At 39.4% G+C, this 57,671-nt stretch carries 52 protein-coding genes, 1 tRNA gene and 6 pseudogenes (1 of these 59 running past the window's edge); 34 read left to right on the top strand and 25 right to left on the bottom strand.

Going from position 1 to position 57,671, the window contains the following annotated elements:
* Window positions 1–41 precede the first annotated feature (41 nt).
* Both DD649_RS18010 and DD649_RS18015 read right to left on the bottom strand, forming a co-directional pair.
* On the bottom strand, window positions 42–581 hold the full coding sequence (locus DD649_RS18010; protein WP_294110228.1) for a DUF2058 domain-containing protein: 540 nt from the start codon (window positions 579–581) through the stop codon (window positions 42–44).
* Window positions 582–750: 169 nt separating this feature from the next.
* Entirely contained in the window at window positions 751–1,233 is a 483-nt protein-coding gene (locus tag DD649_RS18015) for a cold shock domain-containing protein (protein ID WP_294110353.1), read from the bottom strand.
* A gap of 279 nt (window positions 1,234–1,512) precedes the next feature.
* Here DD649_RS18015 and DD649_RS18020 point away from each other — a divergent pair.
* A pseudogene (locus DD649_RS18020) lies at window positions 1,513–1,623 on the top strand (MerR family DNA-binding transcriptional regulator); the annotation flags it as partial.
* A gap of 64 nt (window positions 1,624–1,687) precedes the next feature.
* On the opposite strand, the gene DD649_RS18025 reads toward DD649_RS18020, so the two are convergent.
* The 8 genes from DD649_RS18025 to DD649_RS18060 form a co-directional block, all read right to left on the bottom strand.
* The gene (locus DD649_RS18025; RefSeq protein ID WP_294110230.1) at window positions 1,688–2,629 is read right to left on the bottom strand and encodes a fimbrial protein; all 942 of its coding nucleotides are present in this window, start codon (window positions 2,627–2,629) and stop codon (window positions 1,688–1,690) included.
* A gap of 8 nt (window positions 2,630–2,637) precedes the next feature.
* Window positions 2,638–3,123: a fimbrial protein gene (locus tag DD649_RS18030; RefSeq protein WP_336431030.1), complete on the bottom strand. Its 486-nt coding sequence runs from the start codon at window positions 3,121–3,123 to the stop codon at window positions 2,638–2,640.
* 39 nt (window positions 3,124–3,162) lie between these two features.
* The gene (locus tag DD649_RS18035; protein WP_294110357.1) at window positions 3,163–3,669 is read right to left on the bottom strand and encodes a fimbrial protein; all 507 of its coding nucleotides are present in this window, start codon (window positions 3,667–3,669) and stop codon (window positions 3,163–3,165) included.
* Window positions 3,670–3,709: 40 nt separating this feature from the next.
* A complete protein-coding gene (locus tag DD649_RS18040; RefSeq protein ID WP_294110233.1) occupies window positions 3,710–6,346 on the bottom strand; it encodes a fimbrial biogenesis usher protein in 2,637 nt (878 codons plus the stop codon).
* Between the two features lie 90 nt (window positions 6,347–6,436).
* Window positions 6,437–7,135 carry a fimbria/pilus periplasmic chaperone gene (locus DD649_RS18045; protein ID WP_294110235.1) on the bottom strand — a complete coding sequence of 233 codons (699 nt, stop codon included), beginning with the start codon at window positions 7,133–7,135 and terminating at the stop codon, window positions 6,437–6,439.
* A 63-nt stretch (window positions 7,136–7,198) separates the two neighbouring features.
* Window positions 7,199–7,735 (bottom strand): fimbrial protein, encoded by a 537-nt coding sequence (locus DD649_RS18050; RefSeq protein WP_294110237.1) that lies wholly within the window; start codon window positions 7,733–7,735, stop codon window positions 7,199–7,201.
* A 78-nt stretch (window positions 7,736–7,813) separates the two neighbouring features.
* Window positions 7,814–8,362: a type 1 fimbrial major subunit FimA gene (fimA, locus tag DD649_RS18055; protein ID WP_294110239.1), complete on the bottom strand. Its 549-nt coding sequence runs from the start codon at window positions 8,360–8,362 to the stop codon at window positions 7,814–7,816.
* Between the two features lie 139 nt (window positions 8,363–8,501).
* On the bottom strand, window positions 8,502–8,780 hold the full coding sequence (locus tag DD649_RS18060) for a helix-turn-helix transcriptional regulator (protein ID WP_336431022.1): 279 nt from the start codon (window positions 8,778–8,780) through the stop codon (window positions 8,502–8,504).
* 1,214 nt (window positions 8,781–9,994) lie between these two features.
* On the opposite strand from DD649_RS18060, the gene yajD reads away from it, so the two are divergent.
* The 6 genes and pseudogenes from yajD to DD649_RS18090 form a co-directional block, all read left to right on the top strand.
* Window positions 9,995–10,342: an HNH nuclease YajD gene (gene yajD, locus DD649_RS18065; protein ID WP_294110242.1), complete on the top strand. Its 348-nt coding sequence runs from the start codon at window positions 9,995–9,997 to the stop codon at window positions 10,340–10,342.
* Window positions 10,343–10,778: 436 nt separating this feature from the next.
* On the top strand, window positions 10,779–11,756 hold the full coding sequence (locus DD649_RS18070; protein ID WP_336431023.1) for a DUF1852 domain-containing protein: 978 nt from the start codon (window positions 10,779–10,781) through the stop codon (window positions 11,754–11,756).
* Window positions 11,757–11,783: 27 nt separating this feature from the next.
* Window positions 11,784–12,815 carry a methionine synthase gene (locus DD649_RS18075; protein ID WP_294110359.1) on the top strand — a complete coding sequence of 344 codons (1,032 nt, stop codon included), beginning with the start codon at window positions 11,784–11,786 and terminating at the stop codon, window positions 12,813–12,815.
* A gap of 413 nt (window positions 12,816–13,228) precedes the next feature.
* The gene (locus tag DD649_RS18080; protein ID WP_294110245.1) at window positions 13,229–13,486 is read left to right on the top strand and encodes a YjhX family toxin; all 258 of its coding nucleotides are present in this window, start codon (window positions 13,229–13,231) and stop codon (window positions 13,484–13,486) included.
* Window positions 13,487–13,496: 10 nt separating this feature from the next.
* On the top strand, window positions 13,497–14,048 hold the full coding sequence (locus tag DD649_RS18085) for an N-acetyltransferase (RefSeq protein WP_294110247.1): 552 nt from the start codon (window positions 13,497–13,499) through the stop codon (window positions 14,046–14,048).
* Window positions 14,049–14,106: 58 nt separating this feature from the next.
* Window positions 14,107–14,874: pseudogene (locus DD649_RS18090) on the top strand (class I SAM-dependent methyltransferase); the annotation flags it as partial.
* A 260-nt stretch (window positions 14,875–15,134) separates the two neighbouring features.
* Here DD649_RS18090 and DD649_RS18095 read toward each other — a convergent pair.
* The gene (locus DD649_RS18095; protein ID WP_294110252.1) at window positions 15,135–16,055 is read right to left on the bottom strand and encodes a LysR family transcriptional regulator; all 921 of its coding nucleotides are present in this window, start codon (window positions 16,053–16,055) and stop codon (window positions 15,135–15,137) included.
* A 104-nt stretch (window positions 16,056–16,159) separates the two neighbouring features.
* Here DD649_RS18095 and DD649_RS18100 point away from each other — a divergent pair, with 104 nt between their 5' ends.
* Window positions 16,160–17,185 (top strand): NAD(P)-dependent alcohol dehydrogenase, encoded by a 1,026-nt coding sequence (locus DD649_RS18100; protein WP_294110254.1) that lies wholly within the window; start codon window positions 16,160–16,162, stop codon window positions 17,183–17,185.
* A 206-nt stretch (window positions 17,186–17,391) separates the two neighbouring features.
* Here DD649_RS18100 and DD649_RS18105 read toward each other — a convergent pair whose 3' ends face one another.
* Both DD649_RS18105 and DD649_RS18110 read right to left on the bottom strand, forming a co-directional pair.
* Window positions 17,392–17,754, bottom strand: coding sequence for a cupin domain-containing protein (locus DD649_RS18105; RefSeq protein WP_294110256.1), 363 nt, complete (start codon window positions 17,752–17,754; stop codon window positions 17,392–17,394).
* A gap of 76 nt (window positions 17,755–17,830) precedes the next feature.
* Window positions 17,831–18,649 (bottom strand): annotated as a pseudogene (locus tag DD649_RS18110) (AraC family transcriptional regulator).
* A gap of 234 nt (window positions 18,650–18,883) precedes the next feature.
* Between DD649_RS18110 and DD649_RS18115 the strand changes: the two are divergent.
* Together DD649_RS18115 and DD649_RS18120 are read left to right on the top strand one after the other, a co-directional pair.
* Window positions 18,884–19,246, top strand: a complete 363-nt coding sequence (locus DD649_RS18115) for a YibL family ribosome-associated protein (RefSeq protein ID WP_294110257.1) — start codon at window positions 18,884–18,886, stop codon at window positions 19,244–19,246.
* 1,039 nt (window positions 19,247–20,285) lie between these two features.
* On the top strand, window positions 20,286–21,104 hold the full coding sequence (locus DD649_RS18120; RefSeq protein ID WP_336431024.1) for a hypothetical protein: 819 nt from the start codon (window positions 20,286–20,288) through the stop codon (window positions 21,102–21,104).
* Between the two features lie 126 nt (window positions 21,105–21,230).
* Here the strand turns inward: DD649_RS18120 and DD649_RS18125 are convergent.
* A pseudogene (locus DD649_RS18125) lies at window positions 21,231–21,374 on the bottom strand (integrase); the annotation flags it as partial.
* Window positions 21,375–21,385: 11 nt separating this feature from the next.
* On the bottom strand, window positions 21,386–21,469 hold the full coding sequence (locus DD649_RS18130; RefSeq protein ID WP_294110360.1) for an ArsB/NhaD family transporter: 84 nt from the start codon (window positions 21,467–21,469) through the stop codon (window positions 21,386–21,388).
* Between the two features lie 1,153 nt (window positions 21,470–22,622).
* On the opposite strand from DD649_RS18130, the gene DD649_RS18135 reads away from it, so the two are divergent.
* The 9 genes from DD649_RS18135 (at window position 22,623) to DD649_RS18175 (ending at window position 30,510) form a co-directional block, all read left to right on the top strand.
* On the top strand, window positions 22,623–22,910 hold the full coding sequence (locus DD649_RS18135) for a helix-turn-helix transcriptional regulator (RefSeq protein ID WP_294110261.1): 288 nt from the start codon (window positions 22,623–22,625) through the stop codon (window positions 22,908–22,910).
* A 209-nt stretch (window positions 22,911–23,119) separates the two neighbouring features.
* Window positions 23,120–23,671, top strand: a complete 552-nt coding sequence (locus tag DD649_RS18140) for a fimbrial protein (RefSeq protein WP_294110263.1) — start codon at window positions 23,120–23,122, stop codon at window positions 23,669–23,671.
* Window positions 23,672–23,895: 224 nt separating this feature from the next.
* The gene (locus DD649_RS18145; RefSeq protein ID WP_294110265.1) at window positions 23,896–24,474 is read left to right on the top strand and encodes a fimbrial protein; all 579 of its coding nucleotides are present in this window, start codon (window positions 23,896–23,898) and stop codon (window positions 24,472–24,474) included.
* Window positions 24,475–24,533: 59 nt separating this feature from the next.
* Window positions 24,534–27,071 carry a fimbria/pilus outer membrane usher protein gene (locus tag DD649_RS18150; protein WP_294110361.1) on the top strand — a complete coding sequence of 846 codons (2,538 nt, stop codon included), beginning with the start codon at window positions 24,534–24,536 and terminating at the stop codon, window positions 27,069–27,071.
* A gap of 27 nt (window positions 27,072–27,098) precedes the next feature.
* Window positions 27,099–27,827, top strand: coding sequence for a fimbria/pilus periplasmic chaperone (locus DD649_RS18155; RefSeq protein ID WP_294110267.1), 729 nt, complete (start codon window positions 27,099–27,101; stop codon window positions 27,825–27,827).
* 35 nt (window positions 27,828–27,862) lie between these two features.
* A complete protein-coding gene (locus DD649_RS18160) occupies window positions 27,863–28,291 on the top strand; it encodes a fimbrial protein (RefSeq protein WP_294110268.1) in 429 nt (142 codons plus the stop codon).
* Window positions 28,284–28,817: a fimbrial protein gene (locus DD649_RS18165; RefSeq protein WP_294110270.1), complete on the top strand. Its 534-nt coding sequence runs from the start codon at window positions 28,284–28,286 to the stop codon at window positions 28,815–28,817. The genes DD649_RS18160 and DD649_RS18165 overlap by 8 nt, the downstream gene beginning before the upstream one ends.
* The gene (locus tag DD649_RS18170; RefSeq protein ID WP_294110272.1) at window positions 28,817–29,350 is read left to right on the top strand and encodes a fimbrial protein; all 534 of its coding nucleotides are present in this window, start codon (window positions 28,817–28,819) and stop codon (window positions 29,348–29,350) included. The genes DD649_RS18165 and DD649_RS18170 overlap by 1 nt, the downstream gene beginning before the upstream one ends.
* Window positions 29,351–29,364: 14 nt before the next feature.
* The gene (locus DD649_RS18175; RefSeq protein ID WP_294110273.1) at window positions 29,365–30,510 is read left to right on the top strand and encodes an adhesin; all 1,146 of its coding nucleotides are present in this window, start codon (window positions 29,365–29,367) and stop codon (window positions 30,508–30,510) included.
* A 96-nt stretch (window positions 30,511–30,606) separates the two neighbouring features.
* Here the strand turns inward: DD649_RS18175 and DD649_RS18180 are convergent.
* Together DD649_RS18180 and DD649_RS18185 are read right to left on the bottom strand one after the other, a co-directional pair.
* Window positions 30,607–31,234, bottom strand: a pseudogene (locus DD649_RS18180) (integrase arm-type DNA-binding domain-containing protein); the annotation flags it as partial.
* Window positions 31,235–31,386: 152 nt separating this feature from the next.
* A tRNA-Sec gene (locus tag DD649_RS18185) sits at window positions 31,387–31,481 on the bottom strand.
* Between the two features lie 290 nt (window positions 31,482–31,771).
* Here DD649_RS18185 and prlC point away from each other — a divergent pair.
* A complete protein-coding gene (gene prlC, locus DD649_RS18190; RefSeq protein WP_336431025.1) occupies window positions 31,772–33,814 on the top strand; it encodes an oligopeptidase A in 2,043 nt (680 codons plus the stop codon).
* Window positions 33,807–34,571: a 16S rRNA (guanine(1516)-N(2))-methyltransferase RsmJ gene (rsmJ, locus tag DD649_RS18195; RefSeq protein WP_294110277.1), complete on the top strand. Its 765-nt coding sequence runs from the start codon at window positions 33,807–33,809 to the stop codon at window positions 34,569–34,571. The genes prlC and rsmJ overlap by 8 nt, the downstream gene beginning before the upstream one ends.
* A gap of 94 nt (window positions 34,572–34,665) precedes the next feature.
* Here rsmJ and gdhA read toward each other — a convergent pair whose 3' ends face one another.
* On the bottom strand, window positions 34,666–36,000 hold the full coding sequence (gene gdhA, locus DD649_RS18200; RefSeq protein ID WP_294110279.1) for an NADP-specific glutamate dehydrogenase: 1,335 nt from the start codon (window positions 35,998–36,000) through the stop codon (window positions 34,666–34,668).
* Window positions 36,001–36,264: 264 nt separating this feature from the next.
* Window positions 36,265–36,699: a universal stress protein UspA gene (gene uspA / locus DD649_RS18205; protein ID WP_294110281.1), complete on the bottom strand. Its 435-nt coding sequence runs from the start codon at window positions 36,697–36,699 to the stop codon at window positions 36,265–36,267.
* Window positions 36,700–37,326: 627 nt separating this feature from the next.
* On the opposite strand from uspA, the gene uspB reads away from it, so the two are divergent.
* Entirely contained in the window at window positions 37,327–37,662 is a 336-nt protein-coding gene (gene uspB, locus DD649_RS18210) for a universal stress protein UspB (RefSeq protein ID WP_294110283.1), read from the top strand.
* Between the two features lie 195 nt (window positions 37,663–37,857).
* Here uspB and pitA read toward each other — a convergent pair whose 3' ends face one another.
* A complete protein-coding gene (pitA, locus tag DD649_RS18215) occupies window positions 37,858–39,348 on the bottom strand; it encodes an inorganic phosphate transporter PitA (protein ID WP_294110363.1) in 1,491 nt (496 codons plus the stop codon).
* A gap of 378 nt (window positions 39,349–39,726) precedes the next feature.
* Between pitA and DD649_RS18220 the strand changes: the two genes are divergently transcribed.
* The 3 genes and pseudogenes from DD649_RS18220 to DD649_RS20165 all read left to right on the top strand — a co-directional run.
* Window positions 39,727–40,926, top strand: coding sequence for an NAD(P)/FAD-dependent oxidoreductase (locus DD649_RS18220; RefSeq protein ID WP_294110285.1), 1,200 nt, complete (start codon window positions 39,727–39,729; stop codon window positions 40,924–40,926).
* 422 nt (window positions 40,927–41,348) lie between these two features.
* Window positions 41,349–42,047 carry a pirin family protein gene (locus DD649_RS18225; RefSeq protein WP_294110287.1) on the top strand — a complete coding sequence of 233 codons (699 nt, stop codon included), beginning with the start codon at window positions 41,349–41,351 and terminating at the stop codon, window positions 42,045–42,047.
* A 64-nt stretch (window positions 42,048–42,111) separates the two neighbouring features.
* A pseudogene (locus tag DD649_RS20165) lies at window positions 42,112–42,204 on the top strand (N-acetyltransferase); the annotation flags it as partial.
* Window positions 42,205–42,274: 70 nt separating this feature from the next.
* Here the strand turns inward: DD649_RS20165 and pckA are convergent.
* The 4 genes from pckA to DD649_RS18245 all read right to left on the bottom strand — a co-directional run bounded on the left by pckA (window position 42,275) and on the right by DD649_RS18245 (window position 47,591).
* Window positions 42,275–43,894, bottom strand: a complete 1,620-nt coding sequence (gene pckA, locus DD649_RS18230) for a phosphoenolpyruvate carboxykinase (ATP) (protein ID WP_294110289.1) — start codon at window positions 43,892–43,894, stop codon at window positions 42,275–42,277.
* Between the two features lie 203 nt (window positions 43,895–44,097).
* Entirely contained in the window at window positions 44,098–44,970 is an 873-nt protein-coding gene (gene hslO, locus DD649_RS18235; protein ID WP_336431026.1) for an Hsp33 family molecular chaperone HslO, read from the bottom strand.
* A gap of 61 nt (window positions 44,971–45,031) precedes the next feature.
* Entirely contained in the window at window positions 45,032–45,442 is a 411-nt protein-coding gene (gene hslR, locus DD649_RS18240; RefSeq protein ID WP_294110293.1) for a ribosome-associated heat shock protein Hsp15, read from the bottom strand.
* Between the two features lie 55 nt (window positions 45,443–45,497).
* On the bottom strand, window positions 45,498–47,591 hold the full coding sequence (locus DD649_RS18245; RefSeq protein WP_294110295.1) for an IgaA/UmoB family intracellular growth attenuator: 2,094 nt from the start codon (window positions 47,589–47,591) through the stop codon (window positions 45,498–45,500).
* A 304-nt stretch (window positions 47,592–47,895) separates the two neighbouring features.
* On the opposite strand from DD649_RS18245, the gene nudE reads away from it, so the two are divergent.
* Window positions 47,896–48,447, top strand: coding sequence for an ADP compounds hydrolase NudE (gene nudE / locus DD649_RS18250; protein WP_294110297.1), 552 nt, complete (start codon window positions 47,896–47,898; stop codon window positions 48,445–48,447).
* Window positions 48,448–48,523: 76 nt separating this feature from the next.
* On the opposite strand, the gene mrcA is transcribed toward nudE, so the two are convergent.
* Entirely contained in the window at window positions 48,524–51,055 is a 2,532-nt protein-coding gene (gene mrcA, locus DD649_RS18255) for a peptidoglycan glycosyltransferase/peptidoglycan DD-transpeptidase MrcA (RefSeq protein WP_294110299.1), read from the bottom strand.
* A gap of 116 nt (window positions 51,056–51,171) precedes the next feature.
* On the opposite strand from mrcA, the gene pilM reads away from it, so the two are divergent.
* From pilM to dam, 8 genes are all read left to right on the top strand, one after another.
* Window positions 51,172–51,999, top strand: coding sequence for a pilus assembly protein PilM (gene pilM / locus DD649_RS18260; protein ID WP_294110301.1), 828 nt, complete (start codon window positions 51,172–51,174; stop codon window positions 51,997–51,999).
* Between the two features lies 1 nt (window position 52,000).
* Entirely contained in the window at window positions 52,001–52,540 is a 540-nt protein-coding gene (locus tag DD649_RS18265) for a PilN domain-containing protein (protein WP_294110303.1), read from the top strand.
* Window positions 52,533–53,123 (top strand): hypothetical protein, encoded by a 591-nt coding sequence (locus DD649_RS18270; protein ID WP_294110305.1) that lies wholly within the window; start codon window positions 52,533–52,535, stop codon window positions 53,121–53,123. Before DD649_RS18265 ends, DD649_RS18270 begins: the two co-directional genes overlap by 8 nt.
* Before the next feature lie 2 nt (window positions 53,124–53,125).
* Window positions 53,126–54,175, top strand: a complete 1,050-nt coding sequence (locus tag DD649_RS18275; protein ID WP_294110307.1) for a transporter — start codon at window positions 53,126–53,128, stop codon at window positions 54,173–54,175.
* Between the two features lie 505 nt (window positions 54,176–54,680).
* Complete coding sequence (aroK, locus tag DD649_RS18280; protein WP_068438981.1) at window positions 54,681–55,202, top strand: shikimate kinase AroK; 522 nt, start codon at window positions 54,681–54,683, stop codon at window positions 55,200–55,202.
* A gap of 49 nt (window positions 55,203–55,251) precedes the next feature.
* Window positions 55,252–56,340 carry a 3-dehydroquinate synthase gene (aroB, locus tag DD649_RS18285; protein ID WP_294110312.1) on the top strand — a complete coding sequence of 363 codons (1,089 nt, stop codon included), beginning with the start codon at window positions 55,252–55,254 and terminating at the stop codon, window positions 56,338–56,340.
* 297 nt (window positions 56,341–56,637) lie between these two features.
* Window positions 56,638–57,543 (top strand): SPOR domain-containing protein, encoded by a 906-nt coding sequence (locus tag DD649_RS18290; protein ID WP_294110314.1) that lies wholly within the window; start codon window positions 56,638–56,640, stop codon window positions 57,541–57,543.
* Between the two features lie 82 nt (window positions 57,544–57,625).
* On the top strand, window positions 57,626–57,671 hold the 5' end (the start) of the coding sequence (dam, locus tag DD649_RS18295) for an adenine-specific DNA-methyltransferase (RefSeq protein ID WP_294110315.1). Its footprint extends 857 nt past the window's final position; only the first 46 of its 903 coding nucleotides appear in the window; its start codon is at window positions 57,626–57,628; its stop codon lies beyond the right edge, outside the window.

The following is a 57,671-nucleotide window of genomic DNA, read 5'->3' on the forward strand; positions in this document are numbered from 1 at the left end:
ACAACGCTGCCGTTTGAAGTATGACGAGTATTTGACGAGTATTACCACATAAGGTCATCAGGCACCTGAAACTCCGCATACGGATCCTCATCATCCTGCGCTTCTTGGCTCAATGCGTTATTTAATACAATGCTACTCTCATCTCGTTGTGCGATTTTATCTGCTACGCTTGCTGGGATAATTGCATATCCACTTACTTCGCCGTTATCTGCGACTAGGCGGGCAATCGCAAGGCGTCCACTTATTAGCTGAGATTGAGTTATTTTATCCACGACGACTTTTTTAATTAAATTATTGTCAGTGAAATTAAAATTAATATCGCCTTTTGAAATGTCGATTCGATTCATTTCAATTAATTGTTTTACCTGAGCTTTATACTCTTTAGATAACGCGGCTTGTTTTTGTTTTTCGCTTAACGCTTTATCACGCTCAAGTTGTGCTTTCTTATTTTCTTCTACAGCTTCTCTGGCCTCACGACCCTGAACGCGTGATTTTTTAGCGGTTCTTTGGACTTTCGCCATTTTTTTGCTGGTCACTAATCCAGCTTTTAGCATCTGCTCTTGTAAGGTGAGTTTTGTCATGTTGGTTCCCAAACCCGTTCAAAGTAGTTTGTAGGATTATACCTGTAATATTGAGGCTGTACCAAGTTACAGAACTTGATAACTTTGAGTGAGTTAAATTTGAAGAGGGTTTATCTGAGGCTGGCACTGCCAGCTCTCAATCAGCGATGTTTGCTAATGACACAATATTTTAAATTTTGAGTAGTTTTACAGTGGCATCTATATCTATTTCGTCTTCAGAAAAAATTAATGTCGTATCCTGAAAAGTATTAATCGCCAATTTTTTCAATGTGCGCATTTCACCGGGTTCAGTGGCTGCCTTTGGCCTAATGCTATTCATAAGTAAACCCACAGACAATACCGCGTTGTCTTTGTCAATACGAGTATCAGCTGGCACTTCTTCGTTATAAACTAAAAAAGACTTGATAGAGGTAAGTTTAAGACGCTCGCCCGCAATAAAAATATATTTACTTTCCGGTAATACTTTTACAGCAAAAGCTGATAAGCCTTTGTTATTTGTAGTGGGTTCAAAAGTCACCGCTGCATCTTTTTTAATTAGCTCGGGATTAGCGACCTTAATCACATGAAAATAACGGTTATCGCCGTTTTCATCTTTGATAAATCCAAAACCTTTATCTTCAAACCACGTTGTGATCGTTCCATTCATCGCTATTACCGCCTACTTAATTGTTTGTCTACTCAGTTTTTTCAGCACGCAGTATAAAGCACAATGCCTGTGCAGACCACGTCTTTGGTTTAAGTCTAGATGATAAATTTTGGGGATGCGAGGGAATGACAAGTGAAAGTGCAATAGAGGCTGCCACTAGCCATGACAACGCATTAACAAGACTGCTGAGTGAATGAGTACAATAAAAAGATAAATAATGCAAAATGATAATTGACTCTCACGTAACGAGAGGCTGTAACTTACTTAGCCATGACGGAGGGATATATGCTATTTCAAGTCGGCGAGATTGCGGAAAAAACAGGGTTAACCGTTCGTACTCTTCACCATTATGAAGAAATTGGCTTATTGCTTCCAACAGCAAGAATCGATGCGGGTTTAGGCAAGGGGTTGCAACCCTCTCATCGTATTGCAACCCCTTACTGTTCAATCTATTTATCGACTAATCATACATAAAAGTGACGCCAATCACCGATTGTACTTTTCCGGCCGTCACTTGTCCTTTCGTACGCGCATATCGCGCACTCAAACCTAAGTTAACAGCCGATGTTCCCACTCTACCTAATTGCACATTTTGGTTAGCGAGGATGGCATTGCCATTACGCACTAACTGAATCCCTACGCCTTTTGCCGTATTTGTGCCTGAAAGTGTATTAGCAAATATCGAATTACTCGTATCTGTCGTACCTGTAAGATAATAAGAAATATTCTGATTTGATGCGCAATAAATAGAGAGGGGAACCGACTGCGCATTACCAGGATATTCAGGTAATGTCACAACCACATTACGTGAAGAAACATCACATCCACCGATAGGTACAACAACATCATTATTCGCATATAAATTCCATGTGAATGTCGCTGTATGTACGTCCCCACCACCTACTATATTTGAACCGACTTGATACATAACAAGTGATGCAAAAAGAGTTCCTCTATTTATTACAACACCGCCAGCAGCAGAAACAGGCGTAAGATAAAGCTGAGTATTCCATGGTACATAAGATCCAGAAGCAAAATTCTGCTGATGGGTTGGTGAAGCTAAAGGAAACGAATAACTTGACCCATAGTATCTTAACGAACCCGTAAATTTTGAAAGAGCCCCTCCATAAGCGGACCCTCTAATCATACTAACAAGGTCTCTTCGGATTGTAGGGTTATCATTTCGACAAAAGACAGACTGCGACAAATCAACAACTAGGTTTTGTCCTGATTGCACACTAGGCTGAAGGTTAACATAAACATTAGCTACCCCTGTCCCTGAAGCACTGTTCAAAGTATTACCCGTCGAATCATAACAAGTAAAAGCATGGACAGAAAAAGTCCCAGCAAAATAAATAAACAAGTTAACCGAAAATAATTTAATAACTTTTTTTATATTCATAACTTAACTCACTGATAAGTATAGGTGACATCAATAACCGCTTGTATAGTTCCCTGTGTAGCGCCACCTTTGACCGACAGTGCCCTTACTTGTAAAGGAAAATTTGTCGATAATGTAGAATCACTGACTGGAAGTTTTTTCTGAGCGCCATTATTTAAGTTATTACCTGCAGTATCTTGTAATTGCAGTTGAATATTCCCTGCACTTCCCTGATTTTTATAATACCCCGTCGTATCAGCCGAACCTTTAAAAGTCGCGGTAACCGCAGAAGTTCCAACAGGACAATTCACTAAATCTAATGAAACAGGATGCCATTGTGATCCAGAACCTGGCGTCACTAAATTAAATGTATAAAGATCCCCTAAATCTACATTAGTCGTTGTTGTCGCGACCGTACAAGGCTTGGCAACAACACTGCCATTGACGGTTATCGTGATATCTGCCGCATGTGTTGATGTTATCTGTGTTGATAATAACCCCAATATCAACGCCATAATCACCTTCCATTTATTATCAATCATGACATCCTCTGCTTACTGAAATTCGAGCGTAAAAGTTGCGGTTGCACGAATATGCCCTGCAACAACAGGAAGCTTAGAAGCCATTAACCGTGCATAAAAACGAAGTGTATTGTTTTGTCCAGCAATGAGTGGCGTCCAAATGATATTGTTACTGTCCGCATTCAGTACGAGGGGAGTCCTAGCACTATCTAAAATTTGGATACCCGCTCCAGAGGCATTAGCACTACCAGACTCTAATGCAAGTAATGCCTTATTATTCGTATCTGCAATACCGACAAACCCAACCTTGACTGCAGTAACCGCCGTTCCACAAGGAGTGAGCTCTATGCTGAAAGGAACAATAGGTGTAACTTCTCCTGTGGAATGAAGCTGTTTAGTCGCATTAATTAGTAAATCAACCACTTGATTTTGAGACCCCGGTGCAACAGCACAGGTATTATCTTTAACATTCCCTTTAATATTAATTGTGCTATCTGCTGAAAATGCACTTTTAGATAGCAGCATTAATGTCAGCATCATGGCAGAGAAATTTCTTGATTTATCAGACACTATTCGCTCCTTAACGGCATTCTGCACGATACTTACTCAGCATTTCTTGTTGGCTTTGCTCCGGCAGGGTGTAATTAATCTGACACTGAGCATCAGGTCCATTCCCCCAGCGAGCTGTTAGCTGTCCGGTAAGTGGTAATCCTGTTAAGTAAACTTGCCCCTCATCAGCAACAATGCTGCCGCCGCTGTTTTCACTTAACGAAACGATAGCGCCAAAAGGGATTGGCTTTCCGTTTCTAACGAGAGTCATAAGTACTTTTACACCCACTTTCGGGTTGAAATTTGCGCGCACAACGGCTCCCCGAGTAGGAACCACACTTACAACAGGATCCTCAAGGTCAACATTGTTTGCTAATGTATTAGTATTTAGGGCAATTCGATTTTCGCGGTAATCAGTGGCATAAGGTAAAACGGCATATCCGCGCCAATCCGTCTCAACCCCAGTTTGGTTCTCAACTTTAGTGTGCCCCGCTCCCGGCGCTTTAACCAAAACAACGGTATCATTCATCGGTTGGCTCAGTGTCACGCCATTTCCATGAGCTAAAATACCCCCACTAAGGCCGTAATATATTTGGCGAACATTATCGGTATAGCTATAACCTACGTTAGTATTACCGTATGCTCCACGGTAATTCAAAGCGGTATATCCTGTTGCTGACGATTTTCCTTGCCCACCACCCGCATAACCCGTCTGCACGCTATAACTTAAGTTATTATCTTCAAGTAATGTGCCATACAAACCTCCGGTATTGGTCATACGTCCTTTAAGATCGTGGGATATGTTGTAGCTCGCACTTGCATTACGCCATATAGATTGACTATCAGAACGAAGCCAATGACTGAATGGGATATTGACATTCAAGGCCAACATTTGATCATTTGCATCCTGCCAAGAGTTTTTAGATAAGCTATAACTTAAACCCCAGCTAATACCGTTAATTAGTGTGTTAATACCAACCTGTAGTTGTTTATCAGATTGGCTAGTATTCCAATAGGTTTCATGACTTCCCGTCATATATAAAGTTGATTGTTCACCTAGCTGCTGAGTTAAGCTTAATTGGATTTTTTCACGCTTGTTATAAGCTAAATTATAATAATCAGTAAATCTCGGCGTTACCTGTATAACGCCATCTTGAGTTGCAAGGTTATATCCATCCATTCGCTTATAAGTCGTATCGGAGAATGAATAATAGCCTTTGGTTGAATAGCGATAACCTGCTAGCTGAATGATTGTGCCCGTTTCATTCAAAGACTTGTTATAGAGAAATCGGATAGATTGTCCTGCATGATTACTATCATCGGGTAGTTTGGCGTTTGCATGCGTAATATCGACTGATAATGCACCGAGTACGCCAATATTTTTACCAATACCCGCATTAAAGGATTGATAACGGTTAGCCAATTGTGTTCCACCATACAAGGTCCAACCATATGATAAGCCATGCATTAATGTACTCTGCAAAAAATTTGGTTTCTCCTGCTGTCCATTCCCTGAACGATAGTTACCCACAGTTACCGCATATTGCGTATGGCCTTCTCTTTGTAATAACGGCACTGAAGAATAAGGAACAGTGAAGCTTTGTATTGAACCGTCGGCTTCCGTTATCGTTACTTGTAAATCACCACTATTACCTGCCGCATATAAGTCATTAATAACAAAAGGCCCAGGAGGATAAGTATTACGGTAAATTTCATAGCCATTTTGTTTAATTGAAACATCAGCCGTACCTCGTGCAATACCACGCACAACCGGTGCAAACCCTCTTTGACTTTCAGGTAACATATTATCGTCAGAAGCTAATTGAATACCGCGAAAATTAAAACTATCGAATATGTCACTCGGTGTATAACTATCACCAGCGGTTAAACGCGAGCGAAATTCATTAATCCCACGCTCAAGATAAGTATTAATATGTTCCCAACGAGTTTCACTATTAGCACTGCCTGTACTATGGCTCCATGTCGAGTTATCACGCAAACGCCATGGCCCAAGGTTTAACCCACTTTGTAAATTTAAATAGGTATAACTACTATTTTTACCATTTAAGTTACGTGCGTTATTTCCTGTTAGGCTATAGTTTAAGATCCCCGCTGTAATGCCTGAGTCCCATAGTTCAGGAGGAATAAAATCTCGAGCTCTATCTTTCATAAATACTTGAGGTACGGTGAGATTTAACCGCTGTAATCCCACATCAAATCTTACCGTTGAGTCGGTGATAAGTGAGACCAAAGACTCACATGTCTCTTTTGGTGGTGCATTTATCTCAGAGATAGCTAGAGTATTAATACCCATTTTTGCCAGCTCACCTTGAGTTAAACATGGCGATAATTCATTATTATTTTTATCAAAAATAAAGCGCACATCACGTGTAAATAGATAGCCATCATTGAGATAAACATCCACACGATAAGTACCTTCAGGTATTTCTTGCCCTTTTTCAAAAATAGATAAATCAGCAACAGCAGAAGGGTCATCAGCCAAAAAACGTGGATTAAAATACAACTCTGCTTCTACCCATGAAGGATACAGGCAGGTACTAATAAGAAGTGTCAATGGAATTAAGAGAAAACGACGCTCTGATATGCATCCAAAAAACGATCCCTTTTTCAAAATTAATTGTCTTTCTTCAGATGCCAAATGTGACATGCTCCCTCCTGCCCGATCAACGAAGTCGCTCAGTAAAATATTTGATTTAGAATGATGTTTAGTTCTTTCTTAGGAATAAAAAATGAGTCGTTACTGAGTTATTCCTGTCATTTTCGGAGTCAATGCGCCGTAATCATTGATGGTTTGGTAGCTGATCTCACCATTAGCATTTGTAGGTATATTGATAGAGGCTTCACCGAATGGAGGTACAAGCGTATTTTCCAATTTAACTGAGCCCACATTGAGCTCCGTCACTGTGGCGTAATAAGGTGTCGGATTGATAATAGTGAGTAATTTTGTTTGTCGCTTAAAACGTAATTCATCCGCAACTTTATCAGGTGCGATAGATAAGCCTGTCGGACGATAATATAATTTAATACGACTGATAATGGCTAACTGTAAGGTATTCTCATTAAGTTTGGCCTTATCCATAGCGGGTATCGCTTTGACATTTAACCAAAAAAGACTTTCTCTATCTTTCGGTAGCTGGTTATTAGTCGCATCGATAATACGTAAGGTGTTTTCCTTTTTACCTTTCATTGAGAATAATGGTGGCGTAATAGCAAACTGACTATCTTTTTCGCCGTTAATATTTTCCACCCATGACTGAATAAGAAAAACACTTTTTTCATCATTATTTGTAACAGCAAGTTGAACCTGTTTTTGATCTGCAGGATAAATAACACGAGTTGCACCTAACGCAATCCCTGCATATACCTGAGTTGATATACTTGAACAGAGTAATATTAATAAAGCAGTAATGAGCTTACGATTTATTCCTGTTTTCATGTTTACATCTGCCCTTCTGGTACTAAAAAATTAAAAATATGCATTACTATCTTTTCGATATATTTATTCATAAGTTAGCGAGAACAATGCTTGCGCATCAGCCCTTCCACCTGAAATTTGATAACTAGTTGCACGATATTTAGCGACAAAGTGTAAAGTCATATCACCATCACTAATCCGCGCTATTTTTTGTGGTGCACTATTGATGGGAATTAACGTATTTTTTGAGTCAAAGATAACTAATCCCACCCCTTTCGCGGCATCGGGTTCATCACCGATAGAAAAAATATCTGGGTTCCTATCATTAGCGACCCCAGAAAAAGTAATAGCTATATATTCACTAACAGCACGACTACATTCTCGAAGGTGAATATCAAAGGTAATGGGAGCCGAATCTTGACCGGGCGCACTCAGCATATTGGTTCTCAGTTGCCCCATATTAACGGTTAAATTCTGGTCTGAAGTTTCGACACTACAACCTTCAGCAATCAATTCCCCTTGAAAGCGCATTCCCCCACCGGGAAGTTGAACTTTCCACTGATTTCCAGCCTGAAGAAATGAAGAAAACAAAACCAGTAAACCCAGCACCAGCCCTCTCATGACCTTTACCTTTTAGTTTCATTTATAAAAAACCGTCCATGGTTTATCGAACTCGATGTCCTTAACACTACTCAGTCATTATTCGTATTGAACCGCAAATGTTGCATCTGCATTAGCAATACCCGCAGTGGTAGCACCGAGCGCATAGTAACGAGCTTGGAATGGTAGAACGTTAGCGCCATCATTCAGAGTAATCGCACTACCAAATGTTGCCCCATCAAGGCCTAATGGAGCACTTTTACTATCTAAGATTTGAATACCGACATTAGTTGCTGAACCTGAAACAGAAGAAGCTACAGATAAAACAGTTGGGTTCGCTGCATTAGCGGATACACCGGTAAACGCAACTTTTGCCGATGTTGCAACAGTCGTATCACAATCATTAAGTTGGATATTAAAACCTACAGAACCGCTGGTATCGCCTGATTTTGCCAATTTAGCAGTACGCACTTGACCTAAGCGCACTGTTTGCTCAACAGAGCCAGCATCAACAGCACACGCGGCGTTTACTAACTCACCTTTAAAATGTACAGTACCGCCATTAACTGTTGTGGTTGCAGCAAAAACAGCAACTGAACTTAAAGACAAAGCTGAAACAACAACAAGCGCTAATGATTTAACTTTCATAAAACTTCCTTATGTTTATTTATTACAAAAAAAATTGAAAATATAAGAGGATTAAATACAACGTTAATAACACCATAATTAAAATGATCGAATTTAATTAAATTACAAATCCGTAATTCAATTAAATTTAAATACCTGTTCAGATGTTACTATTTAGATTTTTATATTCATCAGAATCAACAAAACACTTTACTTTTTCAAAAAAAATATCAATATCATAACGAGTCATTTCAAGAGCATTGAATAGTATTATCAACTTATCAAATGTGATATTATTGATACCATTTTCATAACGTGATACTTGTTGTTGACTAACATTAATTCGTTTGGCTAATTCAGATCCAGTTAATCCAGTTCTTCTACGATAAGATTTTAAAATTTTACCAATATTAGTTAATAAAGGGTCATTTTCTCGCATGCTAAACCTCTCAAATCATTTTAGCCGACTTACTTTATGTATTGTTGATATAAAGAATATTTGTTAACTCACATTAAGATATAGAATGATGCTTAGCGTTGGAAATTGTTTTTTCCGATCAAAAGTAAACCTTTTGATAGGCGGCAGCTATCGTAACATATTGATTTGATCGGTATTGTCGATCAAACTCAAGATGTGAGTAATAAAATATCGTTATTAATTAAATAACTAACTAAAGTTAGTTTTAATTTAAAAATAAAAAATATATTTAAGAAAATAAGATGGTAAAATTAATTACATGTAAGTCGTGTAATTTAGAAACAACAATTTACAATAAACCAAAAACAAAAAACGAGTAATTATTAAAACCAAAAATAGAAATAAAAATAGAAGAAAAAAAACACCAATAATAACACTCTATTTTCCATATCATAATGAATGCTTTAACCAAAAAATAAATTCTATCAAATTAAAAAAATACTAAGCAGGGAAATTATCAATGTAAGATACTAGTCATTATTGCTATAATGAATAAAAGCGATTTTCATAGTGCAACAGGCCTTGTTAATAACCTAAAGTTCATCAAACAGAATAATGAATAGTTCTTATAAAACTTTAAACACCTTCTATTAAAAAAAAATCTTATTTAGATAGTCCTAAAAAGACAAATCGTCAATATTATTGAATATTTTTACTAAAAATGAAATTCAATAGGTTTCCTCAACATTCATATAGTTCGCATACAGCTAACCCTTCCGATATATTAAATATCGTTATACATACCTCAAAACGTATCCCTATCAATATTCATGAATTAAATCTTACTAATTTCGATATAAAGATCATGGTTTTTATAAACACACTTAACATAGATTTTCTCAGCCTATGAGCCAGCCCTTCGAGATATCAAACGCTTCCATTTCAAGTATCAAACCATCATTCAGAGAAATATTGTTATTTATTAATGAGAAGCATTGACAAACCTGGAGAAGAAGAGAATTTTTCCTTTTTTTAATAGCGAAATATGAGTAAATAATAATAGAGTGATAATCATATCGATTACACGTCATTTATAGAAAGTTCTAAATCATAGAACACAAATTTGCGTTTTGTGAGATTTACAGTTTCCTCTTACATTTTACCTTCTATTCCATTATGGGGTATATTGGAAACACTCTCATGAAATTATCTCTTGTTAACAGGTAACATTGGCAATGGCTCTGATCCCAAAAAACTACGCGCGACTGGAAAGTGGCTACCGAGAAAAAGCATTAAAAATTTATCCGTGGGTATGTGGACGCTGCACACGAGAATTTGTTTATTCAAATCTACGTGAATTAACCGTTCACCATATCGATCACGACCATACGAATAACCCTGAGGATGGCAGTAATTGGGAGTTGTTGTGCCTATTTTGCCATGACCACGAGCACTCAAAATACACTGAAGCCGACTTATACGGTACAAATGTTGTCGCTGGGGAAGATGCTCAAAAAGATGTTGGCGTTGCCACCTATAATCCCTTTGCCGATTTACAGTCAATGCTTAATAAGAAGAAATAATTTCAACAACAATGCCCCTAGGCAAGAAACTGATTTTCAGAATTTCGTAAAAATGACAATCACACATTATCACTTGCTTGCCTTTTTCTATCAGCCTTTTAAAACAGCTATTAAAGTTCGTTCCTTTATTATTTTTAGATTAATATCAATACGCTATCAACCATCCCTATTTACTTTTTGAGTCGATGTAAGTAATAAGCTAATGGCAAATCTTATGAACCAATAACTTCTGCAACTAGCCCCCACCCCAGATCATGAATATGGCTCATGTTGCAATGAAATTAAGTCGCTTTCACTCATCCACTCGCTCTGGCATAAAATAGATAATATTAACTTATTGGCAACATGAAGACTGACAAATGAGAAAGCTTGTTACTTCTCACAAACTAATAAATAAATTCAGTTTTCATATCAGCACTTAGGATGCGAGATCACCATGAACAATGACTTTACATTTACGATTAAGAGCAGTCTTTTCGATGAAAATTATAACCCCTCTGAAAATACGCGGATCACAACCAACTTTGCTAATTTAGCCAGAGGAAAAAATCGTCAAGAGAATTTACGCAACACTTTGGGAATGATTAATAATCGATTCAATTCATTAGCGACTTGGGATAACCCTAAAGGCGACCGTTATTCTGTCGAACTTGAAATTATTTCTGTTGAAATGAATATTGCAGACAATAGCAATATCTTCCCCGTCATTGAAATATTAAAAACGAATATTATTGATACAAAGACCCATGAACGTATTGAAGGCATTGTCGGGAATAACTTCTCTTCTTACGTGCGAGATTATGACTTTAGTGTATTGCTGTTAGAACATAATAAAAACCAATCTGAATTTAGCATTCCAGATAACTTTGGCGGCTTACATGGAAACATCTTTAAATACTTCATTAATTCAAGTGAGTACAAAGAAAATTTCAAAAAATCACCTGTAATATGCCTAAGTGTCTCAAATAAAGACACCTACCATCGCACGGGGAATCAGCATCCTGTATTAGGTATAGAATACCAGCAAAATGGGGCTTCCTTGACTGAAAAATACTTCAAAAAGATGGGTCTACAGGTTCGTTATTTTATGCCCCAAAATAGTGTTGCGCCTTTAGCTTTTTATTTTACGGGTGATTTACTCAGTGATTACACCAATATTGAGCTTATCAGTACCATCAGCACGATGGAGACTTTCCAAAAGATTTACCGACCTGAGATCTACAATGCTAACTCTGCCGCAGGACAATGTTATCAGCCAAGCCTGAATCAGCAGGATTATTCATTAACAAAAATTGTTTATGACCGAGAAGAACGTAGCCAGTTGGCTATTGAGCAAGGGAAATTTACTGAAGAACACTTCATTAAACCCTACAAGAATATTCTTGAACAATGGTCTGCTAACTGCACTCTTTGATTAACCGAAAATAAAAGGTCATCGACTATGAAAATATTACTACCAACTTCCACTGCGGGCAGTTTGCCGAAACCTTCTTGGCTTGCGCAACCTGAGACACTTTGGTCCCCATGGAAATTACAGAATGAAGAATTAATCGAAGGAAAACAAGATGCCCTTCGTTTATCACTAGACGATCAACTACGAGCAGGTATTGATATTGTCAGTGATGGTGAACAAACGCGCCAGCACTTTGTCACCACATTTATTGAACATCTCAGCGGTGTTGATTTTGAGAAACGCCAAGTCGTCAAAATTCGTGATCGCTATGATGCAAGTGTACCGACTGTTGTTGGTGCTGTCGCTCGTCAAAAACCTGTTTTTGTCGAAGATGCCAAGTTTTTACGTCAATTAACTAACAAACCTATAAAATGGGCGCTACCTGGTCCCATGACTATGATAGATACGCTCTATGATAACCATTATAAGAGCCGTGAAAAGCTCGCGTGGGAATTCGCAAAAATCCTCAATCAAGAAGCAAAAGAATTAGAAGCTGCGGGCGTTGATATCATCCAATTTGATGAACCTGCTTTTAATGTTTTTTTTGATGAAGTGAATGATTGGGGCATAGCCGCTTTAGAAAGAGCAATTGAAGGGCTTAAATGTGAAACTGCGGTACATATCTGCTATGGATATGGCATCAAGGCCAATACAGATTGGAAAAAAACGCTAGGATCAGAGTGGAGACAATATGAAGAAGCGTTTCCTAAACTGCAAACCTCTAATATCGATATCATCTCGCTGGAATGTCACAATTCGCATGTTCCAATGGATTTAATTGAATTAATCCGCGGCAAAAAAGTCATGGTAGGCGCCATTGACGTGGCGAGCAATACCATTGAAACACCAGAGGAAGTCGCCAATACACTGCGTAAAGCACTTCAATTTGTCGATGCTGATAAGCTCTATCCTTCGACTAACTGTGGCATGGCGCCATTATCTCGTCAGGTTGCCAGAGGCAAACTCAATGCCTTAAGTGCAGGCGCAGAGATCATCCGCAGGGAACTCTCAGCTAAATAACTTCACCCACTATCTTAGTTTCAGTTGATAGATAACAGGGTTCATATTACAGGGTTGAATGTCTAATAAACGTCAACCCTAGTAACCATCTTACTGGCTCCCTGCCTCTTTCAATTTAACCTCTCCACAAGATTCTAATTGGTTAAGCATTTCAATTTTTCTAGATAGCATTTACTGTAACAGATCACACTTTTCTGCTTTACCTATACCCCTTTAAAAACTAAGTGTTATTATTCGCCCTATAAATACCTTTCAACTCAACCCGAGGCTTTGATGCTGGAGAATGTAATCATCCGATAATCAGCTTAACGACCTTTTTTAGGCCGAACTGGTTATCAATGCGCCGAAATCGAATGCGGACACTGCTATGTGTTTGCAAGTTTTGCACATGATGATTAAACAGGTTTTTCAGTATGAATTTATCCCGTCAGGAACAACGTACCTTACACGTTCTCGCCAAAGGTGGACGTATTACGCACGTCCGCAACATATCAGGCCGCGTCACCTCCGTTGAATGCTACAGCCGCGAAGGGCTGTTGCTCACCGATTGCACACTCGCCATTTTCAAAAAACTCAAAACAAAAAAACTGATCAAGTCCGTTAACGGTCAGCCCTATCGTATCAATACCACTGGGCTGAATAACGTTCGTGCTCAACTCGATAATCGCTAAGGAGAGAGTTATGACGCCGTACAATTTCACTATTCACATTACCACTGAGCGTGACATCAATGACATCCGCGAGGTTGAAACTAACGCATTTAGATTTAGCAAAGAGGCCGATCTCGTTGCGGATTTGCTTGGCGATGAAACGGCACACCCTATGCTATCACTGTTAGCTAGGCACCAAGGAAAAGCGATTGGGCATATTTTATTCACCCGCGCAACACTAAACGGAGAAATCGACACTCCATTGATGCATATCCTTGCCCCGCTAGCGGTGATACCGGAATACCAAGGAATGGGGGTTGGTGGGTTGCTTATTCGTCACAGTATTAAACACCTCAAAGCAATGGAGTGTCAGATGGTCTTTGTTCTTGGCCATGCAACTTATTACCCACGCCATGGATTTGAACCCTATGCCGAAGGGAAAGGCTATCCTGCACCGTACCCTATCCCAGAGCAATATCAATCCTGCTGGATGCTGCAATCTCTTTCGGCTCAGCCATTGGGTCGAACTGGCCGCATTCAGTGTGCACAAACCCTGATGAAACCAGAGCACTGGCGCGAATAATGGCCTGATATTCTTTCCTGACCTGAGAGTCACACAGGTCAGGAAAATAATTCACAATATCAATAAAAGGAATTCAACATTGGATATCCCACGTATTTTTACTATCAGTGAAAGCGAACATCGCATTCATAACCCATTCACGTCAGAAAAGTATGCCACGCTTGGTCATGTATTATGTATGAAACCAGATACTCGTATTCTCGATCTCGGCAGCGGCTCTGGTGAGATGCTTTGCACTTGGGCCCGCGATTACGCCATCACGGGTATCGGCATCGATATGAGCCAGCTATTTAGCGAGCAGGCAAAACTACGCGCTGAAGAGCTAGGTGTCAGCAATCGAGTTCATTTTTTCCATAACGACGCCACCGGATATATTGCGCAAGAAAAATGTGATGTAGCCGCCTGTGTTGGTGCGACCTGGATTGCCGGCGGTTTTTCCGGCACTATCGAGCTTCTGGCAAAGAGTCTCAAACCAGGCGGTATCATACTCATCGGCGAACCATACTGGCGTCAGTTACCCGCTACAGAAGAGATAGCCAAAGCCTGCGGAGCCACCTCACTAACCGATTTTCTCTCACTTCCTGAACTTATCAGCACTTTCGACAAACTCGGCTACGATGTAGTGGAAATGGTACTGGCGGATCAAGAAGGCTGGGATAGATACGAAGCTGCGAAATGGATGACAATGCATCGCTGGCTCAAGATCAATCCTAACGATGACTTTGCAAAAGAGATTAGGACTGAGTTAACAGTTGCGCCAAAACGCCATGTCACTTACACGCGAGAATACTTTGGCTGGGGCGTATTTGCGCTCATCGCGAGATAACATCATATTCCCAGTATTACCAACAGGAGATACTGGGGATCACTGGAGTCGCATGTAATGAGAAATAGCATTGATATTAAATGAATTTAAAAATTGAATAAACATCAGTGCCCCCAGATTAGTTTTTGAGCAAAAAAAGAGCAAAGAAATATTAGCCAATATGAAAGAGTAAACCAGTATACCGATCAGGCTTGAACTGATAACTTTCTGGAGCTGAGCACTATCATATCTAACAGCCCACGTTGAACAAATTGCAGATATTATATCTGCGCTTCAATTACGTCCATCATACCTGGTAATTCACTGACTAGTTTATCGATAGCAAACCTAACTTTCAGTGGAAGACGGGGGGTGCGCAGCCATACAGCATATATAGGCCAGCTTGCCGAAGAGTATTCTTTTAATATCTCTTTTAAGCTGCCGCTGGCGAGTTGCTCGCGGACAAGCCAGTAAGGCAACCAAGCAATTCCACCGCCCATTATCGCAGCGTCTTTTATCGCCTGCATATCATCCATCATAAGTCTGGCGGGTGGATTAATTTCTGAAATTTCCCCCCTTTCATTTTTAACTTGCCACTTCAAAATACGCCCTGAGTGGATATAAGCAATAGCCTCATGCTGCTCCAGTTCTGCTAGTGAAATAGGCTCACCAGCTTGCCGAAAATAATCAGGAGAAGCACAGAAAATCATAGAGTGGGAAGTTAGATTTTTGGCTATTAAGCTACTGCTGTCAGGTAACGCACCGATCCTGACGGCTAGATCAAAACCTTCTTCAGACAAATCGACCTGACGATCGCTGAATGAAATTTCTAGTTCCAACTTCGGGTGTTCTTTTGCCAACGCCGACAGTAATGGTGAAATACATAGGTGCCCGAGTAGAACCGGAACAGACACTCTCAATTTTCCGCTGACCTGAAGCTTGCCACCTTCTAAAATATCTTCTGCCATTTTTATTTCATTCAATGCCCGGCGACAAAATTCATAATAAAGCAAGCCTTCATCAGTCAAGCTCTGGCTACGGGTGGTGCGGTTAAATAAAGTTATACCAAGCCTCTGCTCAAGACGAGATATCGTTTTCGCCACCGCTGAGCGTGTGACGTACAGTTTTTCAGCAGCCTGAGAAAAACTAGAGGACTCAGCTGCTATCACAAAAACAGGAATGCTGTTTATTTCACCCTTCATATTGTCACCCAAATGGAATCAATAAGAGGAAATAGTATCGCCATTGTTACCTGACAGGCAATGATAGAATTCTGTCCATAGTCAATTACTACTCAGGAATTTCCATGAAACACACAATGAAGCGCTGGGAACTAAACGAAATCGGGCGTCAAAATCTGAAACTTTCGGAAGTCGAAATCCCACAGCCTGGCTCAAATGAAGTACTAGTTCGAGTGAATGCCGTTTCACTCAACTTTCGCGATAAAGTCATTATTGAAGGTCATATGGGTAATAATATGCCAATGCCTTTCACCCCCGGTTCCGATATGGCCGGTATCATTGTCGCTGTCGGGCCAAAAACGACCCGTTTCAGCCCGGGAGAACGTGTTATTTCATCTTTTAATGCAGATTGGATTGATGGGAAACTGAAAAACACAGCCAAAAATCCGCACTATAACACCGTAGGTTATGCATTTCAGGGCGTGCTTGCTGAGTATGTTGTGATGAATGAGGAGTGGTTGGTTAAATCTCCGCAGACGCTGACCGATGCTGAAGCCAGCACGCTGGTCTGTTCAGGTCTGACTGCTTGGTTTGCACTGATTGAACGTGGTGGGCTACGTGCTGGTGAAACCGTGCTAGTTCAGGGAACAGGCGGCGTAGCTCTCTTTGCCCTTCAAATCGCCAAGTCTGTCGGAGCCGAAGTATTTATCACCTCATCGAGCGATGAGAAGCTAGCAGCTGCAGCTGCGCTCGGCGCTGATCACGGTATTAACCGTAACAAAGAAAACTGGGTCGAAGCCATTTACCGCCTGACGGACGAGCGAGGAATCGACCATGTTGTTGATACTGTAGGTGGTAGAAACTTTGCAGATTCTGTCCGCGCGGTGGCTTCCCATGGCCGAATCTCTCTGATTGGCATGATGGACACACATGATACTTCAGCATCAGGGATGTTATTGCTACTAAAATCGCCAACTATTCAAGGGATTGGTGTAGGTCATCGCCGAGCGCTTGAAGATTTGGTCCGGGCAGTTGACTCCGTAAAACTAAAACCCGTAATCGATAAATCATTCCGTTTTGACCAACTGCCAGAGGCACTGGAGCTGCTCGAAAAGGGAGCATTTGGAAAAATTGTTATCAACGTAAGCTAATATCTAATATCAAAATAATATCTGTAGAGGTGAACAGTCCATACGCAGAACTCAAGAGACTGATTTTAGCAAATAGCGGTTCTAAAATCATAAGATTGATTATCAATAGTTCGGGATAATGTAGATTCTTATTGAATAATTAAATAAAAATTTAAAACACAAAACCAGAATTTTGTTTCTGGTTTTGTCGAGATAATATTAATTGATTAGAGCCAAACATCGTTCTTTGCTGTACGCTCCCCGCCTTCATCCCCAGTATTCAATACTCCTCGAGGCTCTATCATCATTAATTTGACTTCCAACTCAGCAGAAGTCTTGTGCTCGATACCTTTAGAAACCACGTATATTTCCCCTGACTTAACTAGCACATGTCCATCCCGAAAATCGATACGTAAAACGCCATCAATAACTATAAATGCTTCATCGGTTTCTGAATGCGAGTGCCAGACGAAATCGCCTTGTATTTTAACAATTTTAAATTGGTAGTCATTCATCTCCATGATGACTTTCGGCTGCCAGTGTTCATTAAACTGAGAAAATTTATCTTTCAGATTGATAGGGCAATACATGGTTACTCTCCACAATGTCAATGAGAGCACAATAATAGAGCATGAAAACTAGAGCAGTCTTGAACGATTGTGCAACTTAGGTACTACCTTTATTAATGATTTTTAGCCACCGCCCCGGTGAAATGCCTAATGTTTTGATAAATTGTCGTGTCATATGGCTTTGATCTGAAAATCCGGATTCAACAGCTACGTTTGAAAGAGATAAGCCCATGCCCATAAGGCGTCTGCTGTATTCTAAGCGGCGCATGGTGACGTATCGATAAGGACTAGCTCCGAAAAGTGCACGAAAATCGCGGCTTAAGCTCCAGCGATCTCTGCCACTGATCAGCGATAACTCATCTAGCGTGATATTCTGACTAAATGCGGAGTCTATATATTGGCGCGCTATTTCTGCCGCCTTATAATCAAATGTCCGTCGGTGAAAATTCTGACCTCCAACAGTCGCGAGAGTTTGGGCGAAATCATAAAGCGCATCCTCCTCCTCCAGTATTTCGAAAGAATTCTCTACCGCTGTTAATAAAGGTTCTGTAGCAGCAAAAAGCCGTGGATCCGTTGTAATCCCACCGACGATAAAAGGTAAAGGTCTACCACCCAGTATTTTCTGAATTAATGCAGGCTCTAGATAAATCATACGATATTGGAACCCATCCTGCGTACCTGCTTCGCCATCGTGAATTTCATCAGGGTGTAAAACCATAATGTTACCGGGTAAACTATGTCGTTTACTGCCGCGATAATTAAAACTTTGTACCCCTGATTATGTCCTGCCGATAGCGTAAGTGTCATGGCGATGAGGTTCATAACCATGACCGCTGAAATATGCTTCAATACGTTCAATTTTTCCAGATGGCGGAGCAATTTTTATCCAGTCATTTGGGGATTTCTGTCTGTCCATTTCTGACATCCTAAGGTAACGTTATTAAGATACCGTGTGAAAAGTACAAAGAAGCGCGACTTCTTACCATACTAAGCTTACAAAATTTTGTACATGTCGTTAACAGCACAGTAATTTCGACAACGTGAAAGAGCAACCGGTATTTTTGTAGGTACCAACTCGTATCCCCTTTCGCCCTCTTACATAGAATGGTGTATACTTGCCGACAAGAAATTTATTCACGGTTAATTAATAATGAAAGAAATCGAAAAAACACAAATTAAACTTCTTAGCGATCGCTTAGACCTTATTCGTCACCAGATGGCAAGTATGCAGCTGGCGAACGAAGTAGAAAAATATGCAGAGCTTGAGAAAGAAAAAGCAACTCTGGAAACTGAAATCGTTCGCCTGAAGGCCGTACGTAACAAGAAACTAAGCAAAGAAGCCCAGAAGTTAGTGGATATGCCATTCAAACGCGCTATCACTAAGAAAGAGCAAGCGGATCTTGGCAAGCTAAAAAAAACCATGCGAGGCCTGATAATTGTCCATCCAATGACGGCATTAGGCCGCGAAATGGAACTGGATGAAATGACTGGTTTTTCTAAGACGGATTTCTAATTAGAAAACTAATCCAACTAAAACCTGTCATGACCCACTAATACTAAAAGGTTCTTAATACATTTTTCGTTGTTATGAACCGTTAGTAAGTAATTAGCTTCCAATATTTACTACGTCCGCTTATGGCTATAAGTTCAACTGATGGATGCTACTGGTAGCCTTTCCCATATTAGTGGTAAAGGCAGCTGGCACAAAACAATGAACTCAACGTGGGCGGTAATCTCAGCCTCAATGCAGGCTAAAATATCACTATAAAAAGTAACCTAACCCAAGCTGGTGGCTATATCTACATCCTGCCGAATAAAACCACTAATGAAACCCAACTTGATGCACAGAGTAATCCGCTTGAACTAAAAAATACAAATAGACAAATTTTTTGGTATCTATCAAAACGTGCTATCCACAGAATAAAAAATAATTTATTAAAACCTATAAAGAAAATTGAGCTATCAATTACTTATTGGCTTAAGGACGCAACCTAGAATTCTTTCGGCTATTCAATGTGACCATATCTAGAGATATTATCTTAGTTAAACAAGTGAATAGAATTAGCTACTTAACTACCTAATAGAACACAAGAAAATAAAAGTAACTTCTTTAGACCTTCCAACTAATTACCAACTCATCAACTATTCTGATGAAATGACTAAGCGAATGCTTGTGTTAGGAATACTGACAACCATTGCAGACAAGAATTACGCAGATAGACGTCATCGCCAAGCTCAAGGCACGCAAAAAGAAAAATATTACATCAGAAATTAAGAGCCTTCTTACGGAGAAAATGAGCTATAGCCCAAATTATTCTGTATCGTTTAACAATAAAATTATAACCAACATTAAATTTTTAAGATCGTAGACTTAAAACTAATCGGAAGTTGATGGTCAAAAAATTAAGCACGTTACGCTCTGAAAATAGCGATCTGTACAAAAAAACAAGCTTGATGCAGGAGTTTTACGTTGTTCAAATTGCCCGCTAATTCGTGTGTTTATGTACTTTATTGATATTTAGCTAATTAAATAATAGTCATAAGGATTATTAATGAAGAACAAAAGGAAAGGTTTACAGTTATTACTAGAAGCATCTATGTTTATAATGCTGCTTGGCTGTAGCTCAAGTAATTCAACTCCATTTAATCCCTCTCCAGATCCTTCAAACCCATCATATGGAAAAATATTTATCAAAATGGCCACTAGTGTCATAGATAATCAATCACCTTATGTAACGAAAATGCCTGGCTATACCTTAAAAGGGTTATATCAAAGTGATTGTTGTGAGGAGCTTGAAAGGGATAATCGTATGGTTTTGTCTTTAGAGGCTTACTATAACGATCCTCGCGTAGTCAAAAAATCCAGCCACTTAAAATGGGAAGTTGGGCAAATAATACCTTACATTCTCCCATTTGTTTACCCTACAATAGACACCCTCGAGGGCTATAAGCATCAAGATCTTAAGTACAGTGTAAAATCGCCTCAAGGTCAAAAATCTTTCGTAATACCTCGTTATCCTACTGGGTATGAACTAAAAATGATTGAATTAACTGAGGTTCAAAAATATATCGTTGTTGAACCTATTGGTGGTAATGAAGACACATACCTTCCTATTGAAATATTGTATCCAAGACTAGTGGTTGATCATCAAGGTAAATGTCAGAACCCAATCTTAGAATTAAAACCCATCGCATTAAGAAGTCATTTCTATTGGTATTTTAGTGATGATTATGACGGAAAGGGTGAATTTACGAAAAAGAACATCGCTGACATCAAAGCATTTATCATGAATTCACCCGATATGGTTGTCGCCATTGACATGTCTGATTTAGCTGTCTGTTTACGACCTTTACCTTTAATGAATAAGTGATCTGCGTTAATCAAACAGGACACTTAAATAATGGACTATAATCCAACTATTTAAGTGTCTAATGACAAACAGTATAAACAGAGATAACCCCTACATCATTTCTCTACGCCCTATATGTGCCACAGACGCATTCTTATCAATATGCATATGCGCGAACAGCATTCCAATCTCTGCCGAGTCGTATCCCTTCTCATGTAAAATCATGCTCAACAAGTGACGGAAGCCTTGTCCTGCCAGCCTTCCTTTATATCTTAGCAATTCCATAAACTGATATTGGCAATCTAAAGATAATCCGTTAACCCTGCATTTCTTGAACCATAAACAACTAAGTACATATCTAAAGAGAAAACAACGATTGGCCACATGCTCCATGTAACACTTTTTCGTATTAATCATGTGACCTCTGAATACAATCACCCAAAAAATAAGAGCACCAATTATCGCAGTCGCACTACCCAGAACACCTAAAGGCACCATATGCCTCCTCATTCTTTTATCTAGGTTAAACCCAGAAAATATATGCGTCAAATCGAATATCTCTTTATTCATAGATCATTTTGATATTCATCAAATTTAAAACACTAACAGTTGATTATTTACCTTAGTTTAAATACCAAAAATATGAATATATAAATCTTATAATGATGAATTCTTAATTTTCATATTTCTATTTGCTCACCTGTTATTAATGCAATCTTAAGCCAAATACCTCTACACTCTTATTCTAACTGCACCCTATAATTTATTCATAGCCGGTTTGTTCACTCTCATAGTATTAGCAGCATTGAATGATAAGATAGTTTTGATCGACAATCAATTAGGGCTATTCAAACTTAAACCCCCAACTAAAACCACATTGAATTTCATAAATTATAATAGTTATCTGTTAAGTTATGAGGTATACAAAACATTTTTATTGCGCTAGTAAAATCAACATAATCATTTTATGACTAGTCATTAAGTGATACTTTCACTCATAATCCCAATGTAATCTTATATTATTAAAATAAAACATATTTGGATAAAAATTTCCCATCGATAATGAATTCTCACCCACCCAATTAACCTAATTTGATTTTATCATTTTTATAAAAAAATAATTTATTAATGTTATGTTATATCAATATAGTTATATTTTATTTTTCTTCCATGAGAATTAAATATGTAACAAAATGAAAATATCTTTAATGAAATAAGTCACATTCAAAACATTGATTTTTTTCAAATTAATTTGAATGTTAAATCGAGAATAACTTAAATTTAACTTACTCATTGAATTCATTACGCTTACCACTTTTTTTGATCTATTACAGCGATCAATCAAGATCAACTGATAGTCTACACCTATCACATTTGACTTATTGATCGATAGAAACGTTTTTACAGTGATTATTAAAGCGTCTATATTTTATATCAATTAAGTGTTGTGAAGTTTTATTGCAGGATTATTTTTATGTTGATTTATTTTTCAAAATAAACATTCCAAATTTTATTTTACGTAAACGCAGGTGATTATTTATGTTCGTAAAAAAAAATAAAAATAGAAAGCCAGTAAGTCTGAATGAAGCTGTTGGTAGATTTGTTCGTGAGTCTCGATCAGCTAAATCTTTAACTGGAGCTGAATTTGGTAAGTTAATTCATGTTAGTCAGCAACAAATATCCCGTTATGAAAATGGCATATGCGGTTTAAACATTGAAACTTTAGAAAATATATTAATTGCTTTAGATATAGAGTGGCAAGAATTTTATAGAAAAGTTCTTCACATTGATATAGGAATACATGTCATTGAGAGTAATAACAAGTAAGAAGACACATCAAATGGTTCTAGACTATTATTTTAATTCTTATTAGAAGGAATATATTTTCTCTCGAATAATGAAGCTCAATAATATCAAAAAATGATAGTTTGTTATGGTATCACTTTGCTTTACCAACAAAAACGAAACTAACACCCTTAGATGATAAGGGGTGGATGGCTTCTGTTTATCTTTTATTTAATAGAAAGGAAAAATAAATGAAATTAACTAAATTAGCGATTGCTACTATATTTGCTGCGTCTGTTGTTCCACTCAGTTCAATGGCAGATAACTCTGGTACTATCAACTTTGTTGGTTCCGTTGTAAATACACCTTGTAATATCGAGCAATCTTCACTGAAACAAACTGTTGATTTCGGTCAGCTATCTCGTAAAGCACTGGAAAGTGGTAAAGCGGCAGAAGCAGACTTTGACATCAAATTTACAGGTTGTGACTTTACCAACTTTGGTAAAGATGAGAGTGATCAACCAGTAGCAGTGAAATCAATGGAACTCGTGTTCACAGGGCAAAGCTACGCGGATGACAGCAACACCTTGCTAGCAACCTCTACAGGTAACGTAAACAACTTGGGGATTATGATTGATGGTTTCGAGTTTGGTAAAACAAAAGATATTTTATCTAATATCACAAACCAAACTGGCGACAACACGCTAACGTTTAAAGCATTAGCGAAAGCCGTTGATGCGAGTAAAGATGTTTCTGAAGGTAAATTCAGTGCTATCTCTAACTTCCGTATTACTTACCAGTAAGCCGATAAATTGACCGCCAGAGAAATCTGGCGGCCAACGTGACTAACGAAGAGGGCTAATGCTAATTTCCCCCTCTTCGTATTATCAATCGAAAATCAATGAATTGATTTCCATCACTTATTTAACAATCTCTGATGAATACCGTCAAGCAATCTTTGTTTGTCAACAGTCGGAACCGTCAGTGAGGTTTGGCGATTCTATTTACATCTGTAAGGGAGGAACTGGTGACTGTTTATCAACGTGTCCGTCTGCAAGTAATAGGGATTCTATTTTCTCTAATTTTAGCCGGAACACCTGCTTTAGGTGCAATAGAGGTTGGCATGCGCCATGAGGGAGTCACTCAGTTAGTAGGCAGTGTGATTTCAACGCCGTGCTCAATTGTGATGTCAAATCGATATCAAACGATAGATTTCTCTGCTTTAACAATGACGAAATTATCAACCGCAGTGGAGCGTGAGCAACAAACCCAGCCATTTGAGATTGAGCTTCGAGATTGTGGAAGTATTTACACATCAATTGACAGTAAAACCTGGACGATACGTTTTGATGGCCAACACGCCCATAGTATTAATGCCTTTCTCTTACAAGGGCCTTCTAAAGGCTTGGGGGTTTCTGTACTTGATGACTCTAAGAATGTCTTGATACCTGGAGAAAAATATCCCTTGTTTGACAGTGTGTTACGACAAGGTAAATCCGGGCAAACTCTCTTTTTACGTTATTTTTTACGGCTCGAACTAACAGGTAAACCGCTACAAGCAGGCAGTTATCAAGGACTCGTTCGTTTTTTTATCGATTATCAATAAAGCACAGAAGCATTCCTTCAATGAAATCGAATTGAGGAAGCATTCTTGCAGTCTTTGGGATGGTACAGGGCATGATGTTCAAACTTAGCAAAGTAAGGCTGGCCGTTTTATTGGCGGTGAGCGTCAGCGCATGCACAGCGTATGCAGCAGAATTCAATACGGATGTATTGGATGCGGAAGATATGCAAAATGTGGATATGAGCCAATTTTCCGTTGCAGGTTATGTACCCCCCGGACATTATGTTTTAACTGTCTTTGTTAACGGGCAACGCTTAGGCGCACCTCGTGATATCGCTGTGTTAGAGCAAAATAACCAGCAAGAAGCCACTGGTCAAACTATCTGTATTCCCGCTAATTTACTTGATCTTATCGGGCTGAAAGACTCCGCAAAACAAAAAGTAACGACCTCTCATGAGGGGCAGTGTCTCGACCTTTCTGCATTGACGGGCGTACAAACAACCATCGAATTATCAACATTATCGCTCAAAATCACTCTTCCACAACTATGGATGGAATACCGTGATCCTAACTGGATACCACCTATGTTGTGGGAAGAAGGGAGTAATGGTGCATTTGTCGATTACAGTGCCAATGCTTCCGTGACCGAAGAAAACAAAGGGAATAAACGGACTTATTTATCTACGAATGGTACAACAGGTATTAACCTTGGCGCTTGGCGTTTTCGTGGAGATTATAACGCAACGTATCAAAAGCAACACGGAGGCAATAATCCCCAAGAAAACCATAATTTTGATTTTAGCCGCCTTTACGCGTTTACTTCATTGAAAAAATTAGCCTCAATTTTGACGATTGGGGAAAACTATTTCTATTCAGATGTCTTTGAATCATGGCAATACAGCGGGATTTCATTAGAAAGTGACGATCGTATGTTACCGCCAAAATTAGTCGGTTATGCACCTGAAATTATTGGCGTAGCTAATACCAATGCCACGGTGATTGTACGTAGCCAAGACCGTGTGATTTTAGAAACCACAGTGCCGCCAGGCCCGTTCCGTATTCAGACATTAGACAGCGGCGTACGGGGAGTATTGGATGTCACTGTACGTGAAGAAAATGGCGAAGAGAAAAAATTCAGTCTCAGCACGGCGTCACTGCCTTATTTAACTAGACCGGGACGTATTATTTATAAATTACTTGCCGGTAAAACGCGCTATAACGGACATTATTTAACTGGTAGTCCCGTAGTCAGCGGTGAACTTTCTTATGGTTTATCTAATGCGTGGTCTTTATATGGCGGGTCGCAGCTAAATGGCGATTACCAAACCGCGGCTATCGGTATTGGCCGAGACCTATTTTCATTTGGGGCATTGTCCTTCGATATTACTCAGTCATTTTCACACTTTACCCATGAAACATTACAAGGACGCTCATATCGCCTAAATTATGCAAAATCATTTGATGCGTTACGCACAGATATCACTTTTGCAGGATATCGATTTGCAGATAGAGATTACCGCACCTTAACCCAATTTATGGATCAAGACCGCACGGGCTATGTGACCCATGCGCCAAAAGAAAACTATCAAGTTTATTTAAATAAGTATTTTGATAATTTCAATTTATCACTGAATTATCAATATAGTACTTATTGGCAAGATAAGCCACAAACACAATATGGTTTATACGCCAGTACTAATATAAGTATTCCGGGGTTATCCCAGCAAGATGCCAATATTTCATTATCTGCCACGCGAACTGAGCGAGATAACGGCTATCAAGACGATGCCATTAACCTGTATTTAACCGTGCCACTCTACAGCGGGCACAATATTACGTTCTCTGAACTGTATTCACGCGCAGGGGGAAATAATCAATATAATCATAGTGTTGGTTATAGCGGCTATAGCGATCGCGATAACTACAGTTTGAATGTGGGTTATAACCACGGGCAAAACATAGAGAGCCAATCGAGTGTCAGTGGTTATTATTCCCGCGATCTGTCGCAAGCCAATTTATCGGCTAACGCCAGTTATGTACCGCAGCAATATCGTAGTGTCGGTGCATCAATTAACAGTGGTATCACTGCAACAGCTCACGGAGTAGCCTTACACCGTAGTGCCAATGGGGATACCCGCTTAATGATTGAAACACCGGGAGTAAGTGATGTTCCTCTCGATAGTGGTGTTATCAAAACTAACCGATTCGGGCTTGCCGTCATTCCTAACATTAATAGTTATCGTAAGTCTACGGCATCAGTTAATACCAGCCAACTCCCCGATAATTTAGAAACGTTGGAGTCAACAACAGATATCACGTTAACCAAAGGCGCAATTGGCTACCGCAGTTTATCGGTCATGAAAGGGGAAAAATTGTTCGCTATTTTATCGCTTAGCAATGGTAAGAATCCGCCATTTGGTGCCAGTGTGCGTAATGCTGATAATCGTGAGTTGGGGATTGTGGGGGAAGACGGGGTAACGTGGTTAGTTGGTATTTCACCCAAAGAAACCCTTTCTGTTTATTGGGGCGGGGAGAAGCAATGTGAGTTACAAATACCTGACAATGTAACGTCACTATCAAGCATGTTATTGCTGCCGTGCACTTTTACGACAGTTGCAAACACACAATTGGCAAAATAAATATTTAATTCGTTTTATGAGGTCATTATGTTGAATTTAGGTCAAAAATTATGCCATACATTAGTTGGTATTACCGCATTAGTTTCCATCAGTGCACACAGTGCAGTAACGTTAGATAGAACGCGCATTATTTTTCCGGGAACAGAAAAATCAATTAACGTCACCATCACTAACGATAACCCAGAAGAAGCCTACCTAGCCCAAAGTTGGATTGAAGATTTACAGGGTAATAAATTAACTAAGGGGGCAATCTTAGCAACTCCACCACTACAACGGATTGAGCCAAATAGTAACAGTTTAGTGAGACTAAGCACCACTCCTGAACTAAGTAAGTTGCCACAAGACAGAGAATCGGTGTTTTACTTCAATTTACGCGAAGTGCCACCAAAATCGAACGATGGCAATACGTTACAAATCGCCTTGCAATCGCGCGTGAAACTATTTTATCGCCCCGCCAGTATTCTGCCAGAATCGGAAACCAAGTGGACGCATAAAGTTACGTTAACAAAAATAGCGAAAGGCTATCGAATCAATAATACAACGCCGTTTAATTTAACAGTAATTGGGTTTGGGAATAGTAAATCCGCCTCTGAACAAAGTACCTTTAACGTGGTAATGGTGCCGCCAAAATCAACTCATGATGTTGTATCACCTACATTATCTACCCCGTATCTGACTTATATCAATGATTATGGTGGTAAGCCAACGTTGGCATTTCATTGTCAAAGTGACACTTGCACGGTAACAGGTCAGTAGTCATTTTCAAACGTATTGGCTACGGAGCAAAGGTGATGAGTAAACAAGAGGTTTTCATAAAAATAAAGTGGTTCGGCGCAGCATTATTCATTGTTGGCAGTGTCTTGGGTCAACTTGCTATGGCTAAAAGCCCTGTTGCGAATACGCCTGTTAATCAATCGGACTATGAACCATTACATCAAGGTAGAGTACAGGTTAGGGCTATGTTGTTTAACGCGCCTTGTAATTTGTCCTTCAAGAAAGTATTGAGCTTAACCGGATGTGGAGCAGGAAAGGATTACCAAAAAATGAACCTGCTTGATACAAGCGCAAATACTCCCGTTAGTGTACGATTTTATGATGTACAACGCGGGGTGCCTTCTGTGCGTTACCCAATCTCCTTGTCAAATGGCAGTAACCCGATTCATATCCCCATGTTGATGAAAGATCAACATACATTACGTTTAGAGGTGAGTTATGAATAGAGTTGCGATACATGGATGGGCTCTTTGTGCCGCCCTATTTGGTTGGCAATCTCCCGTATTGGCTGGTAATAGCTTAGATGTTGAATTTAGCGGTGAATTAGTGAGTACAGCGTGCCAAGTTGCTGCAGAGTCAATCAATAAAAAGATCACACTGTACAACTTACGGTGGCAATTTATTAATGAAAAGGGCACCAGTGAAGTAACCCCTTTTACGATTGCAATTGATAAGTGCAGTGAAACGGATTTACAAAAGAGCATTAAATTAACATGGAAAAGCAATGAATTAGTAAATATTGGTAGTGAGAGCTTTTTAACCACTAAAGGAGATAGTGGCGTGCTGCTAGGACTTATTGACCATGATGAAAAACCCATCGTATGGAATAAACCGATAACAATTGGTGATATCAATACTGTCGAGAACCTACAACAGTTCGATTTCGGTGTTTATGTTCGCAAACCCATCACGGGTGAAGCCAAAGTTGGTGATTTTTCAGGTATCGTGACTTTCAATATGGAGTATGAATAGTGAGCATATTCAATAAGATGAAAAAATCACTCGGGTTACTTCTGCTGTTTACTGTATTAGAAAGCCATGCAGACGTTTTGATTGATGTTAGCGCCACAATGGTTGATCCCGCTTGTAATATTCGCAGTGAAGACAGTAGTTCACCGTTGAAAATTGGTTTCGGTACACTCAACCCAGAAGCCCTGAATAAATCGACGGCAGTAAAAGATTTTTCGTTATATATATCAGGTTGTAATTTCAGCAATAGCTTAGGAATAATGTTGAATCCAAAGGGCGGAGGCACGTTGTTATATAACGGAAATAATATCTTGGCAACCAGCACAAAGGGGCTTGGTATTGATTTTAAAGAAGTGACAGGCGGTACTATTCGTACATTGGAAATGAGTAAAACACAACGCATTTATCCGGAGCGAATTGATGGAACACTTTACCGTATGGATTTACAAGCGCAACTAGTGAATGCCGTGCCTACCAATCAATTGGAACCAGGAAAGTTTACTTCAACAGTAACTATTTCCGTGACGTATAACTAATAAGGCGGTTTATGATGTTAAATTTAAAAGGTTCCCATGGCATACAATGGTTTAATTGTAGACAACAACAAAAAATTATCGCGATAATATCTACTTTAAAATCAAATATAAAACTATTGAATTTCATTTTATTAGGTTTTTTATTTATTTCATTTTGCTCTAAAGCTAATTATGCTCCTGCGATTGAGAATCCACAGGATGGTTATACTATAAATTTAAGTAATAATACATCAATTGGAAATACTCCCTATATAGGAACAGATGGAAATAAATATTATCAAATAGGAAACCCTATCGCCCTTCAAAATAGTTCAGTAACTGGATTTGTGAGATGTTTAGGTAGAAGATGGGGAGACACAGCGAATAATAATTTAGGAACTGACGCTTTTCATAGAATATTTGTATATCCAATAGCAGTAAATATAAAAATTGATGGTGTAGACGCTTATCTGATCAACAATAATGTCCTTATGACTGTTAAATCATCCGTTTTAGAGTGGACGCTATTACCTGAATCACAAGCTTGTTCAAATCCATCATATTCAACGCGAGTGGCAACTTCTTCTTTTTATACCCCTAAAAACATTGTACTTTCTTTTTATGTTAAAGATAAAATTATTGACGGAGTTATTTTAATTCCTGCAATGGATCTTGCTGGCTATGTGCGCGCATTTATGGAACCAAAGGTTGCTCCAATATATAATTCATGGCCAATAGCAGAAACAACGACACCAGTAAGAATTTTATCATCCACACTTAATCTTAATTCTTCTTGTTCTACAACGACTAGCTCTGGGCAGGCAGCTACGTTAAATTTGAGACATGGGCCGCTCAGCGCCTTAAATTTCGATAGCTTAGTCACTGAAAAAGTATCGTACTCTTGCAAATTTTCTATTCCAACAAAAGTCAATTTACGCCTTGATTATATAACAGATAACGATCCCCAAAAACGATTACCAATGCAAAACACGAAAAATAGTGATGATAAAATTTATAGTGAATTAAAAATAATAGATGATGAAACAGGACAATCCGGAAAAAATATTAAAATAGATATTACAGGTTTTAAGCCAATAACTATAAGCAGCCATATTTATGGAGAAAATGCGGTTGCAGGAGACTATAAAGGTTCCGCTTGGCTAATAGCAACGTTTGATTAACTGTTATTTACTCATTTATTAAATGAGGCTTAAATGTAATAAATTATTAAATTAAGGCTATTTGAGAGCAGACTTAATACGCTACTCTCATTTTTGAAAATAAGGCAGTTCTTCGGCGATTAAGAATGGGAAGTGTTGTTTCTTTGGAGAAGTTAATGCAGATGCAAGATCAGGGTTATATTCAGCTCATCCTGTAATGATTGCGTACCTATAAACCTCACCACAACGCTTATGGACGTTACGCTTCTTCTCCAAGGCTCCGCATTTCTCCATCTTACGTAAAGCTTCAAGTAACTCTAGGGGCTTAATTTCTACTATCGGACGCTTACCGATATAAGAAAAGATATCTTTTTCAAAAGTATCGATGATTTCTTCTCGATAACGCAGCGACTAGCGATCCACTTTGCTTTTGTGCCATTCACGCGCAATAGACTCAAAACTGTTTTCCATTCCCATTTTCTAAGCCATTTTTTCTATTTTTTTAGTTTCAGCAGGATCAATTCCATCCACTAAGAGCTTTTTGGCCTTATCCCGTTTTTTTCGTGCATCAGCTAATGAAACTAGTGGGTACATCCCAAAAGAAAGTCGTTTCTCTTTTCCTCCAAAACGGTACTTCATTCTCCAAGCCTTCGACCCATTGGTGTTAACCTCGCCCTCCATCGGTCATTTTATAAGGGGTTACCATCGACCTTGAGGCCGCTACCTGGCAGGCGTAAAGCTTCATTGTGGGAGCATTCAAAAAATAGGGAAAAATTATGCCCCCAAACAAGGGTATAAACCAGTAAACAAGGGGAGAACCAGACAGACTGTGAGGTGATTAATCTTATTGATTTACAAAGAAAATATTGCTTTTGGGAGAAATTCAGAAACCGCGTTTGGCGGAAGAACACAGGAGTCGAACCTGCCCGGGACTGCTGGCAGCCCCAACTGGATTTGAAATCCAGCCGCCTCACCGGAGACGACGATCTTCCTTATCTTGAAGGACTTTGATTATAGACTGTATTCAATGTTTTCCAAAGCATTGTAATTATAACTATAACGTTTCTTGATAAAAACTAAGAATAGATCCCATTTATTGATAAATACTAATACGAAAAAGCGTTATCTTGATATTGAGGTTTACATTTTCGCCCCCATATCATTCTCTATATTCATAATGGTGTGCTGATTTTATTGATACAGAGCTCGCCGTTTTTACTTTTATTGTCAACACAGTAAGCCTTGGCCTACGAGCACAAGCCTGCAATCACAGGATGTTTTTATGACAAATTCATTATTAACCGATTCCGCACTACCGCGCTTTTCTACTATTGAACCTGCTCATGTTTTTCCCGCTGTACAGCAGGTTTTGGCTGAATATCGTCAAACTGTCGAAAACCTACTTTCGGCGACTAACCAATACACATGGGATAACCTTTGCCAGCCATTAGAAGAAGCGAGTGATAAACTCTCACGTATTTGGTCGCCTGTTAGCCATTTACATTCGGTTAAAAATAGTCCTGAATTGCGTGAAGAATATGAAAAATGTCTGCCACTACTGTCTGAATTCAGTACTTGGATGGGGCAAAATGAACCACTCTATCAAGCGTATAAATCCCTAAAAGATAACGCTGAATTTAATTCATTAACCGCAGCACAGCGTAAATCCATCGAAAATACATTACGTGATTTCGAATTATCCGGTATTGGATTACCTGTTGAAAAGCAAAAACGCTACGGTGAAATATCTGCTCGCCTATCTGAAATCGCCTCAAAATATAGCAATAATGTGCTTGATGCGACGATGGGCTGGAGCAAACTCATCAAAGATGAAAGTGAACTCGCAGGTATGCCAGAAAGCGCTATCGCTGCGGCAAAAGCAATGGCAGAGTCTAAAGGTGAAGAAGGCTACTTACTGACCCTAGATATGCCAAGCTACTTACCAGTAATGACTTATGCAGATAACGCTGAACTACGTCGCGAAATGAGCCATGCTTATAGCACTCGCGCCTCTGATCAAGGGCCAAATGCAGGCAAGTGGGATAACAGTGAATTAATTGAAGAGCTAATGGCTTTACGTCATGAATTAGCGCAATTACTCGGCTTTAAAAACTATGCGGATAAATCTCTCGCCACCAAAATGGCAGAATCCCCTGAGCAAGTGCTGAGCTTTCTCAACGGCCTAGCAAAACGCGCTCACCCACAAGGTGAAAATGAGCTTGCTGAACTGACTGCCTTTGCAAAAGAACATTTTGGCGTAGATACCCTTGCATCTTGGGATCTTGCCTATTACAGCGAAAAACAGAAACAACATAAATTTTCGTTGAGTGATGAACAACTACGCCCTTATTTCCCAGAGCAGCGTGTTATTGAAGGCCTATTTGAAGTTGTTCACCGTATTTATGGTCTAACCGCGAAAGAACGTCTTGATGTCGAGACATGGCATAAAGATGTACGTTTCTTTGAGCTGTATGACGATACTAGCACCCTACGCGGCAGTTTCTACCTTGACCTATACGCTCGCGAGAATAAACGCGGTGGGGCTTGGATGGACGACTGTCTTGGCCGTATGGTTCGCAGCAACGGTTCACTGCAAAACCCTGTCGCTTATCTCACCTGTAACTTTAATCAACCTCTTGGTGACAAGCCTGCATTATTTACGCACGATGAAGTCATTACATTGTTCCATGAGTTTGGCCATGGTTTACACCATATGCTGACACAAATCGATGTCGCTGATGTTGCCGGCATCAATGGTGTTCCATGGGATGCCGTTGAATTACCAAGTCAATTTATGGAAAACTGGTGTTGGGAACCTGAAGCTCTTGAGTTTATTTCAGGTCACTATGAAACAGGTGAACCATTACCAACTGAAATGCTAAATAGCATGTTAGCGGCTAAAAATTATCAATCCGCCATGTTTGTCTTACGTCAGCTTGAATTCGGCTTGTTTGATTTTACTTTACACGCAGAATATGACCCAGCAAAAGGGGCGCAAGTCATGCCAACTTTGCAAAGAATTAAAGAAAAAGTCGCTGTTGTTCCATCACCGGAGTGGAGCCGTTTCCCGCATGCATTTAGCCATATTTTTGCTGGCGGCTATGCAGCTGGTTACTACAGCTACCTATGGGCTGATGTACTGGCGGCGGATGCCTACTCACGCTTTACTGAAGAAGGCATTTTTAACCGTCAAACTGGTCAATCCTTCTTTGATAATATCTTGAGCCGTGGCGGTTCTGAAGAACCAATGGCCTTGTTCGAACGCTTCCGTGGTCGCAAACCTGAATTAGATGCAATGTTGAAGAGCTACGGTATTCATGGCTGAGAACGTTAAGATTCAATTGATCTGTGAAGAAGGTGCCGATGCAGGCACCCTCTCTCAACTTGCTGAAAAATGGCAGCTAATTCATACCCCTGATGCCGTTATGGCGTTAGTACTCACCCCTGAGAATTTACAACTACGTAAAATCGATGAACCGAAACTCGGTGGGATTTTTGTTGATTTTGTATCGGGCGCTATGGCTCATAGACGTAAATTTGGTGGCGGTCGAGGTGAAGCAGTAGCCAAGGCAGTCGGATTTAAAAAAGATTACTTACCTGATGTGATTGATGCGACAGCAGGGCTCGGTCGTGATGCTTTTGTTCTTGCGGCTTTAGGTTGTCGTGTTCGTATGCTAGAGCGTCATCCTGTTGTCGCTGCATTATTAGATGATGGCTTACAACGAGGCTACCAAGATGCAGAAATTGGGCGCTGGCTTCAAGAACGCATGTCCCTGATCCACGCATCGAGCATTACTGCGCTAAGTGAAATTACTCATGCACCTGATGTTATTTATCTCGATCCTATGTACCCACACAAACAAAAAAGTGCATTAGTTAAGAAAGAGATGCGAGTGTTTCAATCATTGGTAGGGTCTGATGATGATGCGGATTCTTTATTAGAACCTGCAATTGCATTGGCAAAACGGAGAGTGGTGGTGAAACGTCCAGATTATGCAGAACCTTTAGCCGGAAAAAAAGCGCCCTCTGCGATAACCACTAAAAACCATCGATTTGATATTTATCCCTGCATTAAAACATAAACTTCAATTTAAACGTAACGGCGAAGGGCGTATTGTACAGGTGAATTATCAGTATTATACATTCCGCCCTTTCGCGTACGTTTTGGTCAGAGAATTACAAAACACCCTGCGCAAGCATTGCATCAGCGACTTTCACAAAGCCCGCGATGTTAGCACCTTGAACATAGTTGGTTTGTTTCCCTTCACCGCCAAACTCAACACAATGCTGATGAATATCCAACATAATGTAATTTAGGCGAGCATCAACTTTCTCAGCAGGCCAGCTTAAGCGTGCTGCATTCTGAGCCATTTCAAGCCCTGATGTTGCAACACCACCTGCGTTAGCAGCTTTACCTGGCGCAAATAAAACACCTGCTTCAAGGAATAGCTCTGTTGCTGGGATGGTTGTTGGCATGTTTGCACCTTCACCAACTGCTTTAACACCATTTTTAATCAGCAGTTCAGCCGCATCAGTGTCTAGCTCATTTTGTGTTGCACATGGCAGCGCGATATCAACAGGAACACACCATGGTTGTTTACCAGCTAAGTAAGTTAGACCAAATTCTTTGGCATATTCTTCAATACGGCCATAGCTATTTTTGATTTCTTCTAAGCGAGCAAGTTTTTCAGGTGTGAAACCAGCTTCATCAACCACAGTACCGTTTGAGTCAGAAGCAGTCACAACTTTAGCGCCTAATTCCATACATTTTTCAATGGTGTACTGCGCTACGTTGCCTGAACCTGAAACTGCTACACGCATACCGTCAAAACCTAGGCCATGGCGTTTTAGCATTGCATCAACGAAATAAACTAAGCCGTAACCGGTTGCCTCTGGACGAATTAAGCTACCACCGAAAGAAAGACCTTTACCTGTGAATACACAAGAAGTGTCGTTCGACAGTTTTTTCATCATCCCAGTCATGAAGCCAACTTCACGACCACCTACACCGATATCACCCGCCGGTACGTCTGTATTTGAACCAATGTGACGATAAAGCTCAGTCATCAGTGCTTGGCAAAAACGCATTACTTCACCATGACTTTTTCCTTTAGGATCAAAGTCAGAACCACCTTTACCGCCACCCATAGGCAAGGTTGTCAGTGCATTTTTCAGTGTTTGTTCAAAACCTAGGAATTTCAGGATTGATAAATTAACTGATGGATGGAAACGCATACCACCTTTGAATGGACCAATTGCAGAACTGAACTGAACTCGCCATGCACGGTTAACTTGTACTTTACCTTGATCGTCAACCCAACAAACTCGAAATTGAATAACTCTTTCTGGCTCAACAAAGCGCTCAAGTAGAGCTTGATCACGGTATTTTGCATTTTGCTCTAAGAATGGCCAAAGAGAAGTGAACACTTCACGTACTGCTTGAAGAAACTCAGGTTGTGAAGGATCTCTTTTTTGGACAGATTCCAAGAACGAAGATAGTGATTGTGTCATCTAGGTCTTCCTTTTTAACATTTATTGTTGTGATGTGCCTCACCATTTCATTTCATTATTTTTTGGAAATGTGAGGTTGATTTGCGTTTGCCTATTGAATATATCACTAGTTTGTATTCTTAATTCAAGCTTTTTTTTTCGTAATTAAGTAAAAAAAAACCTTGACCTGCCAAGAACCACCTTAAATTACATATTTTGATACAAAAAAAACGCCTGCATAAGCAGGCGTTTTTAGTGAATAATTTTTCAAAAATAGCGAGTAGCCTATTCTTCTTCGTCATTCAATGGCACAATCAACATATCCACATGGACAGTATTGATTAGCTGGCGAGCAGAAGACATTAACTTACTCCAAAAGTCTTGATGATGACCACAGACAACTAAATCCATGTTGTATTTTTTAATCGCATCAACTAAAACTTGGCCTAAATCACCACTACCACTGAGTGTTTCTTGAATTTCATAACCGGCACCAGCAGAAAGATCTTTCAGTGAATTACGTGTTTCATCAGTGATACGTTGTTGCATATCACCAAGATTTACATCGATAAGTCCAGTGTAAAGATCTGAGTAATTTACATCAACATGGATCATGGAGACTTTAGCACCGTACGGTTTTGCCATAGAAACAGCTTTATCCAGCAATACTTTACTTTCAGGTGATAAATCTACCGCAACGAGAATATGTTTGTAAGCCATAAGTAAACTCCTTCCAAATGCTGATTATCTGATAATTGATGAAAATTTATCAATATCTAATGAATACTATACCTGCTAATTGAGATAAGTAAGTGTCGTTTAGATCACATCTAAGCAGATTAACCTTGAAATCATGAATTCATATAACATTTTATAAAACAGTAACATCATTCATTCAATATTAATATATTACCCGAAATAATGCGAATTATCCCTAAAGTACTTTACGCTTTGCGGACTACTTTCATCTGTAAAAAACAATCAAATTAAGCCAATTTGAATCAAAAATCGAAGTCTGCCCCCCAAAATTTGCCGCCAAAAGAAATCGATATAAAAACAAAAACTCTACTTATAAAAATAAGCGCATAGTGACAGTTTTCCACATAACTTTATTAGCTTAAAATATCGCATTAAGACAAATAATGATGCAATACATTAATTAATACAACAAGGAACAGATACTCTGAGTTTCATCAATATAAACAAATACTAATCACAAATTTGATAGCATTGCACTTTTTTTATACAGATTTTTGTCCTACAATAAATTTGTACCCTATAAGTTCAATGTTTTTACTGGTTTTCCTTTGTTACAACTGCGAAAAGCTAAGTTCTAAGGAGAGGATTATGTTCAGTATGATTGTCTTGTTTTGGGCTTTGTGTATTCTTTGCATCATCAATATGATGCGCTATTTTTCTTCGATTAGAGCTTTATTATCTATTTTAAGAGAGTCCGATCCTCTGCTCTATCTATCTGTCGATGGTAATGGCTTTTTTACCACTCACGGTCAATTAAATAAACAACTTAGGCTTGTTCGCTATATTAATAACAAACAGTATCTTGAACATTATGAGCCTGAAGTTATCCTTCGTTGTGAACGAATTCGCAAACAATTTTTGCTAATCAGTCGATTGAGTATTCTCGTTGTTGTCAGCTTAGTGTCTTTATTTATTACCGGATAACTATTAATTGAGGATAAAAAATCGTATGAGTAACTATTCATTTTTTGATTGAATCAATAATATGATGAGCTATTTCACTGACTCAATATTTAACCAAAAAAAATAGTGATGACCTTCTCAGATCATCACTATTTCATCATGTTCATGTAACTCATTGACGTTTTTAGCTTGCGCTGAAAAACAAGTTAATTGCTGTTAAATAAACAGCAGTGATAACCAATATAATCCACCTGACAACACGATTGATACTGGTAAAGTCAATAACCATGCCAGAGCAATGCTCTTAATTGTCTTGGTCTGTACACCACCACCATCGACAACCATGGTACCTGCAACCGCAGAAGATAATACTTGTGTCGTTGACACTGGCATACCAGTATAACTCGCAACACCAATGGAAACCGCTGCGGTTACCTGAGCAGAAACACCTTGTGCGTAGGTCATGCCTTTCTTACCGATTTTTTCACCGATAGTAACGGCAACACGCTGCCAACCAAACATAGTACCGATAGAGAGTGCTAAAGCCACCGCAATAATAATCCAAAGTGGTGCATACTCGACAGTATACAGCAGGTCATTACTGAGTTTTTTCAACAAACTTGCATCTTTAGAACTGGTCTCTGGTAATTTAGCGACTGCGCTTGCTGTATCAGAGATACACATTAATAAGCGACGTGCATGGTTACGCTGATCAGGAGAGAGCTCATCGTAGCTCTGAATGCCGTTGAGCATTGTTTGAGCTTGATTCAAGATGGCAACAGTACGTGTACTATCACAATGGAACTCACCACTAATTTCATCGACACTTTCGATAGCCGTTGGGGCGTTTTCTATTGCGTGGTTTAACGCGGGTTTATGTGTTTCGTAGTATTGTTGTAAATGAACAACAGCATCATGCGTTCTCGCGATGTCATAACCGTTAGAATTCATGTTGACAACGAAACCAGCTGGCGCAACACCAATTAACACAAGCATGATAAGACCAATGCCTTTTTGTCCATCGTTCGCACCATGAGAGAAACTTACGCCGACGGCGGAAAGAATCAATGCGGTTCGAGTCCAAAATGGCGGTTTACGCTTACCATCTTTTTTCTCGCGCTCAGCAGGCGTTAAGTGCATACGGCGACGTTTTTTAGTGCCACTCCAATAACGGCGTAGTATAAATATCATCAACCCTGCAACCATAAAGCCGATAGCGGGAGAAAGAATTAACGAGATGAAAATACTGATCATTTTCGGTATATTCAGCGCATCAACCACTGAAGAGTCTGTGACTATTGCGTTGGTTAAACCAACCCCAATAATGGCCCCAATCAGTGTATGAGAACTTGATGCAGGAATACCTAAATACCAGGTTCCAAGGTTCCAAATAATTGCAGCCAATAGCAATGAAAAAACCATCGCAAGGCCGTGAGCAGAACTCACATTAAGCAATAGGTCCGTCGGTAAGAGGTGAACAATCGCGTATGCAACGCTCAACCCTCCCAGCAAGACGCCGAAAAAGTTAAAAACCCCTGCCATGACGACAGCGAACTGAGCTCGCATTGCTCGGGTATAAATAACCGTCGCTACCGCATTTGCGGTGTCATGGAAGCCATTTATAGCCTCATAGACCAGCACAAATAGCAGTGCCAGAACTAATAATAGACCTGTATGAAATTCTAAACCTGTAAAAAGATGTAGCATAGACGTTAAGCCATTATATGTTGGACATGAACGCGGCGCATTATCAGTGACAAACGCTAGCGGTGGAAGCAAAATCTAACCTTTTTTTGATATAACTACCCATCAAAAAAGTACCTCATAGCAATTACTCCATAAATATCAACCAATTGAATAAAACAAACTTATTCTGATTTATTGAAACTTTTACGGTAAAAATCCCAGAAAATAAAAGTTATTTCATCTTTTTTGCCGAATTTCCCTAATTATAATACGTCTTGTGCACTTTTCATTAGTTCTTCATCGAAGCTTTACAATACAACCTCTATGATATGACGTAAAATACACCAATCCATAATGGTAATTACGCTTAAAATCAGACATATATAGAGAATTTTTATTGTGAAAAAAATAGACGTTATTATTTTAGGTGCAGGTGCCGCAGGCCTGTTTTGCGCTTCATTGGCAGGAAAACGTGGTTTAAACACGTTAGTACTCGATAACGGAAAAAAACTTGGCCGAAAAATTCTTATGTCTGGTGGTGGCCGCTGTAATTTCACCAACCTGTATGCCGAGCACAGTAACTACTTATCAGCGAATCCACATTTTTGTAAGTCAGCACTTGCTCGCTATACACAATGGGATTTTATTGAATTAGTCAGTAAATATAAAATCCCTTACCATGAAAAAACCCTCGGGCAACTATTTTGCGACAATAGCGCACAAGATATCGTCGATATGTTGAAAAGTGAATGCGACTCTCCTCACATATCGATCAAACTGCGCAGCGAAATTACACAAGTTGAAAAAATAGATGATGAATTTATCGTAACTGTTAATGGTTCGCAGGTAAGTGCGCGCTCACTTATTGTTGCTACTGGCGGTTTATCCATGCCTGCTTTAGGGGCTACCCCTTTTGGCTATCGTCTTGCAGAACAATTTGGTCACACTATCAAACCCACTCGCGCTGCATTAGTTCCTTTTACACTCCATAAGCCTTTGCTTGAGGCTTTACAGGTGCTTTCGGGGATCTCCGTCGCCGCGACCGTCACCTCCGCCAACGGGACATTATTCAAAGAAAATATATTATTTACCCATCGTGGATTATCAGGCCCTGCTATTTTACAGATATCTAACTATTGGGAACCGGGAGAGTATGTAAGTATTAACTTACTGCCGGACACCGATGTTGACAGCTACTTAACAAATGAAAAACAGCTACATCCTAATCAATCGCTTAAAAATACGCTATCTCAACTATTACCAAAACGATTGATAGAAGTATTACAAGAACGTGGACAAATCCCTGACTGCCCGCTCAAGCAGCTGACACATGCACAAATAGACGCATTACATAACACCCTACATGATTGGCAAGTACAACCCAACGGTACTGAAGGTTATCGCACCGCTGAAGTTACTCTGGGAGGTGTTGATACCGGTGAAATTTCGTCTAAAACAATGGAATCACTCAAGGTTACGGGATTATATTTTATTGGTGAAGTCATGGATGTAACGGGTTGGTTGGGAGGTTATAACTTCCAATGGGCTTGGAGTTCAGCAGCGGCTTGCGCAGAAAGCTTACCGAGCAACCCCAAATAACCACACATTTCGTAGAACACAATATAAGTTAATCCATTGAAAAATAATGGGTAATTTTTAATCTCATATAAATCATATAATTGCATTTTAAATTATACCTTATATCATTTTGATTAAAAATAATGCTTTACAAACGATACTGATAACTATTATCATTATCATTACTTACTCGATATGGTCAACTTAGTCACCGTATTCTTGAAAGTACGACATTGCTCACATTGCTTCCAGTGTTTACTTTAGCCAGCCTTGCGCTGGCTATTTTTTTATCTATTTTCCTATCAGTTCAATCTTATTCAAATTTTTTGGATCCTATAGTGAATGCCAGCTACTTCTCTCTTTATTCTATTTGGTTAAACTATCATCAATACATTTAGAGCGAGTTTATCCACACTCGATAGCCGCTTTTAGGAGATGACACGATGATCTATTTACGCAAAGCAAACGAACGCGGCCACGCCAACCATGGTTGGCTTGATAGCTGGCATACTTTTTCATTTGCTAATTATTATGATGAGCAATTTATGGGATTTTCGGCACTGAGAGTCATTAATGAAGACTTTATTGCTGCTGGGCAAGGGTTTGGTACTCATCCTCATAAAGATATGGAAATATTAACCTATGTGCTTAGTGGCGCAGTAGAACATAAAGATAGCATGGGTAATATGGAACAAATTCCAGCGGGTGAATTCCAAATTATGAGCGCAGGTACCGGAATTCGTCACTCTGAATATAATCCTGATGATAAAAATGAACTTCATTTATATCAAATATGGATTGTGCCTGAAGAAACCGATATTCAGCCACGCTATGAACAAAAACGTTTTGATTCTCATGATGGTAAGCAACTGGTTCTCTCCCCTGATGCTCGGGAAGGCTCATTAAAAGTTCATCAAGACATGCAGTTATGGCGTTGGGCGCTCAGTGCAAATGAAGAACAATCTCATGATATTGCGGATAAGCGAGTCATGTGGATACAAGTCGTCAAAGGCACTGTTGAAATTAACGGACAAAAAGCCACAACCAGTGATGGTTTAGCTATTTGGCAAGAAAATCACTTAGTGATTAAAGCAGATGAAGACAGCGAAATTTTGTTATTTGATTTGCCTTCTGCTGACTAAAGACATGTTTTAATTTATTCGCCCTGTGTGTTTCCCATGCAGGGCTTTTATTTACCAAAGCGTGATAATTGGCACAGGAAGCATTGTCATCAAACCAATTACTCAGAAAGGTATTTATGCAGGAACCCCCTCAAAGCTGCTCAGAAGGTTGTGGTGACCCTTATTATCGACAAAAAAGGCTCTACGTCGTAGAGCCTTCATCATTAAATAAAATATCAACTAATAACTTACTGCTTAGGACCTACTTTCTCTAATGCAGCCCCAGCGGGGGTATCAGTGTATTTATCAAAGTTCTTCACAAAACGATCTGCTAAATCTTTCGCTTTTTCATCCCACTCAGATTTATTTGCATAAGTATTACGAGGGTCAAGGATATTGGTATCCACTCCCGGTAATGCTGTTGGGATATCAAGATCAAACACAGGCAGTTTTTTCATTTCCGCTTTTTCAATATCACCACTTAAAATCGCATCAATGATTGCACGTGTATCTTTAATTGAAATACGTTTACCCGTACCATTCCAACCTGTATTCACTAAGTACGCTTTCGCACCCGCGGCTTCCATACGTTTAACTAATACTTCAGCGTATTGTGTTGGGTGCAGTGATAAAAATGCAGCGCCGAAACAAGCAGAGAACGTTGGCGTAGGTTCAGTAACACCACGCTCTGTACCCGCTAACTTAGCCGTAAAACCAGACAAGAAGTGATACTGTGTTTGTTCTGCGGTTAGACGAGAAACCGGTGGTAATACACCAAATGCATCCGCTGTTAAGAAGATAACTTTTGTTGCATGACCTGCTTTAGAGATAGGCTTAACGATATTTTCAATGTGGTAGATAGGGTAAGAAACACGCGTATTTTCTGTTTTTGAACCATCATTAAAATCAACTGAACCATCCGCTAGCACCATTACGTTTTCAAGTAATGCATCGCGTTTAATTGCACCATAAATATCCGGCTCAGCTTCTTTCGACAGATTGATTGTTTTTGCGTAGCAACCACCTTCAAAGTTGAATACACCATCATCATCCCAACCGTGCTCATCATCACCAATTAACTTACGTTTTGGATCAGTAGACAGTGTGGTTTTACCTGTGCCAGATAAGCCGAAGAAAATAGCAACATCGCCTTTTTCGCCAACGTTAGCTGAACAGTGCATGGATGCAATGCCTTTTAGCGGTAGAAGGTAGTTCATTATTGAGAACATCCCTTTTTTCATTTCGCCACCGTACCAAGAACCACCGATCAGCTGCATACGCTCTGTCAGGTTGAAAGCAACAAAGTTTTCTGAATTAAGACCTTGTTCTTTCCAGTTAGGATTCGTGCATTTTGCTCCGTTCATTACGATGAAATCAGGCTCAAAACCTACTAATTCCTCGTCTGATGGGCGGATAAACATGTTTTTGACAAAATGTGCCTGCCAAGCGACTTCAGTAATAAAGCGAACTTTCAAGCGAGTATCAGCATTCGCGCCACAAAAAGCATCAATAATAAATAAACGTTTGCCTGACAATTGCTTAGTAACTAATTGTTTTAAATCAGTCCAAACTGCTTGAGTCATCGGTTTATTATCATTCTTACCTTTACCTTGGTCAGCCCACCAGACCGTATTACGTGTGACATCATCACGCACGATATACTTATCTTTTGGAGAACGACCGGTAAAAATACCTGTATCAACAGCAACCGCACCGAGTGTCGTTACTGTTCCACGCTCATAACCTTCAAGTTCTGGCTTAGTTTCTTCCTTGAATAACAGCTCATAACTTGGGTTATAAACGATTTCTGCTACATCATGGATCCCGTACTTTTCAAGTTCTTTTAGAGTAATACTTTTAACGCTCATTTTATTGCTCCCGATAAACATAACTATTCTGCAGATGATCATAATTCTTTACGACTAATTAACAGCGATAGTTATCAAAGAATTGAAAATGTATAATATTTTTTAATCCATAATGAGACTTAGAGCACGTTATAATGCTTTAAAATTACAAAAAAAAGGTGCAGAATTGCACCCTCATCACATAATTAAGTTGCTAAATCGTATCAGTGAAGTTGCTGATTTAGTTCATTATTCAACCCCTGAATAGTGGATTCAGTAAATACATAGTGCGAACCGCAAAACTCACACTCCATATCAATTTTTCCATCTTTTTGCAATATATCGTTAACATCTTCTTTAGATAAAGTTGCTAAAGTACTTTCACAACGTTCCCGTGAACATGTACAACGAAATTCGACAGATTGTGGGTCATACAATGTGACATCTTCTTCATGATACAGGCGGTGTAAAACCTCTTTAACATTGAGCTGACTTAATTCCTGACCTTTAATTGTCGCAGTCAATTGCACCAAATGATCAAAAATATCACGACTAGTGTCATCCGCTGCGGGTAATACTTGCAATAACATACCTCCAGCCGTTGCTTTTCCGTCAACGTCACCAACACGAATAAATAAGCGCGTTGGTAGCTGCTCTGATTGAAGGAAATAAGCATCAATACACTCTTCAAGTGTCTCGCCTTCAATAGCAACGATTCCTTGATAACGTTCACCTTGTTTTGGTGCGATAGTGATCACCATATGACCGTTACCGATCATTTGTTTTAATGAACTTCCCGCCACAACCGGGCCATCAACACGAGCAACGCCGCGCATTTGCTGTAGGTTATCACCCTTAATAACGACTAAGTTTACTGGACCATCACCTTGAATTTGCACCGTAATATCACCGTCAAATTTCAGTGTTGCCGTTAATAAACTCGTCGCAACAAGAAGTTCACCCAATAAGCCCTTAACGGCCTCAGGGTAGTCATGATTTTCTAAAATACGATGAAAGGTTTCATCAATACTGATCATTTGGCCACGAACAGCGTGCTGCTCAAATAAAAAACGATGGAGTTGGTCTTGTTTAGACATAATATCTCTCTATTGCTAAGCGCTCTATGACTAGGCGGTCCTCGATGACTCAACGTCTAAATTAAGACGACTCATGAGAATTTGTTTGTTTAAATTTTAACAGAGTTCGACGCTCTTTTTTATCAGGTCGTCGCTCTGGATGTGGCATCGTCAATGCGTTCATTTTACGCGCTTGAGCCACTTTTTCCCGTTGTTCAAGACTAATTTCCGTTTCACGATAAAGTCGCTGCGCTTCCGGCGCTCCCCTACGTTGACCACTGATTTCAAGGATTTCAATCGTACGCTCATCATTACCTTGTCGCAGTCTAACGGTGGCATTCAACTCAACTATCTTTCCAGGTTTAGTTCTTTGCCCATTATAATGCACTTTTCCGCCATCTATCATTTCACGAGCCATTGAGCGCGTTTTATAAAAACGAGCAGCCCATAGCCATTTATCAAGGCGAATCTGTTCAGTCGAGGGTTGTTTCATGATGTCTTCCTCAATAATAAGTTTGTAATGAGGCGACCACCGTAGGGGTATTAGACTATCTGCGATTGGAAGGATTGTCTGCCTCGAAGCATTTATCGTAATATTGAACAATCTTACGTAAACGCCTTTTGTTATTCAAAACACGAATAACGATCAGCGAGCCATTTATTAGCACGCAAACCATCAGAAATAGAACAAAAAGAGAGCTACTTACATATTGAGATAGCACCGCAGAATCGGGTTCTTCATGCAAAACAATATGTAATGTACCATTAGCGTCAACCGATAAATGAGTAATAATCCCTTCGACATCAAACGGCGTATTAATCAGAATACTCGATAACCGTTGAAGCTCTTGCCAACGCTGTAATTGCGTCAGGTCATTAAGTGAATTACCCGCTATCAAATCTACTAATGATTTATTTTCGTCACTAATAAGTAGCACACCACCTGGAGGTGGACTATTTAATTTACGTACTTCTTTATCTATTTCTTTCTTGATAAATTCATATGTGGTGGCTTCAACTAAGTTTTCCAAGGTCTCAGCGCTTCCTCCCCGCAATAAAACATGCGCACCACTCAACTTTCCAGTTGATGCCTTATTCACAAGAGTCGGCCAATCATCGGTACTACCTAGGTTCGTCAATGCATTCTGTAGCTTGGAACAAGCGGTATCCTCTTTACATAATGCATTGGTTTTTAATATTATTTCAGAAAAATCAAAAATAATATTCATACCAGATTTCATAATATCTCGTTGCAATCTTGGGTTTACACCACCAGCATCTTTATCTGGATGAAGTTGACTATTTACCACATGAAGCAATTCAATAGCACGGTCTACAATCTCTGATTCAGGTTCATTAACCAGACTAACATTATTCCAATACACCCCTGAACAGTCAAAAGGGACAAATAAAGCCTGATTAGCATCATTAAGGTTAGGCGGGCGATAGCACATTCCCATCCCCTTAGCGATCAAAGTATCACCGACTTTTAGTTTACGCGTTTCCAATTCCGTTGAATTTGTGACGGTGACTTTTTGTGACCCTTCAAGCCAAGCAAAACCCAATTTCACAGGTAAACTAATTGATTGATAAGAAAATACTAATGCTAAAACAAATAATGCGCCGACGAGTATGAGAATATTTTTTTTAAATCGTTTATAAGGGTAAGAGCGCTCCTCTTCATGAAGAGAAAGGTATTGCCCATGCTTGAGTACATCGCCAGACACATAAAAATCAATATTAGTTGCACGATTAAATTCATGTTTTACATAAGGTGCCCAGTGCGTGGGGTAATGAAGATCAACGCCACTAATAGACACTGTTGAAGTATATTTTTTATCTAACTCACCAAAAAGTTCCCAACGCTTCGGTTGCCCATAAACACACTTAACATCCTCATATTGACTCGGAAACATTTTAGAACGAAATAAAATAAACAAACCAATTACGAAGCAAATAACTGAAGTAACTAGCCCGACCCCTTGTAAAAGAGGAATCACAATTAACGTCAAATAACCCAAAATAAAGCTTAAACAAATGACTATTGCACCTAGCCAACCAGAAGAATGATGTAATCGATGCTCTTCTGGCGTTTCTTTGCGTACACGTAATAACTCAATGCTGTGCTGTTCACGTTCCTGAATTGCTGCTTCCGGTGCTGCGGGTTCAGTAACAGGCTCAACCAACCATTCATTACTAAAATCTTTTAATGAATGACTATTCATAGATACAATGAGTGGTAGATGGTCAGTCTCAACAATCTCCATCACATTTTGTCGTTGTAAGAAAGGTTCGAGTTGAGAAGGAAGCTGCACTTCAATCGTATCAATAAAATAACGCCAAGGGCTCCCTTGCTCTTGGCGCAAATTAAAGCGCGTGACCGAATTACATAGCGTGACAATCGTGGCGTTTTTTTTAATTTGCCACACCGTTTGAGGTGTATGTTGAGATGTAGAAGCGCAATGATTTAAATATTGAGTGATAGTTTGGTAGTCTGCATCTATCATTTTTCGAAAAGAAGGTGTAGCCAAGGAAGGTATCTGATAGACGCCAGAATGCCGCCCCCGCCTGAAATACAGGAAGGAAGCCATTATAGTTAGGCTAATAATAATTATAGCCGTTATAATGACGTGGTTAAGCATGTTTACCCCAATCAAATATTAGCTGGAAAAGCATAGCAATCACTATGCAATCTCTATATAAGTCAATTCCTATTCTATTTCTATTTTTTATGTTAATTTACAATATGTTGTAAATAAATATTATTATTTATCAATCTGTGCTGTTCTTCGGCGAGAGATATACTAGCAGCATTTCATCCACCCGATAATCTCTATCATTTTTTTTTGATTTAGGTCATAGTTGATAGCGATGTAAAAGTATCGCCTTTATAAATTAAATTGGCTTTTACGCAGAGATATTCACTCATCCTGCTCGGAAATCATTATGACAGAGTTTAAAAAACCAAAAATCTTAAATGTTCAAGATATTGCTAAATCAAAATTATTTAGCATCCAATCAGTTGACCTCGAATTTAGCAATGGTGAGAAACGTGTCTACGAAAGAATGCGCCCAGCTAAACGTGAGGCAGTTCTGATTGTGCCAATTATCGATGAGCATTTAATCCTGATCCGTGAATACGCAGTCGGTATTGAAAGCTATGAATTAGGTTTCCCTAAAGGTGCAATAGACCCAGGTGAAGTCGCACTTGAAGCGGCACAAAGAGAACTCAAGGAAGAAATCGGTTATGGTGCACATAACATCATTCAACTGGCTAACCTCACCATGTCACCGTCTTATTTTTCAAGCAAAATGAATATTTTAATTGCCCAGAACCTCTACGTAGAAAAACTCGAAGGCGATGAGCCCGAGCCGCTACAACAAGTTAAATGGCCAATTGCACGCATGATGGAATTACTCGATCACCCTGACTTTAATGAAGCCAGAAATATTAGCGCTCTATTCTATGTTGAGCGTTATTTAAATAATATCAAATAACACAGCCTGATAAAAAACACCCCATGCCTTTAAATACAACAATGGGGTGTAAATTTAAATCTATGCAGTGTCAGGTTTAAAACAGCTCTTGGCTTGCCCCACCTTCCGTTGAAATGGTTGTTCCTACCTCTTGTACTGCATGTTCTTTTGGTTCAGTCCCTTCAATGAAATACTCTTTACGAGAAGAACCTAATTTACCGGTCCTATTATCAATAGACACTGAAATAACCCCTTTTGGTGGTTGCATGATTTTAACGGGAACACCCTCTAAGATAGATTTCATGAAATCATCCCACATAGGTTGAGCACTCTTAGCACCCGCTTCACCACCACTTGCAGCTGTTCGGCCTAATGTTCGCTTATTATCATCGAAACCTATCCAAGCAGAAGCGACAACATCAGGGCCATAACCGGAGAACCAAGCATCTTTCGAGCTATTAGTTGTTCCCGTTTTACCGCCAATATCTCGTCGACCACCAAGATCCCTTGCAGCTCGCCAACCTGTACCCGACCAGCCCGGCTCACCGTAGATATTAGTCACCATCGCGTCTCTAATCAAAAATGCGAGTGGTGTACCTATCACATGGGGCGCATATATATCTTGAGAACTAACACCTTGCTCTGCCGCTGTAGTAAGTTCCATTGTCGGTTCCTGCGCAGCAACACCACTGCCTGATTGTGTCACTTCCTCTGTTGATTCATCATCAACACCTTTTAACGTAATACTGCGCTCAGTATCACCATAAATTACAGGAATATTCGTACAATCAGGGCAAGCAATCTTAGGTTTTGCTTCAAAAATCACTTCATCATTATGATTTTCAATTTTTAAAATATAAAACGGATCAACAAGGTATCCGCCGTTCACCATAACGGCATAACCACGCACCATTTGCATTGGGGTAAATGATGGAGCACCTAATGCCAATGCCTCGGTACGGTTAATATTTTCAGCAGGGAATCCAAAACGGGTTAAGTAATCGGCAGCATAATCGACACCCATAGCCCTCATAGCACGTACCATGACGACGTTTTTAGATTGACCTAAACCTTGTCTTAAACGAATTGGACCATCGTATCGTGGAGGCGAGTTTTTAGGACGCCAATCTGAGCCTGCTCCCGCATCCCAGCGGCTGATCGGTACGTCATTGAGCAATGACGACAGCGTAAGGCCTTTATCCATTGCAGCGGTGTATAGGAACGGTTTGATATTCGAGCCGACCTGACGCAGTGATTGTGTCACTCGGTTAAATTCGCTCATATTGAAATCAAAACCACCCACTAGAGCAATAATCGCACCATTATTGGGATTTAACGCGACAAAAGCCCCATTGACATCAGGAACCTGCCCTAGCCACCAAGTATCTTTAACTTGGCGTACCCAAATTTTTTCACCCGCTTGTACTACTGAATTAACACTTCGAGGAGTTGCACCTTGCTGCGTATCTGAAATAAATTTACGCGCCCAACGAACGCCAGGCATTGTCAGCTGAATTTCAGAGCCATCAGCCAGTAATACATTTGCAGTTCCTTCTGTTGCCGATAGCACCGCCGCAGGCAATAAAGGACCATAAACTGGCGATTTTTTAAGTGTTTCTACAATTTTATCTGTTGGCCACGCCGCTTCTGTTGGTTTCCACAACACTTCGCTAGGACCACGATAACCATGTCGAATATCGTAATCGATTAAATTGGCACGTACCGCGTCGGTTGCTGCTAGCTGATCTTTACGAATAACCGTGGTATAGACTTTATACCCATCGGTATACGCATCTTCACCATATTGGTCATACAGTGTTTGACGAGCCATTTCGGCCAAGTAAGGTGCTGAAAAATCAACCTTTGGGGCATGATAAGATGCCTCAATTTTCTCACTTCTCGCTTTTTCATACTGATCTTGAGAAATATATTTCTCTTCTAACATCCGTAACAGTACAACATTACGTCGATTAACAGCACGTTCATAAGAGTAAAGTGGGTTAAATGTTGAAGGTGCCTTTGGTAGTCCGGCGATCATTGCCATTTCACTGAGCGTTAACTCATCGGCTGTTTTTCCAAAGTAAACATAAGCAGCTGCACCAACACCATAAGCGCGATTACCTAAATAGATTTTATTTAAGTAAAGCTCCATGATTTCATCTTTGGTAAACAATTGTTCGATACGGATTGCAAGAAAAGCCTCTTTGGCCTTACGCATTAACGTTTTTTCAGGGCTTAAATAGAAATTTCTCGCTAACTGTTGCGTAATGGTGCTCGCACCTTGAGAAGCATGCCCGGATGATGCCATCACAGTTACTGCGCGAAAAATACCAATAGGATCAATACCATGATGCTCATAGAAACGGCTATCTTCTGTTGCTATGAAGGCTTTCACCATGAGTGGTGGAATTTCACTCAGCGGCAAAGGAATACGGCGTTTTTCACCATATTGTGCAATCAGTTCATTATCAGCACTGAATACTTGCATTGGAATTTGCAAGCGGATGTCTTTCATTGTTGCAACATCAGGTAGCTCACCTTCGACATATTTATACATGCCATAAATCGAAGCGCTTCCCAAAAAAATGCAACAGAAAACAAAAATAAAAAAATATTTTACGAACTTCACCAGAGAATTCCCATGCTCGACTGACAGGAGGGTTTAGATACTGCTGATTTACAGTATAAAGCTTATACAACGCAATAGAAAATGTAATTTATTTGTTGATGATAAGGAAATTATCTATGTACACACCAAAATGGCGCATTGGGATCGACCTATATCGAAATAAAATTCAGCTAGTTGCTGCAAAGCAACGCCGCAAACACTGGTCTCTGTGTGAATGCTGGCAGCATCATATCTCGACTAATTTAGATGAAAAACCTGAACACGAACAACATATTATTTTACTCGAAATATTAAAAAAATGGCGTCAGAAATTACCGAAAAACTGCACAGTTTCTATAGCATTACCGTCTTTACGTACATTAAAACAACAATTCTCGCTTTCCACTCAAATGAATTTACAACAACCCGAACTAGAATGGTATTTACAAACACGAGCAGAAAAACTGTTTCCCATGCATGCAGAAGAACTCATTTTAGATTATCGCGTCATTGAATCTAATGTATATCTCAATGGTGCCCGTAAGTCTGACGTAACTTTTTGGCAGCAGCTATTAGCAGAAAGCGGCTTCAACCTAAGTGCCATAGATGTTGCCCCTATTGCTTTACGGTATGTCGCAAAATATGCAAACCTACCAAATGAATGTTGGCTAGTGCATTATCGCCAAGGGGAATGGTTATGGTCTGGGCCTCTTAGCCAACCGGCAAATTATAATCACATCCAAGATAACGAAATTACTACCCTATCTCAGTTAATTCCTTTACTTGGTAACGAAGAAAGCATACCCACGCTTCCCATTTATTACATTAGCGATCACCCTCAATCAGATGCGCAAAATCAATGGGATTTACGGCAAGCTTTTCATCAATATCCTATTAAACTCCCCCACTTACTCGGTGACTTTGTTATCGCCGCAGGTTTAGCCTTACGCCATGGAGATATCTAATATGTATCAGGTTAATTTTCTACCATGGCGACATGAAAACATTAAAAATAAGAAACGTAATTTAATCATAATTACAATCATATTCAGTCTATTAGCGCTGATTTTATGTTGTTATTTAACTCACCACCAAAATACAGTTGTCACACACTTAAAAACGATACAATTTCATCAACAAGCACAATTACAACAAATTCAACAGCTAAAATCACAACTATTAGGCAAGCAAAAACAGATAGATAAGCTCACCACACAAAAAAATAGGCTAAATAAATACAGTCAAAGTAACCATGACCTACTTGCTCTACTCCAAACATTACCCTTAATGACACCGCCAAAAAGCTGGTTAAATTCAGTCAAATTACTCAACAATCATCTTGAAATAACAGCCAAAAGTTATCATTTCCAAGATATTAGTCGATTTCCAGATCAACTAGAACGCAGCCACTTACTCAATAATATTCAACTCAAAAAGCTTATTCGGGTAAAAAATTTAAATTATTTACATCTCAGTGCAACACATCGAAGAGAAGCCTATGAATAAAACTTCTCATGTTTTTTGGTACCGTCCTTTCTGGCAGCAAATATTGCCAGTGAGCCTACTTATTGTCCTATCTCTTACAGGATATTATTTTCAATATTGGAGTGATAAGGAAAAACAAATTATCTCACTTCGGCAGGATAATACTGAACTTGTTACGAATACCCAGCAAGAGATGCAATTTATTGACCAATCAGCAACCTCTTCTCAACTAGAACAACAGATTAGTGAATTAAGACAACTCTCTGAATTTGAAATAAAACCACAAACGTTTATCGCTCGCTTACAGTCCCTTATTGCTAATTCAAAGGTGACACTAAATAAGTTGCAACCTCGACAAGCCACAGATACTGATAGCCTTGCTTTCCAGCTCGAAATTCAAGGCTCTTTTATTCATATCTATCATTTTATTCAAGCCATGATTTTAGAGCCATCAGCAAACGCTTGGTTGTTTTTTGAAATAAATCTAAAAGATAAGAATGGCCATTTAACCGCAGCTATTTCAATTTCATCAACTAAAAATACCGTGTTTATCAATGATGATTTACACATCAAGGAAGATTCATCCATCAAGGAAATAGAGTAATCATGAAAAATAAAACAATTCATACCGTTATATTTTGTTTTTTATTTATTTTTTTGGCGAATGCGCAAGAAATGCGAGATCCGTTTGTTCCAGTGTTAGAAATAGATTCAGAAATGGATGAAATACCCGTTTTAGCGTTACCCCTTAAAACAGCAAATAAACCGGATATCATCATCGTAGAGAAAATATTCAAACTCGTCTCGATAGATGTACAAGAAGTTTATCAACAACTTATTCAACCTGAGATATCTTTATTATCAAATGATGCTATCGTCAGTCATGATATAACGACCAATAGCTTGATTATAAAAGATAATAAAACACGAATGATGATTATCGAGGAGTGGCTTAAACAAAAAGATGTGCCTAAACATCAAGTGCAAATTACAGCTCATATTATTAGCAGCAGTAGAACCGCACTACAAGAATTAGGCTTAGAGTGGGGAATGCTAGCAGGTAACTCAACCAATAGTCATCACAGCCGATTTAATCGCTATAATGTAGCGCCTGGACAATTTTCATTCAACTTATTGAAACTGGGAGATGGGCTGCTTGAACTGAAGCTCAATGCATTAGAAAAAGAAAATTTACTCTCTATTATTGCCAGCCCTCGCTTGATGGCCTCTCACAAACAGCCCGCTAATATCCAGCAAGGAACTGAAATTCCATATGTTATTAGTAGCGATAAAAAAACACATGTTCAATTCAAAGATGCAGTGCTAGGTATGGATGTAACGCCCACTATTTTTCGAGATGAAAAAGTCGAATTGATACTCAAAATCAGCCATAACTCACCAGATACCGCATTAACCACCAGCCAAAATCATCATTTAGCAATAAACAAACAAGAAATTTCGACCTCGGTAACAATTAAAAATAATGAAACCCTAATACTTGGGGGAATTTTCCAACAAAAACAAGAAAAAACAGAAACAGGCTTACCCTTTATTTCTCGGATTCCATTTTTAGGCGCTTTATTTGCAAATAGTGCGGAGCACATTGATAGAAGAGTTTTAGTTGTTTTTATTACCCCAAAACTAGTCAATATTTAGAAATGAAAAATTAAACACTAGATTTCAATTGGTTGAACGAATAAAAAGCAAAATATTGAAGAAAATATTATTTTTTATGACATAAACATACCGGATAAATTTGACGCTGACGCCGTTTTAGCATACAAGGTTATCCATTGAGTGTTCTAACTATCGGTAGATTAAAGAACAAACTATCAGCCGCTTATAAAACAGCCACAATAAATTTGATCTAGAATTAACAGTAATATCACGTACTGAATGCGATGAAAAACCTGTTAAAATTTATATTAAACAAAGTGTTAGGCAAAGTAGACGGTTCGAATATAGAAACTAGTAACTAAAATTGAGGCTCTTTGTTCACTTAGTGCCTCTTTATGTAGTTGCAATTTAGGTGGATGTATTGAGATAATTTTCTTATCTGATCTCACATCATCACTTATGAGGTTTCAGTTTAGGTCCCGCCGCTGATCCAATTGGCGGGGCGGGTGATCATTAACGAATAATCGTAGTAATACCAAAAAACATGGCAGAGAAACGCAATATCTTTCTGGTTGGACCGATGGGTGCTGGCAAAAGCACTATTGGTCGTCAGTTGGCTCAACAGCTTAATATGGAGTTTTTCGATTCTGATCATGAGATAGAAAAACGTACTGGCGCAGATGTAGGTTGGGTATTCGACCTAGAAGGTGAGGAAGGCTTTCGCGATCGCGAAGAAAAGATCATCAACGAGCTCACTGAAAAACAGGGCATTGTATTAGCGACAGGCGGTGGTTCTGTTAAATCAAAAGAAACTCGCAATCGCTTATCTGCTCGTGGTGTCGTTGTCTACCTTGAAACCAACATTGAAAAGCAACTTTCGAGAACACAACGTGATAAGAAACGCCCTCTTTTACAAGTGGATGAGCCTGCACGTGAAGTACTTGAGAAACTCGCATCTGAACGCAATCCGATGTATGAAGAAATTGCTGATATAACAATTCATACTGATGAACAAAGTGCAAAAGTTGTCGCGAGCCAAATCATTGAACTGTTAGAAAAAAACTAACTAACCATTATGTTCATTTCATAAGTAATTAATTCAAGGTAAAAGCAAGATGGAAAAAGTCACTGTTACTCTGGATGAACGCAGTTATCCAATCACCATTGCACCTGGTTTGTACAACCAAACAGATGCATTTTGGCCGTTAACTGCGGATCAGCGAGCAATGATAGTGACTAACGAAACACTTGCACCTATCTATTTAGATAAAATAAAACAAGTACTTAAATCTTCAGGCGTTAAGGTAGAATCCGTTGTACTACCAGATGGTGAACAGTACAAATCTTTATTTATTATGAATGATGTTTTTACCGCATTACTTGAAAACCACCACAACCGTGACACTACCCTCATCGCTCTTGGTGGGGGGGTTATCGGGGACTTGACGGGCTTTGCAGCGGCGAGTTATCAACGCGGTGTGCGCTTTATTCAAGTTCCAACCACTTTATTATCCCAAGTAGACTCTTCTGTTGGTGGTAAAACCGCCGTTAATCATCCCCTAGGCAAAAATATGATTGGTGCATTTTATCAACCTGCATCGGTTATTATTGACTTGGATTGTTTAAAAACGTTACCTAAAAGAGAATTATCTTCCGGGCTCGCCGAAGTTATCAAATATGGCATCATTCTTGATGGCGATTTTTTTAACTGGCTAGAAGACAATATCGATGCACTTATGGTGCTAGATGACAAAGCCATGGCTTACTGCATTCGCCGCTGCTGTGAGCTTAAAGCTCAAGTTGTCGCTGCCGATGAAAAAGAAACTAACGGATTAAGAGCCTTACTCAACCTTGGTCATACCTTTGGACATGCAATTGAAGCTCACATGGGATATGGCGTGTGGTTACACGGTGAAGCCGTAGCCGCAGGGATGGTAATGGCAGCCAAAACTGCTGAACTTATCGGTAACTTTCCCTCGGAACAAACACAAAGAGTCATTACGCTTTTAGAACGAGCTCAACTTCCTGTAACAGGTCCTTCCCAAATGAAGCCTGATGACTACTTACCTCATATGATGAGAGATAAAAAAGTCATGGGTGGAAAACTTCATTTAATCTTACCAACTACTATCGGCCATTCAGAGATGCGTTCAGATATTGATGCTCAAACTGTTATCACAGCGATATCTTCCTGCATGCCTTAAAAAAACGCTAAAATAGATAGTATTCCATTCAGAACAAATAAAACCTTGAATATTTACAGGCGTTTTAAAATGTTACTGGTAGATGTATGCTAAAGTCGTTAAATTATACGGTATGCCTAGCGCCTATAAACGATACTCTTAAATATATAGATGTAATCTCATTGAAGTAGCAATGATATTGCGAAAGAATCTATTACTTTGAAAGTAAGCAGAAATACACTGCTTAATCGTTAACAGGTTGTAATGATAAAAAACATTTTATCTCTACGACAGGCGAACTTTATTCGGGAGAGGAAAATGGACGAATTTAAACCAGATAATCAGGGTCAAAATGATCTAAGGCCTGATTCATCAGATAGACCAACAGGGCGCTCACGCCAATCTACACCTACAAAGCCTAAAATAGCGCTATCTCGCCAACACATTATGATTGGTGTCGGTGTACTTGTGCTATTACTCTTAATTATTGCCATTAGCTCAGCCTTAAAAGCACCGACTGAGCACGAAAAATTGCAAACTGATAGTGCAAATGAACGTAATATTGATTTATCTGGCTCATCTTCTTTGACTAACTCTCAAAGCCAGACTCAACCAGGCCAAGCTCAAGAAATAAACGGACCACAAGTTAGCCCAGCGCCAACACAAGGTGAGCTACAGCCACAACAAACAGGCCTTGGTGAGCGAATTGAAATTCCAGGTGATGTTGTTGATGCCCTTAACCAAGGTCAAACTCCGACCCAAGGTACAGCAACTACACAACCACAAAATGTCACGCCACTAACGCCACCACAGGTTAAACCTGTAGAGCAACAGCCGGTGACAAAACCGGTTACACCAGAAAGAACACCACCGAAAACCGTTGAAACTAAGCCACAAGCTCAAACAAAGCCACCCGCTAAGTCAACAACGGCAAGTAATACCCAAAGTGGAAACTTAATGGCGGCTCCTGCCGGAAGCTATACACTACAATTAAGTAGTGCAAGCCGTTCTGATACGCTCGAAGCCTTCGCAAAAGACAATAAACTTGCTAACTATAAAGTGTACAAAACCATTCGTAATGGACAAACTTGGTATGTCCTAATTTATGGTAATTATAGCTCCGTGAGTGATGCTAAAAATGCAATTGCAACCTTACCAGCCGCAATTCAAGCGAAGAAACCGTGGGTCAGAAATATGAAACAAGTTAAACAGGATCAAAAATAACAACGTTTTCCCCCGGGCGCATTGTGTTGTCCTGACAGAGTATGTGTGTAGTTACTCTAAACGATTGTAATTATAAGACGACATGAAGAAAAAACGTGCTTTTTTAAAATGGGCTGGGGGTAAGTACC

Origin of the sequence: Providencia sp. (assembly GCF_003533305.1) — a bacterium.
GTDB lineage: Bacteria > Pseudomonadota > Gammaproteobacteria > Enterobacterales > Enterobacteriaceae > Providencia.

What these genes read in the sequence shown, in the direction of transcription:
- DD649_RS18010 (WP_294110228.1), bottom strand. Translation starts at nt 581, where the DNA reads ATGACAAAACTCACCTTACAAGAGCAGATGCTAAAAGCTGGATTAGTG.
- DD649_RS18025 (WP_294110230.1), bottom strand. Translation starts at nt 2,629, where the DNA reads ATGAATATAAAAAAAGTTATTAAATTATTTTCGGTTAACTTGTTTATT.
- DD649_RS18030 (WP_336431030.1), bottom strand. Translation starts at nt 3,123, where the DNA reads ATGGCGTTGATATTGGGGTTATTATCAACACAGATAACATCAACACAT.
- DD649_RS18035 (WP_294110357.1), bottom strand. Translation starts at nt 3,669, where the DNA reads ATGATGCTGACATTAATGCTGCTATCTAAAAGTGCATTTTCAGCAGAT.
- DD649_RS18040 (WP_294110233.1), bottom strand. Translation starts at nt 6,346, where the DNA reads ATGTCACATTTGGCATCTGAAGAAAGACAATTAATTTTGAAAAAGGGA.
- DD649_RS18045 (WP_294110235.1), bottom strand. Translation starts at nt 7,135, where the DNA reads ATGAAAACAGGAATAAATCGTAAGCTCATTACTGCTTTATTAATATTA.
- DD649_RS18050 (WP_294110237.1), bottom strand. Translation starts at nt 7,735, where the DNA reads ATGAGAGGGCTGGTGCTGGGTTTACTGGTTTTGTTTTCTTCATTTCTT.
- fimA (WP_294110239.1), bottom strand. Translation starts at nt 8,362, where the DNA reads ATGAAAGTTAAATCATTAGCGCTTGTTGTTGTTTCAGCTTTGTCTTTA.
- DD649_RS18060 (WP_336431022.1), bottom strand. Translation starts at nt 8,780, where the DNA reads ATGCGAGAAAATGACCCTTTATTAACTAATATTGGTAAAATTTTAAAA.
- yajD (WP_294110242.1), top strand. Translation starts at nt 9,995, where the DNA reads ATGGCTCTGATCCCAAAAAACTACGCGCGACTGGAAAGTGGCTACCGA.
- DD649_RS18070 (WP_336431023.1), top strand. Translation starts at nt 10,779, where the DNA reads ATGAACAATGACTTTACATTTACGATTAAGAGCAGTCTTTTCGATGAA.
- DD649_RS18075 (WP_294110359.1), top strand. Translation starts at nt 11,784, where the DNA reads ATGAAAATATTACTACCAACTTCCACTGCGGGCAGTTTGCCGAAACCT.
- DD649_RS18080 (WP_294110245.1), top strand. Translation starts at nt 13,229, where the DNA reads ATGAATTTATCCCGTCAGGAACAACGTACCTTACACGTTCTCGCCAAA.
- DD649_RS18085 (WP_294110247.1), top strand. Translation starts at nt 13,497, where the DNA reads ATGACGCCGTACAATTTCACTATTCACATTACCACTGAGCGTGACATC.
- DD649_RS18095 (WP_294110252.1), bottom strand. Translation starts at nt 16,055, where the DNA reads ATGAAGGGTGAAATAAACAGCATTCCTGTTTTTGTGATAGCAGCTGAG.
- DD649_RS18100 (WP_294110254.1), top strand. Translation starts at nt 16,160, where the DNA reads ATGAAACACACAATGAAGCGCTGGGAACTAAACGAAATCGGGCGTCAA.
- DD649_RS18105 (WP_294110256.1), bottom strand. Translation starts at nt 17,754, where the DNA reads ATGTATTGCCCTATCAATCTGAAAGATAAATTTTCTCAGTTTAATGAA.
- DD649_RS18115 (WP_294110257.1), top strand. Translation starts at nt 18,884, where the DNA reads ATGAAAGAAATCGAAAAAACACAAATTAAACTTCTTAGCGATCGCTTA.
- DD649_RS18120 (WP_336431024.1), top strand. Translation starts at nt 20,286, where the DNA reads ATGAAGAACAAAAGGAAAGGTTTACAGTTATTACTAGAAGCATCTATG.
- DD649_RS18130 (WP_294110360.1), bottom strand. Translation starts at nt 21,469, where the DNA reads ATGTGGCCAATCGTTGTTTTCTCTTTAGATATGTACTTAGTTGTTTAT.
- DD649_RS18135 (WP_294110261.1), top strand. Translation starts at nt 22,623, where the DNA reads ATGTTCGTAAAAAAAAATAAAAATAGAAAGCCAGTAAGTCTGAATGAA.
- DD649_RS18140 (WP_294110263.1), top strand. Translation starts at nt 23,120, where the DNA reads ATGAAATTAACTAAATTAGCGATTGCTACTATATTTGCTGCGTCTGTT.
- DD649_RS18150 (WP_294110361.1), top strand. Translation starts at nt 24,534, where the DNA reads ATGGTACAGGGCATGATGTTCAAACTTAGCAAAGTAAGGCTGGCCGTT.
- DD649_RS18155 (WP_294110267.1), top strand. Translation starts at nt 27,099, where the DNA reads ATGTTGAATTTAGGTCAAAAATTATGCCATACATTAGTTGGTATTACC.
- DD649_RS18160 (WP_294110268.1), top strand. Translation starts at nt 27,863, where the DNA reads ATGAGTAAACAAGAGGTTTTCATAAAAATAAAGTGGTTCGGCGCAGCA.
- DD649_RS18165 (WP_294110270.1), top strand. Translation starts at nt 28,284, where the DNA reads ATGAATAGAGTTGCGATACATGGATGGGCTCTTTGTGCCGCCCTATTT.
- DD649_RS18175 (WP_294110273.1), top strand. Translation starts at nt 29,365, where the DNA reads ATGTTAAATTTAAAAGGTTCCCATGGCATACAATGGTTTAATTGTAGA.
- prlC (WP_336431025.1), top strand. Translation starts at nt 31,772, where the DNA reads ATGACAAATTCATTATTAACCGATTCCGCACTACCGCGCTTTTCTACT.
- rsmJ (WP_294110277.1), top strand. Translation starts at nt 33,807, where the DNA reads ATGGCTGAGAACGTTAAGATTCAATTGATCTGTGAAGAAGGTGCCGAT.
- gdhA (WP_294110279.1), bottom strand. Translation starts at nt 36,000, where the DNA reads ATGACACAATCACTATCTTCGTTCTTGGAATCTGTCCAAAAAAGAGAT.
- uspA (WP_294110281.1), bottom strand. Translation starts at nt 36,699, where the DNA reads ATGGCTTACAAACATATTCTCGTTGCGGTAGATTTATCACCTGAAAGT.
- uspB (WP_294110283.1), top strand. Translation starts at nt 37,327, where the DNA reads ATGTTCAGTATGATTGTCTTGTTTTGGGCTTTGTGTATTCTTTGCATC.
- pitA (WP_294110363.1), bottom strand. Translation starts at nt 39,348, where the DNA reads ATGCTACATCTTTTTACAGGTTTAGAATTTCATACAGGTCTATTATTA.
- DD649_RS18225 (WP_294110287.1), top strand. Translation starts at nt 41,349, where the DNA reads ATGATCTATTTACGCAAAGCAAACGAACGCGGCCACGCCAACCATGGT.
- pckA (WP_294110289.1), bottom strand. Translation starts at nt 43,894, where the DNA reads ATGAGCGTTAAAAGTATTACTCTAAAAGAACTTGAAAAGTACGGGATC.
- hslO (WP_336431026.1), bottom strand. Translation starts at nt 44,970, where the DNA reads ATGTCTAAACAAGACCAACTCCATCGTTTTTTATTTGAGCAGCACGCT.
- hslR (WP_294110293.1), bottom strand. Translation starts at nt 45,442, where the DNA reads ATGAAACAACCCTCGACTGAACAGATTCGCCTTGATAAATGGCTATGG.
- DD649_RS18245 (WP_294110295.1), bottom strand. Translation starts at nt 47,591, where the DNA reads ATGCTTAACCACGTCATTATAACGGCTATAATTATTATTAGCCTAACT.
- nudE (WP_294110297.1), top strand. Translation starts at nt 47,896, where the DNA reads ATGACAGAGTTTAAAAAACCAAAAATCTTAAATGTTCAAGATATTGCT.
- pilM (WP_294110301.1), top strand. Translation starts at nt 51,172, where the DNA reads ATGTACACACCAAAATGGCGCATTGGGATCGACCTATATCGAAATAAA.
- DD649_RS18265 (WP_294110303.1), top strand. Translation starts at nt 52,001, where the DNA reads ATGTATCAGGTTAATTTTCTACCATGGCGACATGAAAACATTAAAAAT.
- DD649_RS18270 (WP_294110305.1), top strand. Translation starts at nt 52,533, where the DNA reads ATGAATAAAACTTCTCATGTTTTTTGGTACCGTCCTTTCTGGCAGCAA.
- DD649_RS18275 (WP_294110307.1), top strand. Translation starts at nt 53,126, where the DNA reads ATGAAAAATAAAACAATTCATACCGTTATATTTTGTTTTTTATTTATT.
- aroK (WP_068438981.1), top strand. Translation starts at nt 54,681, where the DNA reads ATGGCAGAGAAACGCAATATCTTTCTGGTTGGACCGATGGGTGCTGGC.
- aroB (WP_294110312.1), top strand. Translation starts at nt 55,252, where the DNA reads ATGGAAAAAGTCACTGTTACTCTGGATGAACGCAGTTATCCAATCACC.
- DD649_RS18290 (WP_294110314.1), top strand. Translation starts at nt 56,638, where the DNA reads ATGGACGAATTTAAACCAGATAATCAGGGTCAAAATGATCTAAGGCCT.